This is a genomic window from Streptomyces aurantiaciflavus (assembly GCF_049808595.1).
In the GTDB taxonomy this organism is placed as follows: domain Bacteria; phylum Actinomycetota; class Actinomycetes; order Streptomycetales; family Streptomycetaceae; genus Streptomyces.
Window position 1 is genome coordinate 1 of the sequence record NZ_JBNCAQ010000044.1, and the last position, 57,320, is coordinate 57,320.

Here is a 57,320-nt window from a genome sequence, read left to right on the forward strand (position 1 = left end):
TCCACGCGCTGGAGAAGGACATCCGCAGCTGGATCGCCATGTGGAACACCGATCCCAAGCCCTACGTCTGGACGAAGACCGCGGACGAAATCCTCGAACGCCTCGCCAGTTATCTGAACAGAATTCCCGACTCAGAAGACTAGGGCGTGTTTCGAAAGTCCCGTCTGCCCGGCGGCGTCTGGCACGCATGCTCGCCGCGTTGTCGGGCTCGCCCCGATACAACCAGTACCGGGGCGACCCTCCGCCTTGCGATCGCACGCACCAGACGCCGCCGGGCCTGCCCTTCGGGCAGACGACGCTACTTTCGAAACACGCCCTGGGTCCTCTCCGCGGTCGGGATCAGCGCGGGTCCTGGATCAGTGAGAAACGGGCCCCCTCGGGGTCGGCCACGGTGGCCACACGTCCGTGGACGCTGTCCCGGGCCGGATTGACGACGTACCCGCCGAGGCGGACGACCTCGGCGACCGCCTCGTCCGCGTCGGCCACCTCGAAGTACGTCATCCAGTGGGGCCCACGATCCCGGGGCAGCGTGTTGCCCACGCCCTGGATGCCGGCGACCGGACGGCCTGCGACGCGCAGCGTGACGTAGTCGAAGTCGGCGGACACCACCGCCTCCTGCTCGTAGCCGAACACCGTCTCGTAGAACTTGGCGACGCCCACGCTCTCGAAGGTCAGCAGCTCGTTCCAGGCGGGGGTGCCGGGCAGGCCGGTGATGTCCGTGCCGAGGTGGGCGGCCGCCTGCCAGATGCCGAAGACGGCGCCGGAGGGGTCGGAGCAGATGGCCAGGCGCCCGGCGTCGGCGGCGTCCAGGGGGCCCACCCCGAGCGTGCCGCCGCACAGGCGCACCGTTTCAGCGGTCGTGTCCACGTTGTCCGAGGCGAGGTAGGGCGTCCAGGCGATGGGGAGGTGACGATCCGGGGGGAGTTGACCGATCCCGGCCACCTCACGGCCGTCGAGCAGCGCCCGCACGTACGGTCCGAGCTGCTGAGGACCGGGTTGGAATTCCCAACCGAACAGCTCACCGTAGAACTCCTGGGTGGCGCCCAGTCCGTGCACCATCAGACTCACCCAGCAGGGTGTGCCGGGCGCGTACCGGGCGTGTGCTTCGCCGTTCAGGCCGGCCGACCCACGTGCCTCGGTCATCGTCACTCTCTCCTCGGCCCCTCGCGGTGGCCGCGTCCATTCCGCCCTCGGCGCTCGAGCCGATGCCCGCACCGCCCGAGGTGCCCATGCTCCGGGCGCGCCGCGGCACCGTCGCCCCGTCCCGGCAGGATGCCCGCCGTGCGGTTCCTCGTCCGTGTCCAGGCGAGGTCCGGCGGGTGTCGATCGGCTGTACGGGATGTGTCCGATCCCGTACGCCTCGTGATCGGGCCTGTCCGGCGGAGCAGAGTAGCCGGACATGGACGACAGGGCCACCCCGTGCGCAAGGATGGTGTCCATGAACGCCATCATCACCGCATCCGAACTCGCGAGCGAGCTGACGGGGGAGAACCCGCCGGTCGTGCTCGACATCCGCTGGCAGCTCAGTGTGGCGAAGGCGGCCGGGGAGCCGCCGTTCGACGGCCGGGCCGCGTACGAGGCCGGGCATGTGCCCGGTGCCGTCTACATCGACCTGGACCGGGACCTGGCCGGCGCGCCCGGCACGCGCGGCCGCCATCCGCTGCCGGACGTGGCGGGGTTCGGCACGGCGATGCGCCGGGCGGGCGTGTCGGCGGCCCGGCCGGTGGTCGTGTACGACGGCGGGCAGGGCTGGGCGGCGGCCCGCGCGTGGTGGCTGCTGCGCTGGACGGGTCACCCGGACGTGCGGGTCCTCGACGGCGGGTTGCCGTCCTGGGAGGGGGACCTCTCGGTTGACGTACCGGCGCCCGCGGAGGGCGACTTCGAGCCGGCGCCCGCGGCCGACGGCCTTCTCGACGCGGACGGCGCCGCGGCCCTGGCCCGCTCCGGTGTGCTGTTCGACGCCCGCGCGGGGGAGCGGTACCGGGGCGAGGTCGAGCCGATCGACCGGGTCGGCGGGCACATTCCGGGAGCCGTCTCCGCGCCGACGAACGAGAACGTGGGCCCGGACGGCCGCTTTCTGCCCGCCGAGGACCTGAAGGACCGCTTCAAGGCGCTGGGGGCTTCCGAGGGCACCGAGGTGGGCGTGTACTGCGGCTCGGGCGTCTCCGGCGCCCACGAGGTGCTCGCGCTGGCGGTGGCGGGCATCCCGGCGGCGTTGTACGTCGGTTCGTGGTCGGAGTGGTCGTCGGACCCGTCCCGGCCGGTCGCCGTGGGCCCCGACCCGCAGTGATCCTCGGAGCGCGACACGTAGGGGAGGGGCACACCGAACAGGTGCACCCCTCCCCTACGTATGAACCTGTGTGCGAACCGATGTCCACGAACCGGCGGCCCCTCGCGGCGAGTCGCCCCTCGGTGTCTTACCCGGCGTCCTACTCCTGCTTCTTGCGCCGGGTGCCGAACACGATCTCGTCCCAGCTCGGCACCGCCGCGCGACGGCCCGGGCGAACCCCGTCGGCCTCGGCCTGACGATCGGTGGCGCCGATGAGGCGGTCGCGATGGCTGCCCACCGAGCGCGGCGGCATGAGGACGTCCGCGTAGGCGGAACCGGCGGACGCGGCGGACGCCGGGGGTTCCTCGGCGGCCGGTTCCTCCGCGGGTTCGTCCGGCTCCTCCGACGGGCGTTCGGGAACGACCAGGTCGCCCCGGAAGCTCGGTACCGCCTCCAGCAGGCTGGTCAGCGAGTCCCGTTCCCGCTCACCGGTGCTCTCCTCGGCCGGCTCGGACGCCTGCGCGGGCAGGCTCGGCCGCTCGAGGGCGCGATCCATCGAACGCTCGCGCGGCAGCCGGGCGATGCGGGGGACGAACGGAAAGCTGGGCTCGGGAGCGGCCAGGTCGTCGGACTCGCCGATCAGCGAGCGCGCCTCGTCGTCGACGGCCTGGACGAGCCGGCGCGGCGGGTCGTACGTCCAGCTCGCGGAGTGCGGTTCGCCCGCGACCCGGTAGACCAGCAGGACTTCCCAGGTGCCGTCGTCGCGGCGCCAGGAGTCCCACTGGACGCTGTCCTTCTCGGCGCCGCGCAGCAGCAGTCGCTCCTGGACGGCCTCGCCGAGCTGGGGCCCCGCGGCGTTCTCACCGGGCCGGCGGACGGGTGTCTTGCGGGCCCGCTCGGCCATGAAGGCACGCTCGGCCAGCACGGGGCCCTCGAAGCGACGGACGCGGTCGACGGGGATGCCCGCCATCTGCGCGACTTCCTCCGCCGTGGCCCCAGCTCTTATACGCGCCTGGATGTCGCGGGGGCGGAGATGGCTCTCCACCTCGATCTCGATCTGGCCGAGGCGGGGACGGTCGCCGCGGACGGCGGCGCGCAGACGCTCGTCGATCGGAAGCGTGTACTCCGTGCTGTCCGCAGCCTTCAGCACCAGCCGTGTGCCGTCATTCGAGACGGCCACGACACGCAGTTCGGGCATGGGGACCTCCCGGGTGGTGCCTGCCGACGTCACGTGCGTCGCTGCTTCCGCTAGTCGAGTGTGGCCTGCCCGGGTGCAGCCTGCCACAACCTTGCCGAGTTGCCCGGCGTGTCGGGCACAGGCCCTGGATCGCCGTTATGGCACGGTTACCTATTCGCCACGCTAAGTGACCAAGTCCGTCACCCTGTGCAACGATTCCCCCTCCTGGCGGTCCAGCAAGGCCCCGGACGCCCTGGCGGGAGACCGGACCCAGGGCTCGCAACAGTACTCCATTTGGGCCACGTGCGTGGATTGGCGCGCCGCCCAACTTCTGGCAAGGGGTGCGACTTGGCCGCCCGCTGCCCGGTTTCCGCGATCTTGAACGTGGCGAACCTCACGCAACCCCCCGAAACGGAAAAAGGTTTCGTCGCCGCTCCGGCCTGAGTGTCCCTCAGGCGGGGGCGACCGCGTCTCGCCGGGTCCGCTACGCCCCCAGAACCCTGCGCAAGTAGTCGTTCTGGAACCGGCGGTCGGGGTCCAGCCGGTCCCGCAGTGCCGTGAACTCCTCGAAGCGGGGGTAGACCCCGGCGAAGTACTCCGCGTCGCGCGTGTGCACCTTGCCCCAGTGGGGCCGGCCCTCGTGCGCGGTGAAGATGCGCTCGGCGGCGGTGAAGTACGCCTGGTACGGCGTGCCCTTCACCATGTGGACGGCGATGTACGCGCTGTCGCGTCCGGACGCGGTGGACAGCGTGATGTCGTCGGCCGGCGCGGTGCGCACCTCGACCGGGAAGCTGACCCGCAGGCCGGAGCGGTCGACCATCGCCTTCAGCTCGCGCAGTGTCTCCGTCACCGCCTCGCGCGGCACGGCGTACTCCATCTCCACGAACCGCACCCGGCGCGGGGACGTGAAGACCTTGTAGGGAATGTCCGTGTAGCTGCGAGCGGACAGGGCCTTGCTGGAGATCCGGGCGATCGCCGGGATCGTGGCGGGCGCCGCCCGGCCGACCCACTGGGCCGCCTGGAAGACGCCGTTGGAGAGGAACTCGTCCTCGAACCAGCCCGCGAACTGCCCCACCGGCTTGCGGGGACCGGCGCTGCGGTTGTTGCGCTTGGTGTTGGTGCTGCCGGTGTGCGGGAACCAGTAGAACTCGAAGTGCTCGTTCTCGGCCCACAGTTCGTCGAAGTCGGCCAGGACCTTGTCGAACGGCATCGGCTCCTCGCGCGCGGTGAGCAGGAAGACCGGCTCCACGGCGAAGGTGATCGCGGTGACGATGCCGAGGGCGCCGAGGCCGATCCGTGCCGCCGCGAAGACCTCGGGGTTCTCCTTCTCGGAGCAGGTGAGGACCGAGCCGTCGGCCGTGACCAGCTCGAGTCCCTTGATCTGGGCGGCGATCGAGCCCGACTCACGGCCCGTGCCGTGGGTGCCGGTGCTGGCGGCTCCCGAGACGGTCTGCTCCATGATGTCGCCCATGTTGGTGAGCGACAGACCCTCGCGCGCCAGGGCCATGTTGAGTCTCTTGAGCGGGGTGCCGGCCTCCACCGTGACGGTCATGTCGTCGCGGTCGACGTCGCGGATGCCGGTCAGCAGCTGAGGACGGATCAACACGCCGTCCGTCGCGGCGATCGACGTGAAGGAGTGGCCGGTGCCGACCGCCTTGACCTTCAGCCCGTCCTCGGCCGCCCGGCGCACGGCCGCGGCCAGCTCGTCGACGGAGGCGGGCGTGACCTCCCGCGCGGGGCGGGCGACGACAGTGCCGCCCCAGTTACGCCACGTGCCGTTCTTCCCGCTCGCTGTGCTGCCCAACGGTGCCTCCCCGACCCGGAGCCGGCCTGCTGAGCCGGCGGTACCCCAGGAAACCGACCGCGACCGCGACGGCCCCGGACACGGCCGGAACCCCGTACCCGGCCCGCGCGCCGGCCGCGTCGATGACCCAGCCGGCGATGGAGGAGCCGAGCGCGACCCCGACCGCGAGCCCGGTGCTCACCCAGGTCATGCCCTCGGTCAGTTGCGCGCGTGGTACGTGCTCTTCGATGAGGGACATGGTCGTGATCATCGTGGGAGCGATGGCCAGACCCGCAACGAACAGCGCCACGGCCAGAAACGGCAAGTTTCCGACCAGTAGGAGGGGGATCATACTCACGGCCATGATGAACACGCCCAGCAGCCAGCGCCGTTCCGGCGCTCCCTCGGGGCGCAGCAGGCCGAACACGAGCCCGGCCGCACAGGAACCGGCCGCGTACAGCGCCAGGACGACGCTCGCGGCGCCCTTGTGGCCCCGCTCCTCGGCGAAGGCGACGGTGACCACGTCGACCGCCCCGAAGATCGCCCCGGTCGCCGCGAACGTGGCCACCAGGACCTGCAGGCCCGGTGAGCGCAGTGCCGTGCCGCGGCCGTGTCGCTCACGCGGATGCGGCTCGGGCTCGGTGGCCCGCTGCGCGGTCAGCCAGAAGACCCCGACGGCGAGGAAGCAGGCCGCCAGCAGCGGTCCCGCCTCGGGGAACCAGGCCGTGGACAGCCCGATGGAGATGATCGGCCCGAAGATGAAGCACACCTCGTCCACCACGGACTCGAAGGAGTACGCGGTGTGCAGCTGTGGGGTGCCCCGGTACACAGCCGCCCAGCGGGCCCGGATCATCGCGCCGAGACTCGGCACGGAGCCGATCCCGGCGGCGCACACGAACAGCACCCAGTCCGGCCAGTCGAAGTGCGCGGCCAGCAGCAGCCCGGCGGCCGCGGCGAGCGCGACCAGCGTGGCGGGGCGCAGCACCCTGCGCTGCCCGTACTGGTCCACCAGGCGGGAGATCTGCGGTCCGATCGCCGCGGCCGCCAGCGCGATGGTCGCCGACAGGGCGCCCGCGAGCCCGTAGCGCCCGGTGAGCTGGGAGACCATCGTGACCACGCCGATGCCCATCATCGACAGCGGCATCCGGCCGAGGAACCCCGCGGCGGAGAAACCCTTGGAGCCGGGGGCGGCGAACAGGGCGCGGTAGGGGCTGGGCACGGAGGTCTCCGGTGGGTCCGGTCACGCGTGCGTGGCGGCTCGGCACGGCGCGAGGTAAGGCGGCTCTACGGGGTTCGGTAAGGCGTGCATGGAGCGCGACGGGGATGGTAAGGCGTGAATGCAGCTCATACAGCTTACGGAGTTAGGCAACCCTAACGCACCCTCTGCGACCCCCTTCGCGCGCGCCCCCGCGCGCCGTCCGGCCCTCCCTCCGGCCGCCCCCGTCCGCGCACCCCTCCCGGACACCCCGCCGTTTCCCGGCTGTCAGTGCCGGGTGGCAGGATCGAGACATGCCAGACGCGCTCGATGCCACCCCTTACGACGCCCTGCTCCTGCTCTCCTTCGGCGGCCCGGAAGGCCCGGACGACGTGGTCCCGTTCCTGGAGAACGTGACGCGCGGGCGCGGCATCCCCAAGGAACGCCTCAAGGAAGTGGGTCAGCACTACTTCCTGTTCGGCGGGGTCAGCCCCATCAACGACCAGAACCGCGCCCTGCTGGACGCCCTGCGCAAGGACTTCGCCGACCACGGCCTGGACCTGCCGATCCACTGGGGCAACCGCAACTGGGCCCCGTACCTGACGGACACCCTGCGCGAGATGGTCGCCGACGGCCGCCGCCGCATCCTCGTCCTCGCCACCAGCGCCTACGCCTCGTACTCCGGCTGCCGTCAGTACCGCGAGAACCTCGCCGACTCGCTGGCCGCCCTGGAGGCCGAGGGCCTGGAGCTGCCGAAGATCGACAAGCTGCGGCACTACTTCAATCACCCCGGCTTCCTGGAACCCATGATCGACGGCGTGGTCCGCTCCCTCGCCGACCTCCCCGAGGACGTCCGGGACGGCGCACACCTCGCGTTCACGACCCACTCGATCCCCATCGCCGCCGCCGACACCTCCGGCCCCGTGGAGGACCACGGCGACGGCGGGGCGTACGTCAGGCAGCACCTGGACGTGGCGCGGCTGATCGCCGACGCCGTCCGTGAGCGCACCGGCGTCGACCACCCCTGGCAGCTCGTCTACCAGTCCCGCTCCGGCGCCCCGCAGATCCCCTGGCTGGAGCCCGACATCTGCGACCACCTGGAGGAGCGGCACGCCGCCGGGGTCCCGGCCGTCGTGATGGCCCCCATCGGCTTCGTCTCCGACCACATGGAGGTCCTCTATGACCTCGACACGGAGGCCAGGGCTAAGGCCGAGGAGCTGGGCCTGCCGGTGCGCCGCTCGGCCACCGTTGGCGCCGACCCGCGCTTCGCCGCCGCCGTCCGCGAGCTCGTCCTGGAGCGCGCCGCGGCCGAGAGCGGCCGGGACGTCACCCCGTGCGCCCTCGGCGCGCTGGGCGCCAGCCACGACCTCTGCCCGGTCGGCTGCTGCCCGGCCCGCGCCCCGAGGCCCGCCGCCGCGGGCGCCGACAGCCCCTACGCGTGAGGATCCCCGTGACCGACCCCCTGCACACGGACCTGCTCAAGCTCGCCAAGGAAGCCGCCCGCCGGGCCGGCGAGCTGCTGCGGGACGGCCGCCCGGCCGACCTCACGGTCGCCGCCACCAAGTCGAGCCCCATCGACGTGGTCACCGAGATGGACATCGCGGCCGAGAAGCTGATCACGGGCCTGATCTCCGATCACCGCCCCGACGACGGCTTCCTCGGCGAGGAGGGCGCCTCCAGCGACGGCAGCAGCGGCATCCGCTGGGTGATCGACCCCCTCGACGGCACGGTCAACTACCTCTACGGGCTGCCCACCTGGGCCGTCTCCATCGCGGCCGAACAGGACGGCGAGAGGGTCGTCGGGGTGGTCGCCATCCCGATGCGCGGCGAGACGTACCACGCGGTGCGCGGCGCCGGGGCCTGGGCGACCGGCCCCTGGGAGGGCGAGCGCGCCCTCGCCTGCCGTCCCCCGGCGCCCCTCGACCAGGCCCTGATCTCCACCGGCTTCAACTACGTCACCGAGGTCCGCGCCCACCAGGCCGACGTGGCGCAGAAACTGATACCACTGCTGCGGGACATCCGGCGCGGCGGCTCCGCGGCCGTCGATCTCTGCGACGTGGCCGCCGGCCGCCTCGACGGGTACTACGAGCGCGGCCTGCACCCCTGGGACCTCGCCGCGGGCGACCTGATCGCCCGGGAGGCGGGCGCACTGACCGGTGGACGCCCCGGAGAGCGCCCCTCACGCGATCTCGCGGTCGCGGGGACCCCGGCCGTCTTCGAGCCCCTCCAGCGGCTCCTGGAGGACTTCGGCGCCTGGCACGACTGAGACAGGTGCTTCGGCACGCGAAGGGGCCCCGGCGCTGGATTCGCCGGGGCCCCTCCGTCGTGCGCTGGAACTGCTCAGACGCTTGACGCGTGGACTTCCACGCCGTGCTCGGCGGCGAGGCGGCGCAGGTCGTCGAGCTCGCCCTGCTCCACCTCGACGAGGAAGTCGTCGCCCTCGTCACGAGCCCGCGTCAGGTCGGACTCGGTCGCCTTTATGCGCTGCAGAAGTCCTGCGGTGAATGCGTCCATGCTGCGCCCCCTCGTCCTGGGTCGTGGGTCGGTGGCACGGGGGTGTGCCGGTTCGGGAAGGGGCGATCACGTCTCCGGTGGATGCCCAGCACGCTGCCCTGCTGGGCGGCGACGGTGCCGGACACCCACGCCCACTCTGCGGCAAGTGGATCGCGGAGTACCACATGGTGCTGCGGCACATGCAGAGCGTGATCGCGGGGTGTAAAGCCGTCCTCCCCCCGCTCCCTTCCGCGGAAACCTCAACCGAACGAGAAAATCTGGCATTCCCGGGCTTCACACCCGTCCTTCATGGCGCCCTCACCCGCCTTACCGCCGACTTATGGCCGAAAAGGGCAGGATGGAAGCACACACCCACCAAGACCCCTGCCCGCGTGCGCTCACGGAGCGCTACGCGGGTGGACACAGGAAGGACAAGCGACGTGCGCGTACTCGTCGTCGAGGACGAGCAGCTGCTCGCCGATGCGGTGGCCACCGGACTGCGCCGGGAGGCCATGGCCGTCGACGTCGTGTACGACGGTGCGGCCGCCCTGGAGCGCATCGGCGTCAACGACTACGACGTGGTCGTCCTCGATCGCGACCTCCCGCTCGTGCACGGCGACGACGTCTGCCGCAAGATCGTCGAACTGGGCATGCCCACGCGCGTGCTGATGCTCACGGCCTCCGGCGACGTCAGCGACCGCGTCGAGGGCCTGGAGATCGGCGCCGACGACTATCTCCCCAAGCCCTTCGCCTTCAGCGAGCTCATCGCACGCGTGCGTGCCCTCGGCCGGCGCACCAGCGTGCCCCTGCCGCCCGTCCTGGAGCGGGCCGGCATCAAGCTCGACCCCAACCGCCGCGAGGTCTTCCGCGACGGCAAGGAGGTCCAGCTCGCACCCAAGGAGTTCGCCGTCCTGGAGGTGCTGATGCGCAGCGAGGGCGCGGTCGTCTCCGCGGAGCAGCTCCTGGAGAAGGCCTGGGACGAGAACACCGATCCGTTCACCAACGTGGTGCGCGTGACCGTCATGACCCTGCGCCGAAAGCTCGGTGAACCACCGGTGATCGTCACCGTCCCCGGCTCCGGCTACCGGATCTGACCCCGTGGCCACGACACCCGCGCCTCCCCAGGCGCCCCCCAAGCCCACCTGGGACCCCAGGAAGCCGCAGGCTCCCTTCCCCTGGCTGCGCCCGACGATCCGCATACGACTCACCCTGCTGTACGGCGGGATGTTCCTGATCGCCGGCATCCTGCTGCTGTCGATCATCTACCTGTTCGCCGCGAGCGCGCTCAACGTGGGCAGCGAACTGCCTTTCAAGATCATCTCCGGTGAGGTGGCCAGCGACACCTGCAACTTCCCGCTGAAGCCGACCGCGACCGAGCTCAACCACGCGATGTACGAGTGCGTGAACGAGCAGCGCCGGCACGCCCTGGACAACCTGCTCAGCCGCTCCCTGCTGGCGCTGCTCGGCCTCGCGATCATCGCCTTCGCCTTCGGCTACGCCATGGCGGGCCGTGTGCTCGCGCCGCTCGGCAGGATCCTGCGCACCGCCCGCTCGGTCGCCGGCTCCGACCTCTCCCGCCGTATCGAGCTGGACGGACCGGACGACGAGCTCAAGGAGCTGGCCGACACCTTCGACGACATGCTGGAGCGGTTGCAGCGCGCCTTCACCGCCCAGCAGCGCTTCGTGGGCAACGCCTCGCACGAGCTGAGAACGCCGCTCGCGATCAACCGCACGCTCCTCGAGGTGCACCTCTCCGACCCGAACGCGCCGGTGGAGCTCCAGCAGCTCGGCAAGACGCTGCTCGCCACCAACGAGCGCAGCGAGCAGCTCGTGGAGGGCCTGCTGCTGCTCGCCCGCAGCGACAACCAGATCGTCGAGCGCAAGCCGGTGGACCTCGCCGAGGTCGCCGGGCAGGCCATCGACCAGGTGCACGGCGAGGCCGCGGCCAAGGGCGTCGAGATCCGCGGCAAGCGCGAGTCGGCCGTCGTTCAGGGCAACGGCGTGCTGCTGGAGCGGATCGCCCTGAACCTGGTGCAGAACGCCGTGCGCTACAACGTGCCCGAGGACGGCTGGGTCGAGGTGACCACCGAGGTCCAGCACGGCCAGGCGGTCCTCGTCGTGTCGAACACGGGACCGGTCGTCCCGGCGTACGAGATCGACAACCTCTTCGAGCCCTTCCGGCGGCTGCGTACGGAGCGCACGGGGAGCGACAAGGGCGTGGGGCTCGGCCTGTCCATCGTGCGGTCCGTGGCCCGGGCGCACGGCGGCCACATCACCGCTCAGCCGCGTGAAGGGGGAGGGCTCATGATGCGCGTCATGCTCCCTCTCTGAGATCATGTCGCCGACACACGCGGGGTTGTTCGCTTTGCGCGGAATTTTCGGGGCTGTGACGCAGCTCCCGCATGTGTGATCGATCACAGGGGCGGTTTTCCGGCCATCTACTCTCCGTGATCATGAGGGACGCTGGAAAGTCCGGAAACTCCGGGTTTTCAGGGGTCCTGATCACGGGAAGTACACGGTGAGGTGCCTTTGAAGTGCGACATTCGGACCGTGTACGGTCCCGATCGCCATCCAACCCGATCACTCGTGAGGAGTCCGGTTGGGTGTCGATTGAGTAACAGACCTTGATGTGAGGCAAAATCTCCGCCTCGAGGCGGGCACAAGTCCGGCCTCTCACGCGTTACGTGCGCTGGAGACACCGCAGACACCCAGAGGGGGAGAGGCGAAATGGCAACCGATTACGACACCCCACGCAAGACCGACGACGATGTCGACTCCGACAGCCTTGAAGAGCTGAAGGCCCGGCGGAACGACAAGTCCGCCTCCGCCGTCGATGTCGACGAGTTCGAGGCCGCGGAGGGCCTGGAGCTGCCCGGCGCAGACCTCTCCAATGAGGAGCTGGCTGTCCGGGTGCTGCCGAAGCAGCAGGACGAGTTCACCTGCATGAGCTGCTTCCTGGTTCACCACCGCAGCCAGCTGGCCCGGGAGAAGAACGGCCAGCCGATCTGCCGCGACTGCGACTGAGGGCGGGTCGGCCGTGACTGGCTCGACCCCTCCTCGGAAGCGCCGTCTCCCTTCGCGGGGAGCGGACAAGGGGCCGTCCGACGGCCCTCAAGGCGTGCGTGACGACGAGCGAGGCTCATCCGGTACGGGAGTGGTCCCGGCAGGATCGGCCTCGCTCGAACCGACGGACGACCGGGGTGACCTCCCGGCTCCGGCGCAGGGCGCCGCGCCCGTCGCCAGGCGACGGGCGGCGGTGATCCGGGACAAGGCCGTGGACCTGGCCAGGGATGGTGTCCGCAAGGGCGGCAGCCGCGCCAGGGAAGGCGTCCGCAAGGGCGGCAGCCGCGCCAGGGCGGGCGTGGCCTACCTCGCCGACCGGATCATCGAGAACGCCCCGAGGATCCCCGTACGGGACCTCCCCACCCTCCGCAGGCAGTTCCCCGGCCTCGGGCCGGAGCAGCTCGCCGACAAGCTCGTGACGGGCGCGGCGAACGCCACCTCCACCGTCGGAGCGGGCGTCGGCGCGGCGGCCATGCTGCCCGTGCCGCCCGCGATGCCGACCGAGATCGCCGCCGAGATCACCGGCGTCGCGGCGATCGAGCTCAAGCTGATCGCCGAACTCCACGAGGTCTACGGCGTGCGGCCGCCGGGGAACCTCAAGGACCGAAGCACCGCGTATCTGCGCGCGTGGTCGGGCGAACGCGGGGTCGACGTGATGAAACCCGCCTCGCTCAACGGCGCCCTGAGCGGCCAGATGAAGCGCGAGCTGCGCCAGCAGATCATGAAGCGCATGGTCCGCGACCTGCCGAACCTGATGCCGTTCCTGGTGGGAGCCGCGGTGGGCGCGGTCATGAACCGGCGGGACACCAAGAAGCTGGCCGCGAAGATCCGGACCGACCTGCGCAAGGTCCAGGTGCCGTGGGACGCCCTGCCCGACCTCCCGCCCCTGGAGAGGCCGGAGCGCCCCCTGCCCCTCGGCGAAGCCCCCGAGGAAACCGGGGACTGAGAAGGGGCTGAGAAGGGGCTGAGAAGTCTTTGCGCGGCGCGGGCGAAACCTTTGCCTAGGCCGCGGCCTCCCGCGCCGTCCGCAGCGCCTCGGCCAGACGCTCCGGCTCCCGCGTCGACAGGTACAGGTACGGCGTCGGGTCCTGGGGGTCGGCGACCTCCACGCGCAGCGCCGTGGGGATGTAGGCCCGCAGCAGCAGGAAGGCGCGGGTGTCGGCCTTGTACGTACGCCAGGCGCGCGCCTCCTCGGGGTCCAGGACCTCCGCCTCGCCCAGCGCCGTGACCGGGATCTTCGCCTCGCCCGCGATCAGCGAGTCGCCCACGACCCGGATGCGGACGGAGCCGTAGGAGCTGGCCACGACCGCCGCGGCGGCGGTGCCGCCGACCAGGCCGCCGAGCAGCGGCAGGGTGCCGAAGGGCAGCAGGATCAGGGCGAAGGCGACGCCCACGAGGAACGACACCAACCACCACGAGCGGGGGGCCGTGAGGCGTTCTTCGTACGGGGTGGTGGAGAGCTGCATGAGGCCAAGCTTGGCACGGTGCCCGGATTCCGCCGACGCGCGGGTAAGGTCTGCGGCTGTGAGAGGTACTTCCGCAGCCCTTCAACCTCCGGCCGACGCCGTGGAACCGGTTCGGCACCCCGATGCTCCCCTGCCCGGCGAGCTTCTCGGTGCCCACTACGAACAGTGTTTCGGGTGCGGCGGTGCGCAGTCGCACGGGCTGCGTCTGGAGGCACGGGCCGGCGAAGGGGTCAGCGTCACCGCCGAGTTCACCGTGCAGCCCGCTCACCAGGGGGCGCCCGGCCTGGCGCACGGCGGTGTCCTGGCCAGCGCCCTGGACGAGACGCTCGGCTCGCTGAACTGGCTGCTGCGGACGATCGCCGTGACCGGACGGCTCGAGACCGACTTCGTGCGGCCCGTGCCCGTCGGTACGACCCTGTACGTGGAGGCCGAGGTGACGGCGGTGGCCGGCCGGAAGATTTACTCGACCGCCACCGGGCGCATCGGCGGCCCCGAGGGACCCGTCGCCGTCCGCGCGGACGCGCTCTTCCTCGAGGTCAAGGTCGAGCACTTCGTCCACCACGGCCGTGAGGAAGAGATCCAGGCCGCCATGAGCGACCCGGACCAGGTCCGGCGTGCCCGCGCCTTCGAGGTGAACCCGTGAGCCGTCCTCCCGTGAACGTCCTGATCCGGCGCGTCGACCCCGACGTACCGCTTCCGACGTACGCGCACGACGATGACGCGGGGGCCGATCTGCGGACCACCGAGAGCCGGGAGCTGGCGCCGGGGGAGCGGGCGGTGCTGCCCACGGGAGTGTCCATCGCGCTGCCCGAGGGGTACGCGGCCTTCGTGCATCCGCGTTCGGGGCTCGCCGCCCGGTGCGGCGTCGCCCTCGTGAATGCCCCGGGGACGGTTGATGCCGGGTACCGTGGGGAGATCAAGGTGATCGTGGTGAATCTCGACCCGCGCGAGTCCGTGCGGTTCGAGCGCTTCGACCGGATTGCCCAACTGGTCGTCCAGCAGGTCGAGAGGGTCCGCTTCCAGGAGGTCGCGGAGCTTCCCGGCTCGGCGCGGGCCGAGGGGGGCTTCGGGTCCACCGGCGGCCACGCCGCGGTGGACGGCGGAGGCAACACAAGCGGTCAGGCCGCCATGGGCGGCGCGACGGGTGGGAATCGATACGCTTCGGTCGTATCCGACCGGGAAGGACAGTGACGTGTTCGGACGTCGCAAGAAGAAGGGTGCCGCCGAGGACGCGGCCGGCGAGGCCGAGCAGGTCGTCGACAGTGTCGACACTGAGGCGGACGAGGTAACGGGCGAGGGTGAGCGCGAGCGCGTACGGCTGGAGCCCGAGCCGCGGCCCGACGGGCCGTGGGACAGCTCGGAGGTGCGCGACCCCGGTGAGGGCCGCGTGGACCTGGGCGGGCTCTTCGTGCCCGGGGTCGACGGCATGGAGCTGCGGGTCGAGGTCGCGGGCGACGCGATCGTCGCGGCCACCGTCGTACTGCGCGACAGCGCCATCCAGTTGCAGGCCTTCGCCGCGCCCAAGCGCGAGGGCATCTGGGGCGAGGTGCGCGAGGAGATCGGCTCGGGCATCACCCAGCAGGGCGGCATCGTCGACGAGGTCGAGGGCCCGCTGGGCTGGGAGCTGCGGGCACAGGTGCCGGTGCAGCTGCCGGACGGCACGGGTGGGTTCCAGGTCGTGCGGTTCGTCGGTGTGGACGGTCCCCGCTGGTTCCTGCGCGGTGTGATCTCGGGCCAGGGCGCGGTGCAGCCGCAGGCGGCCGGTCTGCTGGAGCAGATCTTCCGGGACACGGTCGTGGTCCGCGGCGACGGCCCGATGGCGCCCCGCGACCCGATCGTCCTCAAGCTGCCGAACGACGCGCAGATGGTCCCCGAGGGCGTCCAGCAGGAGGAGGCCGGCTCCCGGTTCTCCGGCGGCATGGGGCAGCTGCAGCGCGGACCGGAGATCACCGAGGTCCGCTAGACAGACGCGAGAAGGGCCACACCCCCGTGGGTGCGGCCCTTTCTGCTGCGCGGATTCCTGACGGCCGGTGTGAACCGATCGGGGGGTCTCATCCGATGAACCGGTGAGAGGGAAGCGACGAAGAGTGAGGGGGAGGGCGTATGGCCCGGTCGACCTGGGATGTGCCCGCCGCGTCAGAGTCGCGTCAAAGGCGTCTCGTGCCCACCATCGCGTCCCCTTTGCCGGAATCGTTGGCCGTAAGGTCGACGCTGCCCACGCAGCAGGTACGGGAAGACAATGGGGCCATGGCACGCGGCAAGCTTCGGATCTACCTCGGTGCGGCACCGGGTGTGGGCAAGACCTACGCGATGCTGTCCGAGGCGCACCGGCGGGTGGAGCGGGGCACGGACTGCGTGGTGGCGGTCGTGGAGCACTACGACCGGCCGCGCACCGAGGTGATGCTGCACGGCCTGGAGCAGGTCCCGCGCCGCGCGCTGGAGTACCGGGGCGGCGTCTTCACCGAGATGGACGTGGACGCGGTGCTCGCCCGCCGCCCCCAGGTCGCCCTGGTGGACGAGCTCGCCCACACCAACGTCCCGGGTTCGCGCAACGCCAAGCGCTGGCAGGACATGGAGGAGCTGCTCGCGGCCGGCATCGACGTCGTCTCCACGGTGAACATCCAGCACCTGGAGTCCCTCGGCGATGTCGTGGAGTCGATCACGGGGGTCCGGCAGCAGGAGACCGTCCCGGACGAGTTCGTACGACGGGCCGACCAGATCGAGCTGGTCGACATGTCACCGCAGGCCCTGCGCCGCCGGATGGCGCACGGCAACATCTACCGGCCGGACAAGGTCGACGCGGCCCTGTCGAACTACTTCCGCCCCGGAAACCTCACCGCCCTGCGGGAACTGGCCCTGCTGTGGGTCGCCGACCGGGTCGACGAGTACCTGCAGCAGTACCGCCGCGAGCACCGCGTGTCGGCGATCTGGGGGTCGCGGGAGCGGATCGTGGTCGGGCTGACCGGCGGCCCGGAGGGACGGACGCTGATCCGGCGCGGGGCGCGGCTGGCCGAGAAGGGCGCCGGTGGCGAGGTGCTCGCCGTCTACATAGCGCGCAGCGACGGCCTGACCTCGGCCTCGCCGAAGGAACTGGCCGTGCAACGCACCCTCGTCGAGGACCTCGGCGGCACCTTCCACCATGTCGTGGGCGACGACATACCGGCCGCCCTGCTGGACTTCGCGCGCGGTGTGAACGCCACCCAGATCGTCCTCGGCTCCTCCCGCCGCAAGGCCTGGCAGTACGTCTTCGGACCCGGCGTCGGAGCGACGGTCGCCCGGGAGTCGGGGCCCGACCTCGACGTGCACATCGTCACCCACGAGGAGGTCGCCAAGGGGCGAGGGCTGCCGGTGGCCCGGGGTGCCCGACTCGGGCGGACCCGCATCATCTCGGGCTGGCTGGTCGGCCTGGCCGGTCCGGCCGTGCTGGCGGTGCTGCTCAGCACCGTCCACCTCGGCCTGGCCAACGACATGCTGCTGTTCCTGACGGTGACGGTGGCGGCGGCACTCCTCGGCGGGCTGCTGCCGGCCCTGGCCTCGGCGGCCCTGGGCTCCCTGCTGCTGAACTACTTCTACACACCACCCCTGCATCACTGGACGATCGCCGACCCCAAGAACATCGTCGCCATCGTGATCTTCGTCGGGGTGGGGGTGTCGGTGGCGTCGGTGGTGGACCTGGCGGCCCGGCGCACCCAGCAGGCCGCCCGGCTGCGGGCCGAGTCGGAGATCCTCTCCTACCTGGCCGGCAACGTGCTGCGCGGCGAGACCAGCCTGGAGGCCCTGCTGGAGCGGGTGCGGGAGACCTTCGGCATGGAGTCGGCTGCGCTGCTGGAGCGCGAGAGCGACACCGCGCCCTGGACCTGCGCGGGCCATGCCGGATTCGGGCGACCGGGGGAGCGGCCGGAGGACGCCGACGTGGACGTGCCGGTCGGGGACCATGTGGCGCTGGCGCTCACCGGGCGGGTGCTGCCCGCCGAGGACCGGCGGGTGCTGGCCGCGTTCGCCGCGCAGGCGGTCGTCGTCCTGGACCGCCGGCGCCTGCAGGAGGAGGCCGACCGGGCCCGCGCGCTGGCCGAGGGCAACCGGATCCGGACGGCGCTGCTGGCCGCGGTCAGCCATGACCTGCGGACCCCGCTGGCCGGGATCAAGGCGGCGGTGTCCTCGCTGCGGTCGGACGACGTCGAGTGGTCCGAGGAGGACGAGGCCGAACTGCTGGCGGCGATCGAGGAGGGCGCGGACCGGCTCGACCATCTCGTCGGCAACCTGCTCGACATGTCCCGCCTCCAGACCGGGACGGTCACCGCGCTCATCCGCGAGACCGACCTCGACGAGGTGGTGCCGATGGCGCTCGGCGGGGTCCCGGAGGACAGCGTGGAGCTGGACGTCCCGGAGACGCTGCCCATGGTCGCCGTGGACTCCGGGCTGCTGGAGCGGTCGGTGGCCAACCTGGTCGAGAACGCCGTCAAGTACAGCCCGGACGGCGAGCCCGTCCTCGTGTCGGCGAGCGCCATGGCCCATCGGGTGGAGGTACGGGTCGTGGACCGCGGGCCGGGCGTCCCGGACGAGGCCAAGGAGCGGATCTTCGAACCCTTCCAGCGGTACGGTGACGCTCCGCGCGGGGCCGGCGTCGGACTGGGCCTCGCGGTCGCGCGCGGCTTCGCCGAGGCGATGGGCGGCACCCTCAACGCGGAGGACACACCGGGGGGAGGGCTGACGATGGTGCTCACCGTGCGGGCGGCGGAGGACCGGACGGAGCGGGGTGGGGCGGCTGACGTACGGCCTGTCGACCTCGCCGGGGACGGGCGGCCGGCCCCGCCCCGGCCTCCCGACGACCCCGGCACATCGCGAGAACACCCCGCACCGACCGAAAGGCAGGCTTCATGGTGAGCCCGACCGGGGGGACCCCCCAGACCCCCACGAGGGTCCTCGTCATCGACGACGAGCCGCAGATCGTGCGCGCCCTCGTCATCAACCTCAAGGCGCGCAAGTACGAGGTGGACGCGGCCCACGACGGGGCCACCGCCCTCCGGCTCGCCGCCGCCCGTCACCCGGACGTGGTGGTCCTCGACCTGGGACTGCCCGACATGGACGGCGTCGAGGTGATCAAGGGACTTCGGGGCTGGACCCGGGTGCCGATCCTGGTGCTGTCCGCCCGGCACTCCTCCGACGAGAAGGTCGAGGCGCTCGACGCGGGCGCCGACGACTACGTCACCAAGCCCTTCGGCATGGACGAGTTGCTGGCCCGGCTGCGGGCCGCCGTCCGCCGGGCCGAACCCGCCGGCGGCGGTGAGGACGACGTCCTGGTCGAGACCGACGGCTTCACCGTCGACCTGGCCGCGAAGAAGGTCAACCGGGGTGGCAGGGACGTACGGCTGACGCCCACGGAGTGGCATCTGCTGGAGGTGCTGGTGCGCAGCCCCGGCCGTCTGGTCAGCCAGAAGCAGCTGTTGCAGGAGGTGTGGGGGCCGTCGTACGGGACGGAGACGAACTATCTGCGCGTGTACATGGCACAGTTGCGCAGAAAGCTGGAGGCGGACCCCTCGCACCCCAAGCACTTCATCACCGAGCCGGGGATGGGGTACCGGTTCGAGAAATGAGCCGGATCGGGACAGCGGGGCAGATCGTGGGAGTGGGGCGGAGTCCGGGAGTGGGCCGGGTCGTGGATGTGGGCCGGTTCGGGCGTCGGTACGTGAGTGCGGCCCTGTCGGTGTGCCCCGGTACGCTTCTGATATGAGTGCTGTCCCTCGTTCCGAAAAGCCGGTGGGCCGGTTCCGGCGCATGCTCGACCGGCTCTCCTCGTCGCAGGAGGACCTGGAGTCCGAGGAGCTGCGGGAGGACGCCGACACGGCCGGCTGCATCCGGATCGGAGACTGCCAGGACCGACAGATAGTGACGGTTACTGGTACCTTGCGCACGGTCACCCTGCGGCCGCGCGCCGGGGTCCCCGCCCTGGAGGCCGAGCTGTTCGACGGTTCCGCCGCGCTGGACGTGGTGTGGCTGGGCAGGCGCTCCATCGTGGGGATAGAACCGGGGCGCCGCCTCATCGCATCGGGCCGGATCTCGATGAGCCGGGGCCGCCGCGTGCTGTTCAACCCGAAGTACGAACTGAGACCCCTCGGTAGGGAGTAGCCGGTGACGTCACTCGACAAGCCGACCGAAGAGACATCTGCGGACGACGCCCGGACGGTGACGGAGGCCGCGCTGTTCGAGGCGTTCGGCGGAGTGCGGGGCATGGTCGAGACGGTGCTGCCCGGCCTGCTCTTCGTCACGATCTACACGATCAACAAGGACCTGCACATGTCGGCGATCGCCGCGCTCGCGGTGTCGCTGGTCCTGGTCGTGGTCCGCCTCGCCATGAAGGACACCGTGAAGCACGCCTTCAGCGGTGTCTTCGGTGTCGCCTTCGGTGTCGTGTTCGCGATGATGACGGGCAACGCGAAGGACTTCTATCTGCCCGGCATGCTCTACACGCTGGGGCTGTCGTTGGCGTACATCGTCACGACGCTGTGCGGGGTGCCGTTGCTCGGCCTGATTCTCGGGCCGGTCTTCAAGGAGAACCTGTCCTGGCGGACGCGGAATCCTGGGCGCAAGAAGGCTTACGCCAAGGCCAGTTGGGCGTGGGGACTGATCCTGCTCGCGAAGTGCGCGATTCTCTTTCCGCTGTACTGGTGGGCCGACACGACGCAGCTGGGCTGGGTGCTGATCGCGCTGAAGATCCCGCCGTTCCTGCTGGCCGTGTGGCTGACGTGGGTGTTCCTGGCGAAGGCGCCGGCTCCCATCGACGTCTTCGCCGAGATGGAGGCGGAGGAGAGGGCGGCGAAGGAGTCGGCCGCGGCGAAGGAGGGCGCGGAGGCCGGCGGGCGGCACCGCCGGGAGGCGTAGGGCCGCCCGGCACGCATTCTCGTAGGTGTGCGAACGCCGGACGGGCTGAATCGGTCAGCCCGTCCGGCGTTCGTCGTTCCGGGGCGGCTCAGCGGCCCGTTTCCTCCCGCCGTACCGACAGCAGGTCCTCCAGCTGTTCCTCGCGGGCCTGGGCGGCGACGAACAGCAGTTCGTCACCCGGTTCCAGGGAGTCGTCGCGGGACGGGGTCAGGACGCGGGTGCCGCGGATGATGGTGACCAGGCTCGTGTCCTCGGGCCACTCGACGTCGCCCACCTGGGTGCCGGCCAGGGCCGACTCCTCGGGGAGGGTGAGTTCGACGAGGTTGGCGTCGCCGTGGCTGAAGCGGAGCAGACGGACCAGGTCGCCGACGCTCACCGCCTCCTCGACCAGGGCGGACATCAGGCGCGGGGTGGACACGGCCACGTCGACGCCCCAGGCCTCGTTGAACAGCCACTCGTTCTTCGGGTTGTTCACACGGGCCACGACGCGCGGGACGCCGTACTCCGTCTTCGCCAGCAGGGACACGACCAGGTTGACCTTGTCGTCACCCGTGGCGGCGATCACGACGTTGCAGCGCTGGAGCGCCGCCTCGTCCAGGGAGGTGATCTCGCAGGCGTCGGCGAGCAGCCACTCCGCCTGCGGGACGCGCTCGACCGAGATGGCGGTCGGCGCCTTGTCGATCAGCAGGACCTCGTGGCCGTTCTCCAGCAGCTCGCCCGCGATCGAGCGGCCGACGGCGCCGGCTCCGGCAATGGCGACCCTCATCAGTGACCGTCCTCCTTCGGGCCCTCGGCGAACGTGGCTTCGACCTTCTCGACCTCGTCGCTGCGCATCATCACGTGCACCAGGTCGCCCTCCTGCAGGACGGTCTGCGAGGTGGGCAGGATCGCCTCGCCGAGGCGGGTCAGGAACGCCACGCGGACGCCCGTCTCCTCCTGCAGCTTGCTGATCTTGTGGCCGACCCAGGAGGCGGCGGCGTGCACCTCGGCGAGCTGGACGCCGCCGGTGGGGTCGCGCCACAACGGTTCGGCGCCCGAGGGGAGCAGCCGGCGCAGCATCTGGTCGGCCGTCCAGCGGACCGTGGCCACCGTCGGGATGCCCAGCCGCTGGTAGACCTCGGCGCGGCGGGGGTCGTAGATCCGGGCGGCGACGTTCTCGATGCCGAACATCTCGCGGGCCACGCGGGCGGCGATGATGTTGGAGTTGTCGCCGCTGGAGACGGCGGCGAAGGCGCCGGCCTCCTCGATGCCCGCCTCGCGCAGGGTGTCCTGGTCGAAGCCGACCCCGGTGACCCGGCGGCCGCCGAACGAGGAGCCAAGACGTCGGAAGGCGGTGGGGTCCTGGTCGATCACGGCGACCGTGTGCCCCTGCTGCTCCAGGGTCTGGGCGAGAGCGGAGCCCACTCTGCCGCAGCCCATGATGACGATGTGCACAACCGTCCTTCCGAGGTCAAAAATTGCTGACTTGGCTTTAACAGGGTCTCAGACCGCCGCCCAAGCTACACACGCGCGGTCCGTCGAGGGCACCCCCGCGCACGGTTCACGGGCTCAGCGACGGCTGATGCTCCAGAAGCTGAGAAGAGTGAGGATGCCGAGGCCGACGAGGGTGCCGGCGGCGCCGATCAGCTCCGCGGTCGAGTGCATGGAATCTCCGAAAGGGGCGGCAGCGGGCGGGGATTGTCATATAGGCATGGCGGTCGCCCCACCCGCCGAATCCGCAGCCGCGCCCTGGCTGATTTCACCCGGGAGGCAGACGCGGCCCGGCATCACCCGGCTGAGCCCGGGGGAGGGTGGGCGGTCCCCTGTTCGAAGGCCTACGATGCTCTGTTGTGTCCAAACTGACCGACGTGCCCAAACGGATTCTGATCGGGCGCGCACTGCGCAGTGATCGGCTCGGAGAAACGCTCCTGCCGAAGCGCATCGCCCTACCCGTCTTCGCCTCCGACCCGCTCTCCTCCGTGGCCTACGCGCCCGGGGAGGTGTTGCTGGTCCTGTCCATCGCGGGCGTGTCGGCCTACCACTTCAGCCCGTGGATCGCGGTCGCGGTCGTCGTGCTGATGTTCACGGTGGTCGCCTCCTACCGGCAGAACGTCCACGCCTACCCCAGCGGCGGCGGCGACTACGAGGTGGCCACCACCAACCTCGGCAACAAGGCCGGCCTCACCGTCGCGAGCGCCCTGCTCGTCGACTACGTCCTGACCGTCGCCGTCTCCATCGCCTCCGGCATCGAGAATCTCGGCTCCGCGATCCCCTTCGTCGTCGAGCACAAGGTGGCCTGCGCGGTCGCCGTCGTCGTACTGCTGACGCTGATGAACCTGCGGGGCGTCAAGGAGTCCGGCAAGCTCTTCGCGATCCCGACGTACGTGTTCGTCGCGGGCGTCTTCATCATGATCGCGTGGGGTGCGTTCCGGGGACTCGTCCTGGACGAGACCATGCGGGCGCCGACGGCCGAGTACACGATCAAGCCCGAGCACCAGGGGCTGGCCGGCTTCGCCCTGTTCTTCCTCATGCTGCGCGCCTTCTCCTCCGGCTGTGCCGCGCTCACCGGCGTCGAGGCGATCTCCAACGGCGTGCCGGCCTTCCGCAAGCCCAAGTCCAAGAACGCGGCGACCACGCTCGCGATGATGGGCCTGCTGGCCGTCACCATGTTCTGCGGCATCATCGTCCTGGCCCTGGTCACCGACGTCCGCATGGCCGAGAACCCGGCCGCCGACCTGCTGAAGAACGGCGTCGCCGTCGGCTCCGGCTACGTCCAGAACCCGGTGATCACCCAGGTCGCCGAGGCCGTCTTCGGCAAGGGCAGCTTCCTGTTCGTCGTGCTGGCGGCGGCGACGGCCCTGGTGCTGTTCCTGGCCGCGAACACCGCCTACAACGGCTTCCCCGTCCTCGGCTCGATCCTCGCCCAGGACCGCTACCTGCCCCGCCAGCTCCACACCCGCGGCGACCGCCTGGCCTTCTCCAACGGCATCGTGCTGCTGGCCGGCGCGGCGACCCTGCTGATCGTCATCTACGGCGCCGACTCCACGCGCCTGATCCAGCTGTACATCGTCGGCGTGTTCGTGTCCTTCACCCTCAGCCAGACCGGCATGGTCCGCCACTGGAACCGCCACCTGGCGACGGAGACCGACCCGGCCAAGCGCCGCCACATGGTCCGCTCCCGCGCGATCAACACCTTCGGCGCCTTCTTCACCGGCCTGGTCCTGGTCGTCGTCCTCGTCACGAAGTTCACCCACGGCGCCTGGGTCGCCCTGCTCGGCATGGTCATCTTCTACGGGACGATGACCGCGATCCGCCGCCACTACGACAGCGTGGCCGCGGAACTCGTCGCCCCCGAGGGCCCCAGCGACGACAGCGTCCGTCCCTCGCGCGTGCACTCGGTGCTGCTGATCTCCAAGATCCACCGCCCGACGCTGCGCGCCCTGGCCTACGCCAAGCTGATGCGCTCCGACACCCTGGAGGCGCTCACCGTCAACGTCGACCCCGCCGAGACGAAGGCGCTGCGCGGCGAGTGGGAACGGCGCGGCATCGACGTCCCGCTGAAGGTCCTCGACTCGCCCTACCGCGAGGTCACGCGGCCGGTCATCGAGTACGTCAAGAGCCTGCGCAGGGAGTCGCCGCGCGACGCCGTCTCCGTGATCATCCCCGAGTACGTGGTCGGCCACTGGTACGAGCATCTGCTGCACAACCAGAGCGCGCTCAGGCTGAAGGGCCGCCTGCTGTTCACACCGGGCGTGATGGTGACCTCGGTGCCGTACCAGCTGCAGTCCTCCGAGCTGGCGAAGAAGCGGGCGCGCAGGCGCCAGGAGTGGAACGCTCCGGGCTCGGTGCGACGCGGTCCCGCGGAGCAGGGGCGGCCCAAGGAGCCGTCGGGCACAGGCGCCTCGGGCTCCTCGGGGGCCTCGGGCACATCGAGCTCGAAGGACTGACGGCTTCGCCGCACCGGCTCGTGGTGAACGGCCGGACGACAGCCACGTAGACTGGTGGGCTGTTGTCCGGCCGTTCCTCGTTCGACGTTGTGGAGTCACCCCGCCATGCAGGCAGAACCGAAGAACTCGCAGGCGGGCTCGCTGGTGGGCGAGGAGTACGAGGTCGAGATCGGCCCCGTCGCCCACGGCGGCCACTGCATCGCCCGTACCGACGCGGGCCAGGTGCTGTTCGTCCGGCACGCGCTGCCCGGCGAGCGGGTCGTGGCCCGGGTGACCGAGGGCGAGGAGGGCGCGCGGTTCCTGCGCGCCGACGCGGTGGAGATCCTCTCGGCGTCCAAGGACCGGGTCGAGGCGCCCTGCCCCTTCTCCGGTCCCGGCCGCTGCGGCGGCTGCGACTGGCAGCACGCCAAGCCGGGCGCCCAGCGCCGGATGAAGGGCGAGGTCGTCGCCGAGCAGCTGCAGCGGCTCGCGGGCCTCACGCCCGAGGAGGCCGGCTGGGACGGCACGGTGATGCCGGCCGAGGGCGACAAGCTGCCGGCGGGCCAGGTACCGCAGTGGCGCACGCGCGTGCAGTACGCGGTGGACGCCGGGACGGGCCGGGCCGGTCTGCGCCGGCACCGCTCGCACGAGGTCGAGCCGATCGACCACTGCATGATCGCCGCGGAGGGCGTCAGCGAGCTGGGCGTCGAGAAGCGGGACTGGAGCGGCATGGCCTCCGTCGAGGCGATCGCGGCGACGGGCTCCCAGGACCGCCAGGTCATCCTCACCCCCCGGCCGGGCGCACGCCTGCCCATCGTCGAGCTGGACCGCCCGGTGTCGGTGATGCGCGTGGGGGAGAAGGACGGCGGCGTCCACCGCGTCCACGGCCGCCCCTTCGTCCGCGAGCGCGCGGACGGCCGTACGTACCGCGTCGGCAGCGGCGGCTTCTGGCAGGTCCACCCGAAGGCCGCGGACACCCTGGTCACCGCCGTCATGCAGGGCCTGCTGCCCCGCAAGGGCGAGACGGCGCTCGACCTGTACTGCGGAGTCGGCCTCTTCGCGGGCGCACTCGCCGACCGGCTCGGTGAGAAGGGCGCGGTGCTCGGCATCGAGTCCGGCAAGCGCGCCGTCGAGGACGCCCGGCACAACCTCGCGGGCTTCGACCGCGTGCGGATCGAGCAGGGCAAGGTCGAGAGCGTGCTGCCGCGGACGGGCATCAGCGAGGTCGACCTCATCGTCCTGGACCCGCCGCGGGCGGGGGCCGGACGCAGGACGGTGGAGCACCTGACGGCGCTGGGGGCACGGAGGATCGCGTATGTGGCATGCGACCCGGCCGCGCTGGCGCGCGACCTGGGGTACTTCCGGGACGGGGGGTACCGGGTGCGGACGTTGCGGGCGTTCGATCTGTTTCCGATGACGTCGCACGTGGAATGTGTGGCGATTCTTGAGCCCGCGACAAAGGGCGTCTGACCTGCTGCTCTTCTGATTTCCCAGGTTGCGGGCGGGTCGTGCCGACATGTTTCTGAAGCTCCACCCCGTGGAGCATGATGCAGGTTACTGCCACATGCCCCACCTGCGGTTTCGCAGCGGGGCGCGGGTCGAGAACGCTCTGCCTCAACTTCGTGAGGGTCGGGTTCGGTGAATGTCTTGGCGCTCGTTCGACGCTGATTCTGACGGAGCGTGACGGTGTTGTTTCGGACCGGATAGCGCGGGTCGATCGCCAGTCGGCACGTCCTGTCGGTGGGAAGGCGACGCGCACGCGCACTCCGGGATGGCGGCAGCCGAGTGCGAGCCGGTGTCGCAAGCGAGCTGAGGGCGGATCCCCAGGTGAGCTGGTTGCCGCACTCTGCTCAGCCCTGAGGAGGACAGACTCTTGGCCACGGTGTTCACCCTCGCCGCCTCGGCGGGCGCCGGATGCACCGCGGCGAGCATCCCGATCGCGGGGCCGCCACCACGGCGGCGACCCGGGACCAGCGACGATGTCTTTGCGGAAGGGCGGGAGAAGCCGCACCGTGGGCTGTCACGGCTTCCCCCTTCGTTTGTGGCAGGCTCGCTCAGGTACGGGTCCAGCGTTGGTTGTTGCGAGGCGGATGTGTTCGCGCAGCCGCTCACTGATCGCCCTCGGGCGTCCTCCGCTCCCTTTTGGGTCCAGTGCATCGAACCCCCGCTCGATGAAGGCGTGCGATGTCGCGGACGGGTCCGCTTGACCCTGTCGAAGGCGCCTGAAGCCGACCGTGGAGACCGCGGTCCACGCGTCATGTGCGGACCGCTTCGTCCTTCCGGCTCACCTGGCCCGTAGGACGTCGAGCGCTGTGAGTGCCACGTGCAGTTCGGTGCGGTGTTCGCCGGACTCGAGATCGCAGTCGAGTATCCGCTCGATGCTGCGCAGACGTTGGTAGACGGTCTCGCGGGACAGACAGCCTGAGCGGGCTGCCAGGGTCTTGTTGCCTGCCGCGTCAAGGTAGTGGCGCAACGTCGTCAGCAAGTCCGTTCCGTGGCGGGCATCATGGTCGAGGAGCCGGCTGAGCCGGCGCTCGGTGAAGTCCTGGATCCGGGTGTCCTCCCGGAGCGCGAAGAGCAGGCGGCGCAGGCCGATGTCGGACGGCTTGTGGTAGGAGCGTCCCGGCGGGAGCGGCTGGCCGGGCTCGGTGGCTTCGGTGACGCGGGTCGCCTCGCGGAAGGATCGGGCGACATCGAAGAGGTCCGTCGCCTCGCTGCCTGCGCTGACGGTGGCCCCCGGCGCCAACTCGAGTACGGTGCGGCTCAGGTGTTCGACCACGGGTGGGCAGGACTGGCCGGGGCGCAGGGACAGGAGGATGCCGAGGCGCGTGGGGCCGAGAACGCCGACGAGGGCCTGTGTCCCTTGCTTCCTCAGCTCTTCGCAGAGGAGTGCCTCGCTTTTCGTCGCGTCGGCCTCTTGAGGGAAGTCCGCGAGCACGGCCATGAAGCTGCAGTCCTTGGTGGACAGACCCAGTGCGGCGACCCGGGCATCGGCGTCCGTAGGAGAGTGGTGACGTTGTCCGACGAGGTCGCGCAGGAGATTGCGGTGTGCGGTGCGTTCCCAGGGCACGGGGTGGATGACGCGGGCGATGGTGAGGGCCATCGCAGCTCTCTCCAGGACCGTCACAGCCGTGGGGCCGAATGTCGAGGGGGTGGCCTGGCCTGGCGGGGCGGGCAGCATGACCACCCGGCCCCAGCTTTCGCCCTGGTACTCCACGGATGTCACGAGCCAGCCGCCGGGTCCGGACACGGATGTGTGGCCGGCGGGAGGTGTCGCTCGTGAACGCCGTTCCCAGTCGCTGAGCGCTGCCTCGACCGTGCCTGCGGAGGGCGCGCAGATCAGTGCCTGGTGGGCCAGGTTCTCCAGTACGACGGTGTGGCCGCTCATCTCAGCGGCGGCACGTACGACCTCCTCGGGCACAGCGCCGCGCAGGGTGAGGGCGGTGAACGCCTCGTGAATGCGCTGGGTCCGGCGCATCTCCTCGGCCTGGTTGCCGAGGATGAGAGCGTGGACGACCTGTGTGACCTCAAGGAAGTTGACGTCCTTTGCCAGGGTCACGAGGGGGAGCCCGCGGGCCTCGCAGGCATGGACCAGGGCGTCGGGCGGGCGGTGGTAACGGCGGACCAGTTCGATGACCAAGGCCGCCGCGCCGATGTCGGCGAGTTCGTTCACGTAGCGGCGTACGCCGGCCGGCTCCTCGGGCAGGGGCATACCGGTGGTCAGTACGAGCTCGCCGCCCTTGAGGAAGGAGGCAGGGTCGGTCAGCTCGGTCATGTGAACCCAGCGGACCGGGCGGTCGAGCAGGTCTGCTCCGGTGACGACCTGCGGCTGCCCGGCGGACAGGACGGGAAGGGCCAGAACGTCGGCCACGGTGAGCGGATGGCCGGCGGTGGCCATGTCCGGGCCTGCCAAGGAGGCGCCAAGACCGTCGGTGACGGGCCTTGCAGCCGTGTGGTGCTTCTCGCGCATGGGACCTCCCTGGGTGCTCCGTCACCCTGACAAGCCTCACTGACCTGCGCAAGAGCCATGAAAGGGCCGCTGTGAGCAGGACGAGCGGGGCGTGATGCCCGATGCGGCTGACACAACGTCCAGATGCCGCGGCGCGGGCGGACAGATCGAGCGTTGGCGTCATCGAGGTACGTGGAGATGCTCGACCGGACCGGAGCCAGACCGACGACCCGCCGGGAGACGAACATGACTGCACTGTCGCCGCACCTTCGCCAGGCCACGCCCGTGGTGGCGGTCCGGGGAGAGGGCGTCCACCTCTACGGTGATGACGGCCGCCGCTACCTCGACTTCACCGCCGGCATCGGTGTGACCAGTACCGGGCACTGCCACCCCAAGGTCGTAGCGGCTGCCCGGGAACAGGTGGGCACCCTCGTCCACGGCCAGTACACGACAGTCATGCACAAGCCGCTGCAGCGGCTTGTCGACAAGCTGGGCGAGGTCTTGCCCGAGGGGCTCGACAGCCTGTTCTTCACCAACTCCGGCAGCGAGGCGGTGGAGGCGGCGCTGCGGCTGGCCCGGCAGGCCACCGGTCGGCCGAACATCCTGGTCTGCCACGGTGGCTTCCACGGTCGTACGGTGGCCGCCGCCTCGATGACGACCTCCGGCACCCGCTTCCGGTCCGGCTTCTCCCCGTTGATGAGCGGTGTCGTCGTCACCCCCTTCCCTTCGACCTTCCGCTACGGCTGGGACGAGGAGACCGCGACACGATTCGCCCTGCAGGAGCTGGACTACACACTCCAGACGATCTCCTCACCTGCTGACACGGCCGCCGTCATCGTCGAGCCGGTGCTTGGCGAGGGCGGGTACGTGCCCGCGACCCGCGCCTTCCTGGAGGGCCTGCGGGATCGGGCCGACCGGCACGGCTTCCTGCTGATCCTCGACGAGGTGCAGACCGGAGTGGGCCGCACTGGCCGATTCTGGGGACACGAGCACTTCGGCGTCACACCCGACATCCTCATCACCGCGAAGGGACTGGCCAGCGGCTTCCCGCTGGCAGGTATCGCCGCCTCCGACGAGCTGATGGCCAAGGCGTGGCCGGGATCGCAGGGCGGTACGTACGGCGCCAACGCCGTCGCCTGCGCCGCGGCCTGCGCCACCCTCGACATCGTCCGCGACGAGAAGCTCGTCGAGAACGCCGAGGCGATGGGCAAGCGCCTTCGCCAGGGCCTGGAGGCGGTGGCCGACCGGACCGTAGGCATCGGTGACGTACGCGGCCTCGGGCTCATGCTCGCCACCGAGTTCGTCACCGAGGACGGCAGTCCGGACCCCGAGACTGCCGCCCGCGTGCAGCGTGCCGCTGTCGACCAGGGCCTGCTCCTGCTTCTGTGCGGCGCCTGGAACCAGGTCGTGCGGATGATCCCGGCCCTGGTGATCGACGAGACGGCGGTGGACCAGGGACTCCAGGCATGGGCGGCCGCGGTGGAGGCCGGCACATCGGGAGCGGCGCGGCGATGACGCGGTCGGGCCGGGGTGCCGTCCTTGCCGACCGCACCGGCCTGCGCGCACCGAGGGCTCCTGTGCGGTCGTCACCGCGGCGACGGTCCGCCTGGTGGCGACCGCACAGGCTTCAACACCGCTCCCTCGCGTCTTGAGTCAGGCGCTTGCGGAAGTCGCGCAGGTAAGCGGCCAGGCTCTCCGGCGCTGCTGTACGTCCAGCAGCTAGTGCCGCGACAGGCAACGTTCGCCCCGTCGCGACGCCCGGCACGCCCTCTCGCCGCACCGGCCGAAAGCCCAAGTACATCCAGTACGAGGGCTTCCGGCCGGCACACCGAGAGCACGCACCGGACCCCGCTCCTCAACGGGCAAACGTTGCCTGCCGCGGCACTAGGTGGCGCGGGCCTTCACCGCGTCCGCGTCGTCGCAGTCGAACTCGACATACCACCAGGCACGTCCCTCGGGGAGGCCGGTGACGGAGTCCGGGCCGCGGCGGGCCCGCATGGTGGCGACGACCGCCTCGTCCATGCCCATCACCGCGGTGAGAGGGGCGCAGCGCCTGCAGCATGGCGCTCATGGAACGCTGATCTACTGCCGGTTTTCGGACCTCCGCCGGGACACGGCTGTGACTCAGCGCCTCAGCCGGCCATTGAGCGCCTCGATCAGCTGTGACCGCGCTTCGGTGACACCACGGTCAGTGCATCGGGGGTCCGTGCTTCGTCGAGGCCGTCCTTCACGCAACCATGGTCGGGACCAATCGAGTCGTCGGCTGCTTTGTTGAGGGGCAGAGGGTGCGTGATGGACATTCGGCAGCTGGAGTACTTCCTTGCGATCGTTGATCGTGGGGGGTTCAACCGTGCGGCCTCGGCTCTGTACGTGTCGCAGCCGTCGCTGTCGCAGGCCGTGCGGGCACTGGAGCGTGATCTCGGTTCCCAGTTGTTCCATCGCATCGGGCGTAGGGCAGTGCTGACGGAGGCCGGAAGGGCTCTGATCGAGCCTGCCCGGGAGGCTGTGCGGAGTTTGGAGACGGCGCGGGCGAGTGTCGCGGCGGTGCATGAGCTGCGTGAGGGGCGCCTGGACGTGGCATCCGTGCCGTCGCAGGCGGTGGAGCCGCTGACGAGTTTGGTGAGTGCCTTCAGCCACCGGTATCCCGGCGTCTCCGTGGCCATCAAAGCGGCGTTCACCTCGCGTGATGTGATCGACATGGTGCGCACGGGTGCCGTGGAACTGGGGCTCTTGGCGTCCGCCGGGCCGCTCTCCGACAAGGAGGTCGTCTCCCATGCGCTGGGGCGGCAGCGCTTTGTGCTGATGGTGCCGGCCGACGGCCCGTTCGCTGATCGGACGGCGGTGGAGTGCCAGGAGCTTGCAGGACAGCGGCTGATCGTCGGGCAGCCGGGTACCGGGATGCGCGCCTACGTCGACGCGCTGCGGGAACAGGGCGTCGAGTTCACCGTCGCCGCCGAGACCGAGCACCGGGTGTCGCTCATGCCCCTGGTACTGGCCGGTGTCGGGCTCGCGGTGGTCATGGATTCCTGGCGGGACCTCGCCCGGCAGCTGGGCGCCCGCGTCCTGGACATCGAGCCGGAGACCACCTTGGACATCGCTCTCGTCAGCCGCCGCGGCAGCCTGTCACCGGCAGCCGCCGCGTTCGTCACGGCCGCCATCTCGGCCGCCGGCAGCTGATAGGCGCCGCTTATAAGGGATATCCGCTTTGCGTCTTGGACGCCCCGCGGACCGCCTTGCTGCAATCGACGGCATGACGACGAACCACCGCATTGCCCTGATCCCCGGCGACGGCATCGGCGCCGAGGTACTGCCCCCTGCACAGCAGGTGCTCGATGTTCTCGGCCGCCGCCACGGCTTCAGCCTGTCCTACACGTCGTACGACTGGTCGTGCGAGCGGTACCTGCGGGAGGGCGCGATGATGCCCGCCGACGGGATCGACCAGCTGCGCGACAAGGACGCGATCCTGCTGGGCGCCGTCGGCTACCCGGGGGTGCCGGACCATGTCTCACTGTGGGGGTTGCTGATCCCGATACGGCGCAGCTTCCGCCAGTACGTCAACCTCCGGCCCGTCCGTGTCTTCGCAGGCATCGACAGTCCGGTGCGCGGCGCACAGCCGGGCGAGGTCGATCTCGTCGTCGTGCGGGAGAACGCCGAGGGCGAGTACAGCGAGATCGGGGGACGGCTGAACCAGGGCACGTCCGAGGAGCTGGCCGTCCAGGAAGCGGTGTTCACCCGGGCCGGGGTCACCCGTATCGCCGACTACGCGTTCTCGCTCGCCGCCCGCCGCCGAGGGAAGCTCACCTCCGCCACCAAGTCCAACGGCATCATTCACACCATGCCGTTCTGGGACGAGCTGATCGCCGAGCGGGCCGCCGAACACCCCGGCGTCACCTGGGACCAGGAGCACATCGATGCGCTGGCGGCCAAGTTCGTCCTCGACCCCGCCCGCTTCGACGTCGTCGTCGCCTCCAACCTCTTCGGCGACATTCTCAGCGACCTCGCGGCCGCGGTCGCCGGATCCATCGGCATCGCCCCGGCGGCCAACCTCAACCCCGAGGGTGACTTCCCCTCGATGTTCGAGCCGGTACACGGCTCAGCGCCCGACATCGCGGGCCAGGGCATCGCCAACCCGCTGGGCGCGATCTGGTCCGCGGCCATGATGCTCGACCACCTCGGCCATCCAGTCGCGGCCAAGGACATCACGGACGCGATCGCGTCGGTCCTGGCCAAGACCGATACCCGCACACGTGACCTGGGCGGAACCGCGACCACCGCCGAGTTCACCGACAGGCTGATCGAGCTCCTCTGAGCCATGTTCTTCCGCGGTGGGCGGCAGGGACGACGCCGCCCACCGGTCACTCCCGCGCGCCCTCTGCCCTTTTGCGAGCCGCCCCGGTGCCGCGCAGTCCCGCTCGAGCGCCCTGGCCATGAGGTGAACTTGGGATCGGACACGACGCACGTACACAAGGCGTCTCCTGGGGCACCGGTCGCCGCGAGGCGACGCGGGGTTACGGCCGACGTTCTCGTCACACGCCGGGAACAGCTGCTTCTCCCGCGTCCAGAACCAGCACCGCGACGTGCAGGGACGTGCGCTGCAGACCTGATTCCAGGTCGCAGCCGAGGAGCCGTTCGATGGTGTGGAGGCGCTGGTAGTACGCCTGCCGGGACATGCCGGCACGTTTGGCCGCCACCGACTTGTTCCCGGCCGCCGCCAGATAGACGCGCAGTGCCGGGAGCAGATCGCCGCCATTACGGCCGTCGTGCTCGATGAGGCGGGTCAGCTGCCGTTCCGCGTACCGCTGAAGACGGGTGTCCTCGCGCAGGACGCCCAGCAACTCCGGCAGCCGGACGTCGGCGGGGACGTAGAACCACCGCTCCGGGGAGGCCGGTGTGATGGCCTCCGCCGTCTGCTCCGCCTCCTGCCACGACCGGGCGATCCCGCCGAGGTCGGTCACCCCGGGGCCGACGGCGACGACGGCCCGCGGTCCGAGCTCCTCCCGGGTCAGACGGCCGATCTGCTCGGCGACCGGCTGCCAGGCGCTCGCCTGTGCCAGAGCCATGAGTACGCCGATGCGGCCAGGGGCGGTCTCGCCGACCAGGGCGCGGATGCCTGTGTGCGCCAGAGCCTTCCCGATCCGTTCGTCGAGGTGCTCACCATCGGTGCCGGTGTACGGGTGGCGGATGACCACGGCGAAGAGGCGGTGTCCGAGGGTGGGCAGTCCTAGTGCCTCGGCGCGGGCGCGGGCGTCCGCAGGGGAGCGGAAACGCCGTTCGTACAGGTCTCGCAGTACGGAGCGGTGGGCCCGGCGCTCCCACCAGGCCTGCCCCGCCAGACGCGCCATGGTCAGCGCGATCGCCGCACGCTCCAGCACCAGGACGTGTTCCGGGTCGGGCTCGGCGCTCAGCCGGTCCTCCAGCAGGACCAGCCGCCCCCACGGGCCGTGGTGGTCCTGCACCGGCGCGATCAGCCACCCCTCCGGGCCGCTCGGCGTGATCCTCTCCGGCGTCGCGGCGGCCCGCGAACGCCGCGACCAGGCCGACACCACCGGCTCGTACGGCCGGCCGAGCAGCTCGCACATCAGGACCCGGTGGGTGAGATCCTCCAGCACCACGGGGGCTCCGGTGAGCTCCGCGGTGGTGTGCACCAGTTCCTCGGGGTCCGCGCCCCGCAGTGTCAGGGCGGTGAAAATGTCCTGGATGTCCCGCCCGCGGCGCAGCAGGGCCCCCTGGGCGTCGAGGATGAGCGCGTGCACCGTCTGCGTGACGTCGATGAACCGGACGCCACGGGCCAACTCGACCAGCGGCACGTCACGGGCGCGGCACGCCGCCACCAGCTCGTGGGGCACCTTCTGGTATCGGTAACCGAGCTCCACGATCAGGCCGGCCGCGCCGACGTCCGCGAGCTGGTCGACGTAGCCGCGCAGCTCGGAGGCGTCCTCGGGATGCGGCATGCCGGTCGTCAGCACCAGCTCGCCGCCCTCCAGGAAATCGGCGGGGTTGAGCAGCTCGGTGACATGCACCCAGCGCACCGGGCTGTCCAGTTGCGACTCGCCGGCCAGCACGCGCGGCATCCCCTCGGCGAGCACGGGCAGGCCCAGTACCTCCCTAAGGGTAGGGAAGTGCCCGGTTGCATGGTGTCTGGGCGGCATAGGGGGTCTTTCATCCGAGGGAATCGGGCTCACCTTCGCACCGGCCACTCATCGTGACAAGAGGAGAGCCCTCATTTGTGCAGTGCGGCCGTCCGCAGTGACAGACCGTCTCGAGAAGGCCTCGAGTCGGAACACTGTGTGGGTTGACCTGCAGGTTCTGCCGGGCGGAAAGTGAACGCCATCCCCAGCAGGATGCGGACTGGAAAGGTCCGCACGGTGTTCCGCACCTGCTGGGGCCCGACTGCCACCCGGACCACACCATCGAGAGGAGCGACCTCATGCGCATCCCGAAGCGCGTCGCCGTGATCGGTGCCGGCAGCATGGGCAGCCAGGCCATGTGGCGACTGGCCGCCCGCGGAGCCGAGGTCATCGGCTACGACCGGTACGCACCAGGTCACGACCGAGGCGCGGCCGGGGGCGAGAGCCGCATCTACCGAGCCGCCCACCTCGGCGAGCCTGCGTACATTCCTCTGCTGCGGCTCGCAGACCGGATGTGGGAGCAGCTCCAGGCAGAGACGGGCCGGTCGCTGCGACGCCGCAGCGGCAGCCTCGTGATGGGAGAGACCGCCTCACCGTCCATGCGCCTCCTCCTGTCCACCAGCGCCGCGCATGGGCTGGATCACGAGGTCTTGGACCGGGAGGAACTCGGCCGCCGCTACCCGCAGCACCGGCTCCCGGACGGACACACCGCCGTTCTCGACCGGTTGGGCGCCGTCATCAGGCCGGAGGCGTCCATCCAGGCCGCCGCCGCCCGTGCCGAGCACCTGGGCGCCCTGCTGCACCGCTACACCACGGTGCGGGAGGTCGTCCCGGCAGCGGGCGGCGGGGTTCGGGTCGTCACCGACCAGGGCACGGACCACGTGGACACCGCCGTGGTGACCGTGGGCCCCTGGATCAACACCCTGCTCCCCGACCTTCCCCGGACCATCGATGTCCGCCGCGTGGTCTGCTCCTGGCACCTGCCCACCCGCCACGACTGGTTCGCGGGCGGTGCTCCTCCCTTCGTGCGCGCCGCACCCCACGACTGCTTCGGGATCCCGTCGCCCGACGGCATCTCCGTCAAGCTCGGTCTCTCCGTCAAATACCATGCGCCGGTGCCCGAGCCCGAACGGCTCGACCGTACGGTCCGCCCCGAGGAACTCGGCACCTTCCGCGAGCTCATTGGTGAACTCATGCCCGACCTGAGCCCCGACCCCATCAGGATGTCGGCCTACATGGAGGGCTACACGGAGTCCGGAAACCCGCTCGTCGGTCATCTCCCCGGCGAGGACGACATCATCGTCATGGCCGGGTTCTCCGGCAGCGGTTTCAAGTTCTCGCCCGCGATGGGAGAGATCGCCGCCGACCTGGCGCTCGACGGCACCACGCAGCACCCTGTCGACTTCCTTGCTCCGGCAGGAGTCGGCGCCGCCTGATCCCCGGCGATGGTCGACGTCATCGCCACCCACTCCCCACTCTCGACACCTCTGTCATGAGCATGTCTAAAGAGGGTCCGCGCTGGCCCTGACCGGTCCCCCGACGCAAGAAAGTGGAGCACCTCCATGCCCATTCCCTCGTTCCAGTTCCGCCCGAAGTACGTCTCGTTCGACTGCTACGGCACGTTGATCGAGTGGCCGATGACCCCCATCACGCGTGAGCTCGTCGGTGACCAGATCCAGGCCGAGCACTGGGACCAGTTCGTCAAGGAGTTCCGCGGCTACCGCTACGACTCGGTCCTCGACAAGTACTACCCCTACGAGCAGACGCTGCAGGCCGCCTTCGAGGGGGTCTGCCGCAAGTGGGGCATCAAGGCGGCCCCGGACGCGGGCAAGCGGCTCGCCGACGGCGTGCGCAGCTGGGGCCCGCACGCCGACGTGCCGGAACCCCTGAAGAAGATGGGCGAGAACTACAAGCTGGTGATCCTCTCCAACGCCGACGACTCCTTCCTCGCCGAGAGCGTGCCCCGGCTCGGTGCGGACTTCCACGCGGTCTTCACCGCGGAGCAGGCCGGCTACTACAAGCCCCGCTACGCCGCGTTCGAGTACATGCTCGACCAACTCGACGCGTCCCCCGAGGACTTCGTGCACGTCTCCTCGCACACCCGCTACGACCTGATGCCGATGCACGACATGGGCTTCCGCAACCTCGTCCTCCTGGACCGCGGCTGTGACCCGGTCACCCACGGCTACGACTACGTGACCGTCAAGTCCCTGGACGAGCTCAACCAGATGCTGGGCATCTGACGCGCGACGCGCACCCGCTCACCCAGCACCTTCTTCCCGACACGCCCCCGGTCTCGCGTGGCCGCCCATGAGCCCTGCGTGTGTCCGGCCGCCGACTGACGACGTCCCGCCCCCCGTCCGATCCGCACGTCGTCCCCCGCATCACGGATTCCCCGTATCCCCAGCATTCTCCAGGAGGCACCGCCATGGAAACCAACCGGACAGGCCGCAGAACCGTACTCCGCACCGCAGGCGCTGTGGCCGCCGCCATGCAGGTCAACAGGCACTTGGGCGTCCCGATCGTCACCACCGCCCTGGCCCTCGCGCTCGCCGCGTGCGGGGCGAGCGGCACCCCGCAGAACGTGGGGGCGAAGGGCACGACGCAGGGCGGGGGAGCCGGCGCGTCCGCCGAGCACACCGACGACATCTCGGTGGGCGTGAAGCCGGACCCGAAGGCGGTGAAGCTGCTGCCCGCGGCGGTGAAGGCCAAGGGCACGCTCTCGGTGGCCATGGACCTGGCCTATCCGCCCACCACGTTCATGGCGTCGGACAACAAGACCCCGATCGGGTTCAACCCGGACATGTCCCGGCTGATCGCTGCCAAGCTCGGCCTGAAACTCCAGATCAACAACGTCAAGTTCGACACCATCATCACCGGACTGCAAGCCAACCGGTACGACTTCACCGCCTCCACCATGGGTGCCACCAGCGACCGGCTGAAGGTGCTCGACATGGTCGACTACATCAACTCCGGGACCGGAGTGTCCGTCCCTTACGGCAACCCGCAGAAGCTGAGCACCCACACGCTGTGCGGGCACCGCGTCGCCGTCCCCTCCGGCAGCACCGCGGAGCTCCAGTGGCTGCCCCAGCTGTCCAAGCAGGACTGTACGGGCAAGGGCGAGCCGGCCATCAAGTCGGTGACCCTGCCCAGCGTGAACGACGCTCTGACCCAGCTGGTCTCCAAGCGGATCGACGCGGTGATGTACGACTTCACCTCGCTCGAGTGGGCGGCCGCGCAGCAGCCCAAGACGTTCGAGGTCCTCAAGCCCCTGGTGGCCACCAAGCCCGCGACCGTCGCGCTGAAGAAGGACTCGCCGCTGACCCCCGCCGTGAAGGCTGCCATCCAGTCGATCATCGACGACCCCAAGTACATCCAGGCGCTGGGCCGTTGGGGCCTCAAGGACCTCGGGATCAAGACCGCGGCCATGGCCGTCCCGCAGGACTGACATGTCCACGGATCTGATCGGTACGAAGACCAGGAGCCGACCGGTGTCACAACTGCTGGCCGAAGAGAAGAAGCGGATCACGCCGAAACGTCCGCGCGACTATGTCGCCTGGGCCGTCGCGATCGCGATCGTCGCCGGTCTGGTGTGGACCGCGGTGACGAACGAGAACTATCGCTGGCCGGTGGTGTTCAGCTACTTCACCACTGAAACCATCCTCAACGGCCTGCTGATCACGCTGCTTCTGACCGTGGCGAGCATGGCTCTGGGCACGCTGCTGGGGCTGGTGCTGGCGGTGATGCGGATGTCGCACCAGCGGCCCATTTCCGGGCTGGCCCAGCTCTACATCACCTTCTTCCGTGGCACCCCGGTGCTCGTGCAGCTGGTCTTCTGGTTCAACATCGCGGCGCTGTACCCGCACCTCTCCATCGGCGTCCCGTTCACCGACATCTCCACGCCGGTCAACGTGAACGCGATCATGACCCCGATGACCGCGGCCATCGTGGGGCTGACGCTCAACCAGGCCGCCTACATGTCCGAGATCATCCGGGGCGGGTTCGCATCGGTCAGCCGCGGACAGCACGAGGCCGCGGAGTCCCTGGGCATGTCGGGGTTCACCAAGCTTCGACACGTGATCATCCCGCAGACCATGCCGGCGGTCATCCCGGCCACCGGCAACCAGGTGATCGGCATGCTCAAGGAGACCTCGCTGGTGAGCGTGCTCGGCGTCGCCGACCTGCTGAACAGCGCACAGTCGATCTACGCCCGCAACTACCAGACGATTCCGCTGCTGATCGTGGCCAGCCTCTGGTATCTGATCATGACGCTGGTGCTGAGCGTGCCGCAGTCCATGATCGAGCGCCGTTTCTCCCGCTCGACCAGGACGCGGCTGACCCCGGCCACCACCTCGGCCGAGCCGGGGGCGGGCCGGCCAGTTCCCACCACGAGGGAGTCCCTGCTGTGAACGCCGACGGAACGATCGTCGCACGCAAGCTGTGCAAGAGCTTCGGACGTCACCAGGTCCTGCGTGACATCGACCTGACCGTCGCGGCCGGGGAGATCTCCTGCATCATTGGGCCCAGCGGATCGGGCAAATCGACACTGCTGCGGTGCGTCAACGGTCTGGAGACCGTCGACCGCGGAGTCCTGCGAGTCAATGGAGAGGACTTCGGCTACGTCGAGAAGGACGACGCCTACCACGCCGTCCGCCCGCAGCGGCTGGCCGAGCAGCGTGCCCGCATCGGCATGGTGTTCCAGCAGTTCAACCTGTTCCCGAACATGACCGCCGAAAGCAATGTCATGTCCGGACCGGTGCTGGTGCAGAAGAAGGACCGCGCCACCTGCCGGGAGCAGGCACAAGAGCTGCTGGCCAAGGTCGGCCTCAAGGGCTGTGGCCACAAGTACCCCGCTCAACTCTCCGGCGGCCAGCAGCAGCGCGTGGCCATCGCCCGCGCGCTGGCGATGGAACCCACCATCATGCTGTTCGACGAACCCACCAGCGCGCTGGACCCCGAGCGCGTGGGTGAAGTACTCGCCGTCATGCGCGACCTCGCCGGCAACGGAATGACCATGCTGCTCGTCACCCACGAGATGGGCTTCGCCCGCGAGGTCGCCGACGAAGTGCTGTTCATGGACGAAGGCATCGCAGTCGAACGCGGCGACGCCCGCGAAGTGCTGGCCAACCCCCGTGAGAAACGAACCCAGGCCTTCCTCGAAAGGGTGCTGTAGGCAGTGGCACCGACGGGTGGCAGCGGCTCCGGCAGCGAGGCTGGAGGAGACGCTGACCGACCGCGGTGAACGTGACACCCGCTCCCTGCAGGTCCTGGTCTCCAACGCCCGCCGTTTCGACGTCGCCCCGACCGTCACAGCCGTCAGCACGGTCCTCATCGCCCTGGCGTCCTCGCCCTCGCATTGGTCGCTCTCGTTCGCAAACTCGGCGGCCACCGGGACGGCCAGAACGTCCTCCTCGTAGAACCCGTCACCTGAGCCTCGCGCCGACACGGGCCGCGCCACCGCTGACATCGCCGTCGGCCGGGCCCCTGGTGCTGCCCGGCCGCGCCCCCTTCGAAACCCCCCGCCAAGGACCCGACATGAAGACGATTCCCTACTGGATAGAAACCGCCGGGGCGTTTCCCGACCGATCCGGTAAGCCGCTGACCGAGGACACCGATCTGGTGGTCGTCGGCGCCGGCCTGACGGGGCTGTCCACCGCCCTCCACTCCGCCCGCAAGGGCGCCCGCGTCACCCTCGTCGAAAAGGGCCAGATCGGCTCCGGTGCCTCCGCCCGCAACGGCGGCATGGCCAACCTGGGCTTCACCATCGGCGTGGGCCAGGCCATCCGCCGCTACGGACTCGAACGGGCCCGCGAGATCTACAACTCCTACGGCGAGGCCGTGGACACCGTCGAGCGGCTCGTGAACGAGGAATCCCTCGACTGCCAGTTCCGCCGCGTCGGACGCCTGGGTGTCGCGTCCCGCCCCGCCCACTTCGAGAGCAAGAAGGCCCAACAACGCGACCTGGCCAAGTACTTCGGACACGAGACCACTCTGATCGGCAAGGCCGAGCTGCGTTCCGAGATTGGCTCCGACGCCTACCACGGCGGCCTGCTCGACCCGTTCAGCGCGGCCCTGCACGTCGGCCGCTTCGTGCGCGGTATGGCCGAGGCGTGCGAGCGCACCGGTGTCGAGATCCACGAGCGCAACGCGGCCATCGGCGTGCGGCGTACCGCCGCCGGCCGGTTCGAGGTCAGTACCGAGCGCGGTGTCATCCGTGCCGGGCAGGTCATGATGGCCACCGACGCCTACACCGACAAGAACTTCCCGTGGCTGCGCCGCCAGCAGGTCTGCGTGGGCAGCTTCATCATCGTCACCGAGCCGCTCGGCGAGGAGCTCGCCCGGGACATCATCCCCAAGGGCCGCCTCCTCGTCGATTCCAACAAGGTCTGCCACTACTTCCGGCTCACCCCGGACAACCGGCTGCTGTTCGGCGGCCGCGCCCGCTTCGCGCCGTCCGACCCCACGTCGGACAAGAAGAGCGGAGCCGTCCTGTTCCGTGAGATGTGCGAGATCTTCCCCCAGCTCTCCCGGACCAAGATCGAGTACGTGTGGGGCGGATCCGTCGGTTTCGCCATGGACCGCATCGTGCACGCCGGGCAGACCGAGGACGGCGTCCACTACTCCATGGGCTACGCGGGCCACGGCGTGCAGATGGCCACGCACATGGGGCAGGTCATGGCCGAGGTGATGGACGGCCACCCCGAGGTCAGCCCCGTCCGCGACATCGCCCCGCCCCGCATCCCCCTCTACAACGGCACTGCCTGGTTCCTGCCCTTCGCGGGCGCCTACTACAAGACGCTGGACCGCATCCGCTGACCGGTCGGCAGCCCCTCTACACCTACAAGGAGATACCCACGATGACTGTCGTCCGTAATGTTCCCAAGCAGCTGTTCATCGGCGGCGATTGGCAGGACGCGGAGTCCGGCCGGACCCTGTCCGTCGACAACCCGGCCACCGGCGAGGAACTGTGCCAGGTCGCCGACGCCTCACCCGCCGACGGTCGGCGTGCGGTCGAGGCGGCGGTCGCCGCGCAGGCCGCCTGGGCCGCCACCCCGCCGCGCGTGCGCAGTGAGATCCTGCGCCGCGCCTACGACATCATCATCGCGCGCACCGAGGACCTCGCGTTGCTGATGACCCTGGAGATGGGCAAGTCCCTGGCCGAGGCGCGTGCCGAGGTCGCCTACGGCGCGGAGTTCTTCCGCTGGTTCTCCGAGGAAGCCGTGCGTATCGACGGCGGCATGATGACCGCCCCCGACGGCAGGAACCGTCTGCTGGTCACCCGTCAGCCCGTCGGCCCCTGCCTGCTCATCACCCCCTGGAACTTCCCCCTGGCGATGGGCACCCGCAAGATCGGACCCGCCATCGCCGCCGGCTGCACCATCGTCCTCAAACCCGCCCCCCAGACCCCCCTGACCAGCCTCGCACTGGCGGAGATCCTCACCGAAGCGGGCCTGCCGGCCGGTGTGCTGAACGTCGTCACCACCTCCGACGCCGCCGGCGTGGTCGAACCCCTCCTTCGCGGCGGGAAGATCCGCAAGCTCTCCTTCACCGGCTCCACCCAGGTCGGGCGGATCCTGCTGGCCCAGTGCGCCGACACCGTCATCCGCACCTCCATGGAACTGGGCGGCAACGCTCCTCTCATCGTCTTCGACGACGCCGACCTCGACACCGCCGTCGAGGGCACCATGGTCGCCAAGATGCGCAACATGGGCGAGTCCTGCTGCGCGGCCAACCGCATCTTCGTCCACACCTCGGTCGCCGAGGAGTTCGCCTCCCGCCTCGCCGCACGCATGGCCGCCCTCACCGTCGGGCCCGGCACCGAACCCGGCACCGACGTCGGCCCCCTCATCGACGCCGCCGGCCGCAGCAAGGCCCACGACCTGGTGCAGGACGCCGTCAAGCGCGGTGCCACCGTCCTGACCGGCGGTGAACTCCCCGAAGGGCCGGGCTGCTTCTACCCGCCCACCGTCCTCACCGGCATCACCCCCGACGCCGCGATCATCGACAGCGAGATCTTCGGCCCCGTCGCCGCGATCCGCACCTTCGAGACCGAGGACGAGGCCGTCGCCGCCGCCAACGACACCGAATTCGGCCTGGCCGCCTACCTGTTCACCCAGAACCTCGACCGTGCCCTGCGTGTCGCCGAACGTCTCGAAAGCGGCATGATCGGCATCAACACCGGACTGGTCTCCAACCCCGCCGCGCCCTTCGGCGGCGTCAAGCAGTCCGGCCTGGGCCGCGAAGGCGGACGCGTCGGCATCGACGAGTTCCTGGAGTACAAGTACATGGCCGTCCCCGTCGGAGCCTGACATGCGCGACCGACTCGTCGTCCTCTACCGCGGCAACCGGCCCCCCGCCACCGCACTCATCGAACGCCTCGCGGACACCGTCTACGCCACGGAGGAGGAACTGCCCTACCTCCTCCCCGGCACCGACGTCCTCCTGGCCTGGGTGACCATCACCCCGGCCATCCGGGAGGCGTGGCCCGACGATCCGCAGAAGGCGCCCCGCTGGGTCCACGCGTCCTCCGCGGGCGTGGACTCCTTCCTGTTCCCCGCCCTGGTGGACGATCCGCACGTTGTCCTGACCAACGCCCGCGGGGTCTACGAGCAGCCGACCGCCGAGTACGTCCTGGGCCTGATCCTCGCCCTCGCCAAGGACTTCCCCGGCACGTGGGAGCACCAGCGGCGCCGCGAGTGGCGTCCGCGCCCCAGCGACGGCATCACCGGACGCACTGTGCTGGTCTGGGGGACGGGGCCGATCGGCCGGGCCATCGCCCGGCTGTTGCGCGCCGTCGGGATGCGAGTGAGCGGTGCGGGCCGCAAGTCCCGCACGGACGATCCCGACTTCGGCACTGTTCACGGTGCGACGACCCTGCGCTCCGCCCTGACAGAAGCGGACTACGTCGTCCTGGCCGCCCCCCTCACCCAGGGCACCCGGGGCATGGTCGACGCCCCCGTGCTCGCCGCCATGAAGCCGGGGGCGCGGCTGATCAACGTAGGCCGGGGCGGACTCGTCGACGAGGAGGCGCTGGTCGACCACCTCGCCGCCGGACGGCTCGCCGGCGCGGCCCTGGACGTGTTCGCTCAGGAACCGCTGCCTGCCGAATCACCACTGTGGGACATGCCCGGCGTGATCATCTCCCCGCACACGGCGGGCGAGACCACCAGCGAGCGGGAGGCGCTCATCGAGGTGTTCCTCGACAACTTCGCCCGCCACCTCGAGGGCCGACCGCTGCGCAACGTGGTGGACAAGCGGCGCGGATACGTGGTCGACGACACGCGCTCAGCCTGAGTAGGTGTTTTCTCCGGGTGGGCGTAGGCCCTGCCGTAACTGACCTCGATCGGGCGATTGGCGACGAGCAGGGTCGTCGCCAGCAGGAAGTTGCCTGACTCGACCAGCTTCTGCACGTAGGTGATGGCCTGGCCCAGCTCCTCGTGCGTGATGCCGTGCCTGAGCGCCACGTCCCCGAACGCCTTCTGAAGATCGTCGAACACGACGCGCAGGCGCTGGTTGAACGCGATGTCGGTGCGGGGGGTGTCAGTTGTTGTCACGTCACTCGAGTCCGGCGTCGCCGTCGAAGGACGGCGCGCCTAAGGTCGAAAAGCTGTTGCGCATGAGGTGGGTGTGGATCACGGGGCGTCATCCTCGTGTGTTCCAGACGAGGGGGGCTTTGCGGATCCAGGTGTCGTCCTCGATCGTCTGGACGAGGAACTGGGCGAGGTCGGCGCGGTTGATCCGGGCGCCGGGCTTTTCGGTGCCGGCCTCGGCTGCCCGTACGGGACCACTCAGGGGCTTGTCGGTGAGGGCGACGGCGCGGGCCAGGGTCCAGTCGATGCCGGACGAGGCGCGGACGACCTGGTCGAGGCCGGTGTGGTCCTCGAAGCCCGCCTTGATGTTCGACAGCTTGATGAACGCCTTGACCAGCGGGTTGAGCCGGGCGCTTGCGCGGCCTCCACGAGATCGTGACATCTCTGATCGGCTGGGCCACCGACCACCACGACGAGATCCGCGCGCACCGGGCCCGCGCTGCTGCACCAGCAGCCCGGTCCTGACCGCAGGATCAGCGATCGGCTGTCGGCGCCGGGTGCAGCGCGGATGCCCGACGCATCGTCGAGGAGACATCAGGCAAGGCGGCAGAGCTTGCGCGGCGTGTCGGTGTGACGCCTTGCCTGGCAACGGTGCTGGTGGGTGAAGATCCGGCTTCGGTGACGTACGTACGGATGAAGCGGGCGCGTTGCGCTAAGGCGGGCATCGAGTCTCGGCTTGTCAGCCTGCCGGCCACCACTACAACGGCTGAGCTGGTGGAGACCCTCCAGTCCCTCTCACGGAACGCCGAAGTGCACGGCATCTTGCTTCAGCACCCCGTGGGCCCTCACATCGATGAGCGGGCAGCGTTCGAGGCCATCGCGCCGGAAAAGGACGTCGACGACTGGGTGATCTGCGGCTGGGTGAGACGCAGCCGCCAGAATATGTCGCGTGCGGCGTCGCGGTCCTGGATGTCGGCGGGCGTCACCGTGATCATCACGGGCAGGCCGAGCGTGTCCACGGTGATATGTCGCTTGCGCCCGTTGATTTTCTTCGCGGCGTCGTAGCCCCGGCTGTTGCGGCCGACGGTGGAGGCGCCCTTGACCGACTGGGAGTCGACGATCAGGGTCACCGGGTGCGGGCAGCGGCCCTTGCCGGTACGGATCCTGCGGCGGAACTGGTCGCGGATGTAGGTGACGACCCCGGCGCGGTTACACCTCCAGAAAAACCCGTAAACCGTCTCCCAGGGTGGGAAATCCGCAGGCAGGGCCCGCCACTTCGCGCCGTTGTCGACTACTGAAGGCGAGTAGCACGCGCCCCGGCCGGTGACTCCTACCGGCCGGGGCGCCGTGCTACTCGCTTTTCTCTCTCCGACCTGCGGCACCTGGCTGGACCCGGACGCCGAGCAGTATGGATGGGACCGGGCGGTAGCCGCCCGGTCCCATCGCCCCGCACCGCTCCGCTGAGCCGGGTTTATGAAACGGTCAGGTAGATCTTGCGCACGGTTTCGATGGTCTTCCAGACACCGACGTAGCCCGGCTTCATGACAAAGCTGTCGCCTGCCTTGTAGATCACCGGCTGGCCGCCTTCCGGCGTGAGTTCGATGACGCCGGAAAGGATGTGGCAGAACTCGAAGAGCTCGCCCTTGATCGAGTGTGTCTCGCCGGGCGTGGCTTCCCAGACGCCCGTTTTGATCGTTTCCCCGCGGGCGGCGTCCTGGGCCCAGGTCTTGTAAGTCGGGTTGCCGGAAATCAGGCGTTCCGGCAGCGGGCCGGACTCCTGGGGTGCGAAGGACGGGTCGGGATCGATGGTCTTCAGGAGCGACATGCTTTTCCTCTACTGGATGTGACGACGACGAAAATCGGGAGCGGACATACCAGGCGTCACCGGGCCGAGTTCGACCAGACTCATCGCGCGTCTCGGAGCAGGGCCTGACGGCTGCCCGCCACGGTCTCGGCGTGCGGTGGACCCGATGTGTCCGGGGTGGGCGGTCACGCGGCCGGTACAGCTCTCGAAACCGGCGCACATGCGGGGTGTGACCTCCGACACGAAGGGCCGGACGATCGGCTCGAAGGCGTTGAGGTGGTGCTGTCCGTCCTCCGCGGCCATGGTGGTGGTGACGGCGTGCCGATCACCGAAGGCGACCTGATGGGCGGCCTCGGCAAGCACCGGATCGACCGTGCCGGGCATGATGCTGGAACCGGCCTGCACCGGCGTGTGGAGCGTGCGACTGCCCCGGCCCATCGAGTATTTCTGACGCCCCGCACGGAGCCCACGCGTGATCTGTCCGTTGCGGGCACGATGTTCGGACGTTGTGTCAGGCGGGAGGCCAGAGGAGCATTCATGGCCCCGATCGGTCCAAGGGGAGCTGAAAGCTCAGCTGTTGCTCCCGCAGCCTGCCCTTGCGACCCGTTCGGCTGCCAAGGCTCGGACGTCCGACATCCACGAGCGGATCGGTCGCCACGGGCGCATCCAGCGGCACGGACGGGTCTGCGAGCATCAGCCCGTCGCTCGGTGCACCACGCAAACGAACCGCGTCTTCAGCAGTGCAGCGGCGACCTGTCCGCCCAGGAAGCCCAAGCCACCTGTGATGAGGTGCTCATGCGTTTTCCCCTCGCCGGCTCCGGTAGTCGTAGAGCCAGCGGAGACCTTCGCTCGTGCCGGCGCAGGGGCGGTACTCGCAGCCGATCCACCCGTCGAAGCCCAGCTCGTCGACCACGTCGAGCAGGTGGTGGACGTTGAGCTCACCCTGGTCGGGCTCACCCCGGTCGGGCACGCCCGCGATCTGCAGATGACCGACCCGGCCGGTCGGCAGGTCGCGTGAGGGGTCGCGGTGAGGTCACCCTCGACGATCTGGCAGTGGTAGAGGTCGAACTGCACTTTAGAGATGCGGGGCTCCCACCTCCTGCACCACGGCGTGTGCCTCGGCCTGGGTGCTCAGGAAGTACCCGGGCATGTCGCGGCCGTTGATCGGCTCGATCAGGATGTCGACGCCGGCCGCGGCGGCCCGCTCCGCGGCCCAGGCCAGGTTGGTCAGGTAGGTGTCACGGTGCTTGGCCCGCTCGACCGGTGGCGCGTCCGGCCGGACCAGCCCGGCCATCAGGTGCACCCGCGGCCAGCCCAGCGCCGCCGCGTACTCCAGCGCCCGGTCGACCCCGGAACGCACCTCCGCCTCGCGTCCGGGCAGTGCCGCCATTCCGCGCTCTCCGGACTCCCACGCTCCGGGAGGGGCGTTGAAGAGCACCTGCTCCAGGCCGTGGTCGTCGAGCCGGCGGCGCAGCTCGGCGGCGTCGTACGCATAAGGGAAGAGGTACTCCACGGCCTCGAAGCCGTCAGCCGAGGCCGCGGCGAAGCGGTCGAGGAAATCGTGCTCGGTGTACATCATGGACAGGTTCGCTGCGAACCTCGGCATGCTGGCTCCTGTGTTCCGGCTGGGGACGGCCAAGGGCAGTGGTTGACGGCCCACCTGAACATCCACGGAACTACTGCCTGAGCCACTGACCCGGCGGAGCCTCCCTGTCCGGACGTCGGCGAGCGCTTGCCGGACACGCCGAGCGACCTGGCGTCCTTTGGGGCCCGGATGCGCTCCCAGCTGTCGATGAGGTAGAGCCGGTCTGGACACGAGTGGCCGTTGGCGACCAGCGTCCTCGCCGGCCACCAGCCGCTGCGACGACCCGTCAGGTGCGGGCTGACCAGCTTGGGCGGCCCGTCTGTGTCGACGATGACGATCTCGGGGGCGTCAAGGGGTCCCGGTGCCGCGGTCTGTTTACCGCCCTGCGGTATTCCTCCGGAGGCGAGCGAGTCGGCCAGCCGCATCCCCGGACAGAAGCGGCGCTGCTCGGTCAGGGTGACGCAGGCTAACCTGATGCTGTTCCCACGCCATGACCGCTTCCGCCTACCAGTTGCCCTCAGACGTTAGGAACCCTCGGCTGTGCCACCCACTCTGTATCGCGACACTGGCTACACGCTCCGGCACCTGATTGAGAACATCGAAGGCGGTCGTATCGGATTACCAGACATTCAACGCCCCTTCGTCTGGTCTGCGGCGAAGACCCGCGATCTTTTCGACTCGATGTATCGGGGCTACCCGATCGGCACCCTGATGTTCTGGGAGACCGGCGCTGAGGTGGGAACGCGGCAGATCGGGACGGAAGTCGGTGATCGGGCACCGCAGTTGTTGGTCGTTGACGGGCAGCAGCGGCTCACAGCCCTGTTCGCTGTCCTCACCGGACACAAGATCGTCACTAAGTCTTTCGACGAGATCAACGTTCGTATCGCGTTCCACCCGGAGGACCAGACGTTCGAGGTCACGGACGCGGCGATCGAGCGTGACGCCCACTTCATTCCGGACATCACCGCGCTCTGGGCCCAAGGTGGTTACAAGCCCACCGTCCGGCAGTTCTTCCAACGGCTCGAACAGGCCAGCGGCCAACCCCTGTCGGACGCTGCCAAAGATGAGCTCGAAGAACGCGTAGACAGGGTCCGGGACCTGCACGAGTTCCGCTTCCAGGTTGTGGAGCTGGGTGCCTCGGCCAGCGAGGAGCAGGTCGCCGACATCTTTGTGCGCATCAACTCCGAAGGCGTGAAGCTCAACCAGTCCGACTTCATCCTCACCCTGATGTCAGTGCATTGGGAGAAGGGCCGCCGCCAGCTCGAAGACTTCAGTCGTGGTGCGGTGGTCGCAGGACCCCCCGGTCCAAGCCCTCGAAACGCCTTCCTGGACCCCAGCCCGGACCAACTGCTGCGCGTAGCCGTCGCTGTTGCCTTCCGGCGCGCCCGGCTGCAGCACGTCTATAGCGTCCTGCGAGGAAAGGACCTCGAAACCGGCAAGGTCACCGCCGCTCGACGGCAGGAGCAGTTCGACCGGCTCGCCCAAGCACACACAAAGGTCCTGGACCTGGCCAGCTGGCATGAGTTCTTCCAGTGCGTCACGGCGGCCGGCTTCCGCAGTCGCAAGATGATCACCTCCGACAACGCCCTGCTGTACAGCTACGCGATCTGGCTGATCGGGCGCCACGACTTCGGACTGACGGTCGATGAACTCCGTCCCGTGATCGGACGGTGGTTCTTCATGGCGCACACCACCGGTCGGTACTCCAACTCACCAGAGTCACAGATGGAGTTCGACCTGGGACGGATCGGTAATCTGCCGCCAGGTGACGGCCGAGCCTTCACCGCGGAACTCGACCGGATCATCGCAGCGAACTTCACCGGCGACTACTGGGACATCTCCCTGCCGAACCGGCTGGACACATCCTCGTCGCGTTCACCGGTGCTGTTCGCCTACCAGGCGGCGCTCAACATCCTTGACGCCGAAATGCTCTTTGGCAACCAGCGAATCCGTGATCTGCTGGACCCTTCAGTCCAACCCGCCAAGGCTGTCGACCGAGACAACCTGTTCCACCGCAAGGCGCTCGCCGGACTGGGTATCACCGACCGACGCCAAGTCAATGCCATCGCCAACATGGCCTATGTGACGTGGCCGGCAGACGAGCTGTCCAACACCGACGCACCACATGATTACTGGCCGAGAATCACGGACGCGATGGACCCGGTGGTGCTCGAGCGGCAGGTGCGGTGGCACGCACTCCCGGTCGGCTGGCAGCAGCTCGACTATTTCACCTTCTTGGAACGGCGACGCCAGCTAATCGCCAAGGTCGTGCGGGAAGCGTTCGAAACACTCACAGGAGAACGCCCCGCGTACGTCCCAACCACCCCGGCCGACATGATCGCCGCCGGCGAGTCCCAGGGCACCGAGTTCAAGGCCAGCGCTCGCTGGAACGTGCACACCCAGCAGGCCGACAAGTCCCTACGGCACAACATCGTCAAGGCCGTCTGCGGCTTCCTCAACGGCGAGGGCGGAAACCTGTTCATCGGTGTCGCCGACGACGGAACCGTCCTCGGCATCGAGAACGACCTCACCACTCTGGAGTCCCAGGCCAGCGTCGACGGGTATGAGCTCTTCGTACGCCAACTCCTCGACAGCAGCCTGTCGACCCCGACAGCGACCACCGTCCGCGTACGCTTCCCCGAGATTTCCGGCAATGTCGTCTGCCAGATCAGCGTTGCTGCGGCAGGTAAGCCTGTGTTCGCCAAGCCCGCCAAGGGCGGCAACGGCGCCACCGACTTCTGGGTCCGGGTCGGCAACGCCACCAAGCAACTCCACGGCGATGACCTCCTGCGTTACCAGGAGGAGCACTGGGGATGAGCGCCCCTATGGCCGACCCTGCGACCATAGGGGAACAACCTCGGGCCTATCCCTGGTTTAGACCAGGTCCGGTCGCTGCCGAGAGCCTTGGGAGTCGCCGCATCCCGCCCTGCCCGATCCGGCCCAGCAGTTCGTATCCGCCCAGCTCGGAAGGGTCGTCGGGGCTGAGGGGCGCGATGTGCACGAAGGGCCTCACAATCGGGCGGAACCGGTGTCCGCGGTCACGCTAGACCACCGCCCGCGCCGACGGGAGGCCGGTCACCGCCCATTCCCCGGCAGACCAGGGCGCACACCCCTCTTCCGGGACACGGCCCGTGATGTCGGTGCCGCCCTCTACGGTGGAGATCGCCGATGCCGCCGGGGCGGTGGGGAGGGACGACAGGCGTGCGCAGGGCGCATGACGGCAGCGGACTATCGTGCCGCGGTCGCCCGAAACCCACGCGGTCCTCAGCCGGGGCGCATCACCGAAGCGCCCTGGGACCTCGAGTGGGGGGCGTGCCCGCGCACAGCAGTGGTGCGCCGCTGGTTGTCAGTCGCGGCCGGCTCACGAAGGCCGCGGCGACGCCGATGGGGATGAACGGTCAGCCGGGTCCTCAGCGCTCGTTGAGATCGTCGGCGACTGCGCTCGAGCGGCCCCTCCGGATCACTGCCGGCGCCCTTCCGCGTGGTCCTGTCCTCGCCGTGGCAGTGGTACGTGATGGCAGTGGCGATGCCGGAGGGAACGGTGCTCCTCGGCTACCTGACCTACCTGGCCCCCGACCCTGGAGACGCGTGGAGTTTCCACCACCCACGCCGGCGCGGTCGCGGCCCTGTACGGAGTCGGTTCCATGGCGCGTCGCCATCGTGTCGGCGGTGCGCGGTGTCGGCCTGCCGGACGGGCCGCCCACCGTGCCGGCGGTGCCCGAACGGTGGGCGGGGTGGCTCAGAGGTGGCTGAGGCCGTGTGGTTCTTCTGCCCTCTCGGCTTCCGGGCGGGGCGGGTCGACCTGGGGACGTGGCCCGGCCGAGCTGCGCTGCACTCCGGCACGTTCGCCGGCGCCCCGGCCTCCGGCAAGCGCGTGGAGTGGGACGAGATCGGTGTGCTGCACTTCGACGACGAGGGCAGGATCACCGACCTGTGGTTCATGTGCCAGGAGCTGAGCCTCGCCGAGCAGATCGGCTACACGATGCAGCTGAGCTGAGCTGAGCTGAGCTGAGCTGAGCCAGGAGGTCCGCCTCTCCACCGTCGAGCCCCGCACCGCCTCCGTCGAGGCCCCGCGTCTGCTCGCCGGCTGACTGCCCCGCGAACCCGGAAAGGAATCTCCCGCTGATGACCGGCAGCACCACTGACACCACCGCGCACGGAGCCCACCTCCGGCTGCTCTGGCCCGAGTGGCAGGGGGCCGGTGCCGACATGGTCGGCCACCTCGCCCCCGAGTTCCCGCTCGATGCGGCCCGCCGGGCCTACACCGTCGGCACCACCGTCCTGCAGGCCGTGCTGCCGCAGCACGACGGGCCGGTCGCCACCGTCCCCGTCCCCCTGGACGACCCCGATGGCGAACCGCGCGACGGCATCGAGTCCAAGACCGTGCTCACCCAGCAGCTCGGCGACGCCCTGAAGATCATCGAGGAGCGGGACCCCGCCCGCGTCACCACGTTCGGCGGCACCTGCACCGTCAGCGTCGCCCCGTTCACCTCGCTCGCCGCCCGCTACGAAGGCGACCTCGCCGTCGTCTGGATCGACTCGCACCCCGACGTCGACACCGGCGCCACCGACTACAACGGCTACCACGCCATGGCCGTCTCCATGATCACCGGCCACGGCGACCCCGAGATGTCCAGGCTGCTCCCGGCCACCGTTCCCGCCGACCGGGTCGCGCTCGTCGGCCTGCACGAGTGGACCGAGGACGCCCACCGGCACGTCGGGGAATGGGGCCTGACCTCCTTCAGCCCCGACGACCTGCGCACCTCCACCCAGCCGCTGCTCGACTGGCTCGCCTCCACCGGCTGCTCCCGCCTCGCGATCCATCTCGACGTCGACACCGTCGACGCCAAGGAGGGCTCCCTCGGCCTCGGCAAGGTCCCCGACGGCCTCACCGGCGCCGAGGTCAACCGGATCGCCCGCGACCTGACGGGCGCGGCCGATGTCGTGGCCACCACGGTCGCGGAGTTCTTCCCCCGCGACGTCGTTCACGTCCAGCAGGTCCTGCACGGCTTCCCCCTCATCGGAGGCTGACCGGTCAGGTCCGGGCCGGACCTTCCGTGCCGGGACCCCGCACAGCGGCCGTCCGTGCCGGGACCCCGCACAGCGGGCACCGGCCGATGTACGCCGACCCCGTCGCGACGTGGGCACGGATCGCCGCGTTCCACGACCGCACGACGTCCTGAACGAGGCTTTATGAACCACCTGACGCATCCGCCGGGGGTGCAGCCGTGGTGCGGCGTGCCACCAGCGTGGGGGAGAGCCTGATCCGGACCGACGGCTTGCCGCGGTCCGCGATGCGCTCCAGGAGGAGACGGACGGCGTTCCTGCCGATCTCACGGCCCGCCTGGTCGACGCTGGTCAGGGAGATCGGCCCGAACGCGGCGAAGGTCGTGTTGTCGTATCCCGCCACCGAGAGGTCACCGGGCACCGACAGCCCGGCTTCGGCGACCGCCTCCAGGACGCCCATGGCGACGATGTCCGCACCCGCGAAGACAGCCGTGGGCCGGCGGGGACGTGCGAGCAGCTCCTTCGCGCCCTCGTAACCGCCTTGTTGGGTGTAGCTGGTGGAGACGACGTCGATCTCCTCGTCCAGGCCGAGGTTTCGCATGGCCTGCCGGTAGCCGTCGGCGCGCCGGGCGTTCGGCATCTCGGCGATGCGCGTGGGGTCGGTCTCGTGATGTTCGATGTGGGCGATCCGGCGGTGCCCGAGTGCGGCGAGGTGGCCGACGACCAGAGCCGCGCCCGCCACGTCGTCGTCCGTGACGGTGTCGTACACCGGGGAGTGCCCGTGGCGGCCGACCACGACGGTCGGTACGAGGGAGGCGACGTGCTCGAGATGGGCACGGGGCGACACGGGGGCGACCAGGACGAGGCCGTCCATACCGCGGTCGATCATGGCCTCGGTGACGCGGGCCTCCTCCTTCTCCCCGTTGCCGCCCGGGCCCAGGAGGACCTGGTAGTCGGTGTCCTCCAGGCAGCCGGTGACGCCGTCGAGGATCTCCGGGAAGAAGGGGTTGCGGATGTCGGGCAGCATCACGCCGACGGTGTACGTCCGACCGCGCAGCCCCCGCGCGGCCGCCAGGGGCCGGTAGCCCAGTTCGTCGATGGCGCGGCGCACCTTGGCCCGCATCTCCGGGCTCGCCCCGTAGGCGTTGCGCAGCACCTTGGACACGGCGGTGGTGGACACCTGGGCATGGCGGGCGACGTCGACGATGGTGATGCGACGGGGCGATGCGGGTGACTCCATCGGGCTTCCTCCGACGCGTGGGCAACGTTGGCGAAAGTGTACGGAGGAAACCCGCGCCGGGTAAGAGCGATCACCCCACGGTCCGGTCCGGTGGCCGGGCGCATCGCCGTAACAATCGTGCAGCGTGCCCCGCATCTTGACGACATGGGGAGGGCTCTCTAGGGTCTGGCACCACCCGATGGGAAACGTTACCCATCGGGCCGAACCGGGGAGCGTCTCCCGGTCTCGTCCCCGCCCCCACAACCCGAGAAGTCGGCAGGTGCCTCACTCCATCGAGTCGGCGCAGCCCCCACCGGGCGCGCTTTGAAACGTTTCAAGGAAGCAGGTCCGCCCGTGACCCTCGCCCCGAACGCCCAACTCCCGGATCGCGCCCACCCTCCGGACCCCGCCCCGCTCCCCCCTGCCCGCCGGGCGCGCACCGCGCCTCCCTGGTGGTTCATGGCGCCGGCTCTGCTCCTGTTCGCCTTCGTCGTCCTCGTGCCGAGCGCCCGCGGTGTGTACTACGCGTTCACCGACTGGGACGGCCTCGATCCCCACTACTCCCATGTGGGCCTCGGCAACTTCGCCGACATGTTCCGCGACGCCGACGCGGTGCAGGCCATCTGGCACACGCTGCTGATCGCCGTGTCGATCACGGTCGTCCAGAACGCGGTGGGGCTGCTGCTGGCCCTCGGCGTCAACTCGGCCATCAAGTCCCGCAACGTCCTCAGGGTGTTCCTGTTCGCCCCCGCCGTGATCACCCCGATCGTGACCGCCTACCTGTGGCGCAACCTGCTCGGTCCGGACGGGGCGGTCAACAGCCTGCTCGGCGCCGTGGGACTCGACGCCTGGCGGCAGGACTGGCTGGGCAGTCCGCGCCTGGCGCTCTGGGCGGTCGTCGGAGTGATCGTGTGGCAGTTCGCGGGCTACTCGATGGTCATCTTCCTGGCGGGACTGCAGTCGGTGCCCCAGGAGATCCACGAGGCGGCGGCGCTCGACGGAGCCGGTCCGGTACGGCGCTTCTGGTCGGTGACCCGGCCGCTGCTGGCCCCGGCCTTCACCGTCAACCTGATGCTGTCGATCATCGGCGGGCTCAAACTCTTCGACCAGGTGTACGCGTTGACCGGCGGCGGACCCGGGCACGCGACCGACACCCTGTCGACCCTCATCTACAAGGACGCCTTCACCCTCGGCGAGTTCGGCTACAGCATCGCCCTCGCGGTGGTCCTCACGGTCATCGTCGCGGTCGCCTCCACCGGACAGTACTTCGTGCTGTCCCGCAGCGAGAGGGCCGCGTCGTGACCCGCTACCGCCCCCGCACCCTCGCGCTCGAACTGGCGATGATCGCCGTCGCCCTGGTCGTCGGCTTCCCGGTGTACGTCCTGGTCAACCTCGCCGTACGGCCGGCGTCGGACACCTCGTCCCCCATCCACCCGACCGGCTCGCCCACCCTGGACAACTTCACCCACGCCTGGCAGCAAGGCGCGCTCGGCGGGGCCCTGGCCAACAGCGTGCTGGTGACGGCGTGCAGCGTCGTGCTCGTGCTGGCCGTGTCCTCCCTCGCGGCGTATCCGCTGGCCCGCGTCACGGCCCGCTGGTCGCGGGGCACCTATCTGCTCGTCCTCCTCGGACTGGTGCTGCCCTTCCAGCTCGCGTCACTGCCCCTCTACCAGACCATGCGCGACCTGGGCCTGCTCGGCACCCCCTGGGCACTGGTCCTCTTCTACTCCGGCCTGCAGGTGCCGTTCACCGTCTTCCTCTACGTCGGCTTCCTGCGCGCCCTGCCCCGGGACTTCGAGGACGCGGCGCTGATCGACGGATGCACCCCGCTGCAGGGCTTCCGGTACGTGGTCCTGCCGATGCTCAAACCCGTCACCGTGACGGCGCTCGTGCTCAACACGGTCGCCGTGTGGAACGACTTCTTCACCCCGCTCCTGTACCTCAGCGGCAGCGCCCGGCAGACCATGCCGGTCGCGATCGCCGGCTTCGTCGGCCAGTACGTCACCGACTGGAACCTCATCTTCGCGGCGCTGGTGATCAGCATCCTGCCCGTCCTGCTCGTCTACTTCCTCCTGCAACGCAGCATCATCAACGGCTTCGCCGGAGGGCTGCGGGGATGACCCCCGCCTTCTTCTCCTCGAGGGAGACACCATGAAGACACGCACACTCACCGCTCTGGCCGCCGCGACAACGGCCGCCGCCCTCCTGGCCGCGTGCAGCGGCGGCACCAAGGCCGGGGGTTCCGGAGGCGGTTCCAAGACCCTGACACTGGCCTCGATCGACCAGGGCTCCGTCGAGGACGTCGTCAAGGCGTTCGAGAAGGCCAACCCGGGCGTCAAGGTCCGCTACACCACCAGCGGCGCCGACCAGTACCAGCAGCAGATCCGCACCCAGCTCTCCTCGGGCACCGCACCCGACGTGATGTCGGTGTGGCCCGGCAACGGAAACCCCGGCGCCACCTATGTCCTGGCCAAGCCGGGCTACCTGCGTGACCTCTCCGACCAGCCCTGGGCCGCCGAGCTGCCCGAAGCGATCAAGAGCGTCGCCCAGTACGAGGGGAAGACGTACACCGCGATCTTCGGGCAGAACGGCATCGGCGCGGTCTACAACCAGCAGGCCATGGCCAAGGCCGGACTCACCCCGCCGGACACCTGGACGAAACTGCTGGCCTTCTGCCGGGCCGCCAAGGCGAAGGGCACCCCCGCGTTCGCGCTGGGCAACCAGGACAACTGGGTGACCCAACTCGTGCTGTACGCCCTGGTCGCCACCACCGTCTACGGCCCGGACCGCGACTTCGACCGGAAGATGCAGGCCGGACAGGCCACGTTCGCGCAGTCGCCGTGGAGGACCGCCCTGGACAAGTACCTGACGATGGAGAAGACCGGCTGCTTCCAGAAGAACCCCCTGGGCACCAACTACGAGGCCAGCCAGCAACTCGCCGCCGACGGCAGGACGCTCGGCATCGTCCAGGGCAACTGGGTCATCGCCCTCCTCAAGCAGAAGAACCCGCAGGGGACCTTCACGCTCAAGGCCCTGCCGGCGACCGATGACCCGTCCCAGACCGTCGTCCCGGCCGCGGCGGGCGCCGGCTACGGCGTCAACGCCAAGGCGAAGAACCCGCAACTGGCCCTGAAGTTCGTGAACTTCGTGATGTCGCCCCAGGGCATGAACCTGTTCGTCAAGAAGCAGGGCGGCCTGCCCTCCCTCCCCGACACGGGTTTCGCGGTCGACCCGTCGCTCACCGAACTGTCGACGTTCATCCGGGCGAACCGCACCGTGCCGTTCATGGACCAGCTCTGGCCCAACGCCAAGGTCCAGCAGACGATGCTCAGCGGCCTCCAGGAGATCTTCAGCGGGCAGTCCACGCCGCAGAACGTCCTCAAGGAAATGGACACCGACTACAAGGCCGGTTCGTGAGCGCGGCGCCGGTCACCGAAAGGACGACGCAGTGAGCAGTGAAGTGCGCGACGCGGACGGCGTGCAGCCCGAGAACCGGGGGAGCGACGAGGCCGGCGGACGGCGGACGGGACCTCACCGCCGAACCGTGCTCGCGGCGACCGCGGGCGCGGTGCCGGCGGTGGCCGGCGTCATGGGCGCCGGCGCGACCGCGCAGGCCGCATCGACTCGCCCCGTGGAGGACGGCGCAGTGTACGGACTGACCGTGGAACACCGCACCGACCCGCTCGGTGTGGACGCCGCACAGCCCCGCTTCGGCTGGCGGATGCGGCCCGCCGGACGCGGGCGGAGCCAGGGCGCGTACGAGATCCTCGTGGCCCGCTCACCGGGCAGACTGACCGGTGACCGCGCGGACGTCTGGAGCAGTGGGCGCGTCCACTCCTCCGAGTCGGTGGCCGTCCGCTACCGCGGC

51 protein-coding genes and 3 pseudogenes (1 of these 54 running past the window's edge) are annotated in these 57,320 nt (G+C 69.9%); 37 read left to right on the forward strand and 17 right to left on the reverse strand.

Translation table 11 applies throughout. The features are described from left to right. Window positions 1–143 (forward strand): annotated as a pseudogene (locus ACPT94_RS36550) (IS630 family transposase); the annotation flags it as partial. 196 nt (window positions 144–339) lie between these two features. Here the strand turns inward: ACPT94_RS36550 and ACPT94_RS36555 are convergent. Further along, window positions 340–1,143 carry a VOC family protein gene (locus ACPT94_RS36555; RefSeq protein ID WP_425247820.1) on the reverse strand — a complete coding sequence of 268 codons (804 nt, stop codon included), beginning with the start codon at window positions 1,141–1,143 and terminating at the stop codon, window positions 340–342. Between the two features lie 295 nt (window positions 1,144–1,438). Between ACPT94_RS36555 and ACPT94_RS36560 the strand changes: the two genes are divergently transcribed. Beyond that, entirely contained in the window at window positions 1,439–2,290 is an 852-nt protein-coding gene (locus ACPT94_RS36560; RefSeq protein ID WP_360347272.1) for a sulfurtransferase, read from the forward strand. A gap of 139 nt (window positions 2,291–2,429) precedes the next feature. On the opposite strand, the gene sepH is transcribed toward ACPT94_RS36560, so the two are convergent. The 3 genes from sepH to ACPT94_RS36575 all read right to left on the reverse strand — a co-directional run bounded on the left by sepH (window position 2,430) and on the right by ACPT94_RS36575 (window position 6,448). Next, window positions 2,430–3,467, reverse strand: a complete 1,038-nt coding sequence (sepH, locus tag ACPT94_RS36565) for a septation protein SepH (protein WP_360347270.1) — start codon at window positions 3,465–3,467, stop codon at window positions 2,430–2,432. 463 nt (window positions 3,468–3,930) lie between these two features. Continuing rightward, window positions 3,931–5,250, reverse strand: coding sequence for a D-arabinono-1,4-lactone oxidase (locus ACPT94_RS36570; protein WP_360347268.1), 1,320 nt, complete (start codon window positions 5,248–5,250; stop codon window positions 3,931–3,933). Further along, entirely contained in the window at window positions 5,210–6,448 is a 1,239-nt protein-coding gene (locus ACPT94_RS36575) for an MFS transporter (protein ID WP_360347266.1), read from the reverse strand. The genes ACPT94_RS36570 and ACPT94_RS36575 overlap by 41 nt, the downstream gene beginning before the upstream one ends. 290 nt (window positions 6,449–6,738) lie before the next feature. On the opposite strand from ACPT94_RS36575, the gene ACPT94_RS36580 reads away from it, so the two are divergent. Together ACPT94_RS36580 and ACPT94_RS36585 are read left to right on the forward strand one after the other, a co-directional pair. Beyond that, entirely contained in the window at window positions 6,739–7,866 is a 1,128-nt protein-coding gene (locus ACPT94_RS36580; RefSeq protein WP_360347264.1) for a ferrochelatase, read from the forward strand. Between the two features lie 8 nt (window positions 7,867–7,874). Further along, complete coding sequence (locus ACPT94_RS36585) at window positions 7,875–8,690, forward strand: inositol monophosphatase family protein (protein WP_360347262.1); 816 nt, start codon at window positions 7,875–7,877, stop codon at window positions 8,688–8,690. A 74-nt stretch (window positions 8,691–8,764) separates the two neighbouring features. Here ACPT94_RS36585 and ACPT94_RS36590 read toward each other — a convergent pair whose 3' ends face one another. Beyond that, window positions 8,765–8,938 (reverse strand): hypothetical protein, encoded by a 174-nt coding sequence (locus tag ACPT94_RS36590; protein ID WP_360347260.1) that lies wholly within the window; start codon window positions 8,936–8,938, stop codon window positions 8,765–8,767. A gap of 419 nt (window positions 8,939–9,357) precedes the next feature. Here ACPT94_RS36590 and ACPT94_RS36595 point away from each other — a divergent pair, with 419 nt between their 5' ends. The 4 genes from ACPT94_RS36595 to ACPT94_RS36610 all read left to right on the forward strand — a co-directional run bounded on the left by ACPT94_RS36595 (window position 9,358) and on the right by ACPT94_RS36610 (window position 12,926). After that, on the forward strand, window positions 9,358–10,011 hold the full coding sequence (locus ACPT94_RS36595; protein ID WP_003993508.1) for a response regulator transcription factor: 654 nt from the start codon (window positions 9,358–9,360) through the stop codon (window positions 10,009–10,011). Between the two features lie 4 nt (window positions 10,012–10,015). After that, entirely contained in the window at window positions 10,016–11,248 is a 1,233-nt protein-coding gene (locus ACPT94_RS36600; RefSeq protein WP_360347258.1) for a sensor histidine kinase, read from the forward strand. Between the two features lie 396 nt (window positions 11,249–11,644). Next, window positions 11,645–11,941 carry a DUF4193 domain-containing protein gene (locus tag ACPT94_RS36605; protein WP_003993510.1) on the forward strand — a complete coding sequence of 99 codons (297 nt, stop codon included), beginning with the start codon at window positions 11,645–11,647 and terminating at the stop codon, window positions 11,939–11,941. A 13-nt stretch (window positions 11,942–11,954) separates the two neighbouring features. Continuing rightward, complete coding sequence (locus ACPT94_RS36610) at window positions 11,955–12,926, forward strand: hypothetical protein (RefSeq protein ID WP_360347256.1); 972 nt, start codon at window positions 11,955–11,957, stop codon at window positions 12,924–12,926. A gap of 55 nt (window positions 12,927–12,981) precedes the next feature. On the opposite strand, the gene ACPT94_RS36615 is transcribed toward ACPT94_RS36610, so the two are convergent. Further along, the gene (locus ACPT94_RS36615) at window positions 12,982–13,446 is read right to left on the reverse strand and encodes a DUF3093 domain-containing protein (RefSeq protein ID WP_360347254.1); all 465 of its coding nucleotides are present in this window, start codon (window positions 13,444–13,446) and stop codon (window positions 12,982–12,984) included. A 58-nt stretch (window positions 13,447–13,504) separates the two neighbouring features. Between ACPT94_RS36615 and ACPT94_RS36620 the strand changes: the two genes are divergently transcribed. From ACPT94_RS36620 to ACPT94_RS36650, 7 genes are all read left to right on the forward strand, one after another. Then, entirely contained in the window at window positions 13,505–14,089 is a 585-nt protein-coding gene (locus tag ACPT94_RS36620) for a PaaI family thioesterase (RefSeq protein WP_360347252.1), read from the forward strand. Beyond that, window positions 14,086–14,637, forward strand: a complete 552-nt coding sequence (gene dut / locus ACPT94_RS36625; protein ID WP_360347250.1) for a dUTP diphosphatase — start codon at window positions 14,086–14,088, stop codon at window positions 14,635–14,637. Before ACPT94_RS36620 ends, dut begins: the two co-directional genes overlap by 4 nt. Window position 14,638: 1 nt before the next feature. Beyond that, window positions 14,639–15,409 carry a DUF3710 domain-containing protein gene (locus ACPT94_RS36630; protein ID WP_360347248.1) on the forward strand — a complete coding sequence of 257 codons (771 nt, stop codon included), beginning with the start codon at window positions 14,639–14,641 and terminating at the stop codon, window positions 15,407–15,409. A gap of 284 nt (window positions 15,410–15,693) precedes the next feature. Further along, window positions 15,694–18,330 (forward strand): sensor histidine kinase, encoded by a 2,637-nt coding sequence (locus ACPT94_RS36635; RefSeq protein ID WP_360347246.1) that lies wholly within the window; start codon window positions 15,694–15,696, stop codon window positions 18,328–18,330. Next, on the forward strand, window positions 18,324–19,040 hold the full coding sequence (locus tag ACPT94_RS36640) for a response regulator (RefSeq protein ID WP_360347244.1): 717 nt from the start codon (window positions 18,324–18,326) through the stop codon (window positions 19,038–19,040). Before ACPT94_RS36635 ends, ACPT94_RS36640 begins: the two co-directional genes overlap by 7 nt. 133 nt (window positions 19,041–19,173) lie before the next feature. Next, the gene (locus ACPT94_RS36645) at window positions 19,174–19,572 is read left to right on the forward strand and encodes an OB-fold nucleic acid binding domain-containing protein (RefSeq protein ID WP_360347242.1); all 399 of its coding nucleotides are present in this window, start codon (window positions 19,174–19,176) and stop codon (window positions 19,570–19,572) included. 3 nt (window positions 19,573–19,575) lie between these two features. After that, a complete protein-coding gene (locus ACPT94_RS36650; RefSeq protein WP_360347240.1) occupies window positions 19,576–20,325 on the forward strand; it encodes a DUF3159 domain-containing protein in 750 nt (249 codons plus the stop codon). Between the two features lie 88 nt (window positions 20,326–20,413). Here the strand turns inward: ACPT94_RS36650 and ACPT94_RS36655 are convergent, their stop codons facing one another. Then, window positions 20,414–21,091 carry a potassium channel family protein gene (locus tag ACPT94_RS36655; protein ID WP_360347238.1) on the reverse strand — a complete coding sequence of 226 codons (678 nt, stop codon included), beginning with the start codon at window positions 21,089–21,091 and terminating at the stop codon, window positions 20,414–20,416. Beyond that, window positions 21,091–21,759: a potassium channel family protein gene (locus ACPT94_RS36660; RefSeq protein WP_360347236.1), complete on the reverse strand. Its 669-nt coding sequence runs from the start codon at window positions 21,757–21,759 to the stop codon at window positions 21,091–21,093. The genes ACPT94_RS36655 and ACPT94_RS36660 overlap by 1 nt, the downstream gene beginning before the upstream one ends. A gap of 395 nt (window positions 21,760–22,154) precedes the next feature. Here ACPT94_RS36660 and ACPT94_RS36665 point away from each other — a divergent pair, with 395 nt between their 5' ends. Both ACPT94_RS36665 and ACPT94_RS36670 read left to right on the forward strand, forming a co-directional pair. Beyond that, entirely contained in the window at window positions 22,155–24,251 is a 2,097-nt protein-coding gene (locus ACPT94_RS36665; protein ID WP_360347234.1) for an APC family permease, read from the forward strand. Between the two features lie 105 nt (window positions 24,252–24,356). Beyond that, window positions 24,357–25,700, forward strand: a complete 1,344-nt coding sequence (locus ACPT94_RS36670; protein ID WP_425247821.1) for a class I SAM-dependent RNA methyltransferase — start codon at window positions 24,357–24,359, stop codon at window positions 25,698–25,700. Between the two features lie 814 nt (window positions 25,701–26,514). Here the strand turns inward: ACPT94_RS36670 and ACPT94_RS36675 are convergent. Further along, the gene (locus tag ACPT94_RS36675; protein WP_360347230.1) at window positions 26,515–28,200 is read right to left on the reverse strand and encodes a PucR family transcriptional regulator; all 1,686 of its coding nucleotides are present in this window, start codon (window positions 28,198–28,200) and stop codon (window positions 26,515–26,517) included. 225 nt (window positions 28,201–28,425) lie between these two features. On the opposite strand from ACPT94_RS36675, the gene ACPT94_RS36680 reads away from it, so the two are divergent. Then, entirely contained in the window at window positions 28,426–29,694 is a 1,269-nt protein-coding gene (locus ACPT94_RS36680) for an aspartate aminotransferase family protein (RefSeq protein ID WP_360347228.1), read from the forward strand. A gap of 369 nt (window positions 29,695–30,063) precedes the next feature. Here ACPT94_RS36680 and ACPT94_RS36685 read toward each other — a convergent pair whose 3' ends face one another. Next, entirely contained in the window at window positions 30,064–30,201 is a 138-nt protein-coding gene (locus ACPT94_RS36685) for a hypothetical protein (protein ID WP_360347226.1), read from the reverse strand. Between the two features lie 270 nt (window positions 30,202–30,471). Between ACPT94_RS36685 and ACPT94_RS36690 the strand changes: the two genes are divergently transcribed. After that, entirely contained in the window at window positions 30,472–31,356 is an 885-nt protein-coding gene (locus ACPT94_RS36690) for a LysR family transcriptional regulator (protein ID WP_360347224.1), read from the forward strand. Window positions 31,357–31,429: 73 nt separating this feature from the next. Next, window positions 31,430–32,488: a tartrate dehydrogenase gene (locus ACPT94_RS36695; protein WP_360347222.1), complete on the forward strand. Its 1,059-nt coding sequence runs from the start codon at window positions 31,430–31,432 to the stop codon at window positions 32,486–32,488. Between the two features lie 217 nt (window positions 32,489–32,705). Here ACPT94_RS36695 and ACPT94_RS36700 read toward each other — a convergent pair whose 3' ends face one another. Beyond that, a complete protein-coding gene (locus tag ACPT94_RS36700) occupies window positions 32,706–34,328 on the reverse strand; it encodes a PucR family transcriptional regulator (protein WP_360347220.1) in 1,623 nt (540 codons plus the stop codon). A 278-nt stretch (window positions 34,329–34,606) separates the two neighbouring features. On the opposite strand from ACPT94_RS36700, the gene solA reads away from it, so the two are divergent. From solA to ACPT94_RS36745, 9 genes are all read left to right on the forward strand, one after another. Then, window positions 34,607–35,743 (forward strand): N-methyl-L-tryptophan oxidase, encoded by a 1,137-nt coding sequence (gene solA / locus ACPT94_RS36705; RefSeq protein WP_360347218.1) that lies wholly within the window; start codon window positions 34,607–34,609, stop codon window positions 35,741–35,743. Window positions 35,744–35,869: 126 nt separating this feature from the next. Further along, window positions 35,870–36,550: a haloacid dehalogenase type II gene (locus ACPT94_RS36710; RefSeq protein ID WP_360347216.1), complete on the forward strand. Its 681-nt coding sequence runs from the start codon at window positions 35,870–35,872 to the stop codon at window positions 36,548–36,550. A gap of 185 nt (window positions 36,551–36,735) precedes the next feature. Continuing rightward, the gene (locus ACPT94_RS36715) at window positions 36,736–37,755 is read left to right on the forward strand and encodes an ABC transporter substrate-binding protein (RefSeq protein ID WP_360347214.1); all 1,020 of its coding nucleotides are present in this window, start codon (window positions 36,736–36,738) and stop codon (window positions 37,753–37,755) included. Between the two features lies 1 nt (window position 37,756). Next, the gene (locus tag ACPT94_RS36720) at window positions 37,757–38,716 is read left to right on the forward strand and encodes an amino acid ABC transporter permease (RefSeq protein ID WP_360347212.1); all 960 of its coding nucleotides are present in this window, start codon (window positions 37,757–37,759) and stop codon (window positions 38,714–38,716) included. After that, a complete protein-coding gene (locus ACPT94_RS36725; protein WP_130438146.1) occupies window positions 38,713–39,480 on the forward strand; it encodes an amino acid ABC transporter ATP-binding protein in 768 nt (255 codons plus the stop codon). The genes ACPT94_RS36720 and ACPT94_RS36725 overlap by 4 nt, the downstream gene beginning before the upstream one ends. A 16-nt stretch (window positions 39,481–39,496) precedes the next feature. Beyond that, the gene (locus ACPT94_RS36730; RefSeq protein ID WP_360347210.1) at window positions 39,497–39,724 is read left to right on the forward strand and encodes a hypothetical protein; all 228 of its coding nucleotides are present in this window, start codon (window positions 39,497–39,499) and stop codon (window positions 39,722–39,724) included. 118 nt (window positions 39,725–39,842) lie between these two features. Further along, window positions 39,843–41,123 carry an NAD(P)/FAD-dependent oxidoreductase gene (locus ACPT94_RS36735; RefSeq protein WP_360347208.1) on the forward strand — a complete coding sequence of 427 codons (1,281 nt, stop codon included), beginning with the start codon at window positions 39,843–39,845 and terminating at the stop codon, window positions 41,121–41,123. A gap of 41 nt (window positions 41,124–41,164) precedes the next feature. Then, window positions 41,165–42,616: an NAD-dependent succinate-semialdehyde dehydrogenase gene (locus tag ACPT94_RS36740; protein WP_360347207.1), complete on the forward strand. Its 1,452-nt coding sequence runs from the start codon at window positions 41,165–41,167 to the stop codon at window positions 42,614–42,616. Window position 42,617: 1 nt separating this feature from the next. After that, entirely contained in the window at window positions 42,618–43,601 is a 984-nt protein-coding gene (locus ACPT94_RS36745) for a D-2-hydroxyacid dehydrogenase (RefSeq protein WP_360347205.1), read from the forward strand. A gap of 348 nt (window positions 43,602–43,949) precedes the next feature. On the opposite strand, the gene ACPT94_RS36750 is transcribed toward ACPT94_RS36745, so the two are convergent. Then, window positions 43,950–44,279, reverse strand: coding sequence for an NAD(P)H-binding protein (locus ACPT94_RS36750; protein ID WP_360347203.1), 330 nt, complete (start codon window positions 44,277–44,279; stop codon window positions 43,950–43,952). Between the two features lie 137 nt (window positions 44,280–44,416). Between ACPT94_RS36750 and ACPT94_RS36755 the strand changes: the two are divergent. Further along, window positions 44,417–44,737: pseudogene (locus ACPT94_RS36755) on the forward strand (tetrahydrofolate dehydrogenase/cyclohydrolase catalytic domain-containing protein); the annotation flags it as partial. On the opposite strand, the gene ACPT94_RS36760 reads toward ACPT94_RS36755, so the two are convergent. From ACPT94_RS36760 to otnI, 4 genes and pseudogenes are all read right to left on the reverse strand, one after another. Continuing rightward, window positions 44,683–45,219, reverse strand: a complete 537-nt coding sequence (locus ACPT94_RS36760) for a transposase (protein WP_360347201.1) — start codon at window positions 45,217–45,219, stop codon at window positions 44,683–44,685. The pseudogene ACPT94_RS36755 and the gene ACPT94_RS36760 sit on opposite strands and share 55 nt — an antisense overlap. Before the next feature lie 89 nt (window positions 45,220–45,308). Beyond that, complete coding sequence (locus ACPT94_RS36765; protein ID WP_360347199.1) at window positions 45,309–45,662, reverse strand: cupin domain-containing protein; 354 nt, start codon at window positions 45,660–45,662, stop codon at window positions 45,309–45,311. A 9-nt stretch (window positions 45,663–45,671) separates the two neighbouring features. Further along, on the reverse strand, window positions 45,672–46,079 hold the full coding sequence (locus tag ACPT94_RS36770) for a hypothetical protein (RefSeq protein ID WP_360347197.1): 408 nt from the start codon (window positions 46,077–46,079) through the stop codon (window positions 45,672–45,674). A gap of 355 nt (window positions 46,080–46,434) precedes the next feature. After that, a pseudogene (otnI, locus tag ACPT94_RS36775) lies at window positions 46,435–47,247 on the reverse strand (2-oxo-tetronate isomerase). 519 nt (window positions 47,248–47,766) lie between these two features. Here otnI and ACPT94_RS36780 point away from each other — a divergent pair. The 3 genes from ACPT94_RS36780 to ACPT94_RS36790 all read left to right on the forward strand — a co-directional run bounded on the left by ACPT94_RS36780 (window position 47,767) and on the right by ACPT94_RS36790 (window position 52,257). Continuing rightward, a complete protein-coding gene (locus ACPT94_RS36780; protein WP_360347195.1) occupies window positions 47,767–50,043 on the forward strand; it encodes a GmrSD restriction endonuclease domain-containing protein in 2,277 nt (758 codons plus the stop codon). 928 nt (window positions 50,044–50,971) lie between these two features. Further along, window positions 50,972–51,223 (forward strand): ester cyclase, encoded by a 252-nt coding sequence (locus ACPT94_RS36785; RefSeq protein ID WP_425247822.1) that lies wholly within the window; start codon window positions 50,972–50,974, stop codon window positions 51,221–51,223. A gap of 128 nt (window positions 51,224–51,351) precedes the next feature. Then, window positions 51,352–52,257, forward strand: a complete 906-nt coding sequence (locus ACPT94_RS36790) for an arginase family protein (RefSeq protein WP_360347189.1) — start codon at window positions 51,352–51,354, stop codon at window positions 52,255–52,257. Between the two features lie 160 nt (window positions 52,258–52,417). On the opposite strand, the gene ACPT94_RS36795 is transcribed toward ACPT94_RS36790, so the two are convergent. After that, window positions 52,418–53,473, reverse strand: a complete 1,056-nt coding sequence (locus ACPT94_RS36795) for a LacI family DNA-binding transcriptional regulator (RefSeq protein WP_425247823.1) — start codon at window positions 53,471–53,473, stop codon at window positions 52,418–52,420. A 333-nt stretch (window positions 53,474–53,806) separates the two neighbouring features. Between ACPT94_RS36795 and ACPT94_RS36800 the strand changes: the two genes are divergently transcribed. The 4 genes from ACPT94_RS36800 to ACPT94_RS36815 form a co-directional block, all read left to right on the forward strand. After that, window positions 53,807–54,754: a carbohydrate ABC transporter permease gene (locus tag ACPT94_RS36800; protein ID WP_425247824.1), complete on the forward strand. Its 948-nt coding sequence runs from the start codon at window positions 53,807–53,809 to the stop codon at window positions 54,752–54,754. Continuing rightward, entirely contained in the window at window positions 54,751–55,572 is an 822-nt protein-coding gene (locus tag ACPT94_RS36805; RefSeq protein WP_360347183.1) for a carbohydrate ABC transporter permease, read from the forward strand. The genes ACPT94_RS36800 and ACPT94_RS36805 overlap by 4 nt, the downstream gene beginning before the upstream one ends. A gap of 31 nt (window positions 55,573–55,603) precedes the next feature. Continuing rightward, a complete protein-coding gene (locus tag ACPT94_RS36810; RefSeq protein WP_425247825.1) occupies window positions 55,604–56,869 on the forward strand; it encodes an ABC transporter substrate-binding protein in 1,266 nt (421 codons plus the stop codon). Window positions 56,870–57,041: 172 nt separating this feature from the next. Next, window positions 57,042–57,320: the 5' end (the start) of an alpha-L-rhamnosidase gene (locus ACPT94_RS36815; RefSeq protein ID WP_425247839.1), read on the forward strand. Its footprint extends 2,757 nt past the window's final position; the window shows 279 of its 3,036 coding nt (coding positions 1–279); it begins with the start codon at window positions 57,042–57,044; its stop codon lies off the right edge, out of view.

Excerpts from the sequence above, each read along its gene's own strand:
- ACPT94_RS36555 (WP_425247820.1), bottom strand. The coding sequence starts at position 1,143 with ATGACCGAGGCACGTGGGTCGGCCGGCCTGAACGGCGAAGCACACGCC.
- ACPT94_RS36560 (WP_360347272.1), top strand. The coding sequence starts at position 1,439 with ATGAACGCCATCATCACCGCATCCGAACTCGCGAGCGAGCTGACGGGG.
- sepH (WP_360347270.1), bottom strand. The coding sequence starts at position 3,467 with ATGCCCGAACTGCGTGTCGTGGCCGTCTCGAATGACGGCACACGGCTG.
- ACPT94_RS36580 (WP_360347264.1), top strand. The coding sequence starts at position 6,739 with ATGCCAGACGCGCTCGATGCCACCCCTTACGACGCCCTGCTCCTGCTC.
- ACPT94_RS36590 (WP_360347260.1), bottom strand. The coding sequence starts at position 8,938 with ATGGACGCATTCACCGCAGGACTTCTGCAGCGCATAAAGGCGACCGAG.
- ACPT94_RS36605 (WP_003993510.1), top strand. The coding sequence starts at position 11,645 with ATGGCAACCGATTACGACACCCCACGCAAGACCGACGACGATGTCGAC.
- ACPT94_RS36615 (WP_360347254.1), bottom strand. The coding sequence starts at position 13,446 with ATGCAGCTCTCCACCACCCCGTACGAAGAACGCCTCACGGCCCCCCGC.
- ACPT94_RS36635 (WP_360347246.1), top strand. The coding sequence starts at position 15,694 with ATGGCACGCGGCAAGCTTCGGATCTACCTCGGTGCGGCACCGGGTGTG.
- ACPT94_RS36640 (WP_360347244.1), top strand. The coding sequence starts at position 18,324 with ATGGTGAGCCCGACCGGGGGGACCCCCCAGACCCCCACGAGGGTCCTC.
- ACPT94_RS36645 (WP_360347242.1), top strand. The coding sequence starts at position 19,174 with ATGAGTGCTGTCCCTCGTTCCGAAAAGCCGGTGGGCCGGTTCCGGCGC.
- ACPT94_RS36655 (WP_360347238.1), bottom strand. The coding sequence starts at position 21,091 with ATGAGGGTCGCCATTGCCGGAGCCGGCGCCGTCGGCCGCTCGATCGCG.
- ACPT94_RS36670 (WP_425247821.1), top strand. The coding sequence starts at position 24,357 with ATGCAGGCAGAACCGAAGAACTCGCAGGCGGGCTCGCTGGTGGGCGAG.
- ACPT94_RS36675 (WP_360347230.1), bottom strand. The coding sequence starts at position 28,200 with ATGCGCGAGAAGCACCACACGGCTGCAAGGCCCGTCACCGACGGTCTT.
- ACPT94_RS36680 (WP_360347228.1), top strand. The coding sequence starts at position 28,426 with ATGACTGCACTGTCGCCGCACCTTCGCCAGGCCACGCCCGTGGTGGCG.
- ACPT94_RS36685 (WP_360347226.1), bottom strand. The coding sequence starts at position 30,201 with ATGGACGAGGCGGTCGTCGCCACCATGCGGGCCCGCCGCGGCCCGGAC.
- ACPT94_RS36690 (WP_360347224.1), top strand. The coding sequence starts at position 30,472 with ATGGACATTCGGCAGCTGGAGTACTTCCTTGCGATCGTTGATCGTGGG.
- ACPT94_RS36695 (WP_360347222.1), top strand. The coding sequence starts at position 31,430 with ATGACGACGAACCACCGCATTGCCCTGATCCCCGGCGACGGCATCGGC.
- ACPT94_RS36700 (WP_360347220.1), bottom strand. The coding sequence starts at position 34,328 with ATGCCGCCCAGACACCATGCAACCGGGCACTTCCCTACCCTTAGGGAG.
- solA (WP_360347218.1), top strand. The coding sequence starts at position 34,607 with ATGCGCATCCCGAAGCGCGTCGCCGTGATCGGTGCCGGCAGCATGGGC.
- ACPT94_RS36710 (WP_360347216.1), top strand. The coding sequence starts at position 35,870 with ATGCCCATTCCCTCGTTCCAGTTCCGCCCGAAGTACGTCTCGTTCGAC.
- ACPT94_RS36715 (WP_360347214.1), top strand. The coding sequence starts at position 36,736 with ATGGAAACCAACCGGACAGGCCGCAGAACCGTACTCCGCACCGCAGGC.
- ACPT94_RS36720 (WP_360347212.1), top strand. The coding sequence starts at position 37,757 with ATGTCCACGGATCTGATCGGTACGAAGACCAGGAGCCGACCGGTGTCA.
- ACPT94_RS36735 (WP_360347208.1), top strand. The coding sequence starts at position 39,843 with ATGAAGACGATTCCCTACTGGATAGAAACCGCCGGGGCGTTTCCCGAC.
- ACPT94_RS36740 (WP_360347207.1), top strand. The coding sequence starts at position 41,165 with ATGACTGTCGTCCGTAATGTTCCCAAGCAGCTGTTCATCGGCGGCGAT.
- ACPT94_RS36745 (WP_360347205.1), top strand. The coding sequence starts at position 42,618 with ATGCGCGACCGACTCGTCGTCCTCTACCGCGGCAACCGGCCCCCCGCC.
- ACPT94_RS36750 (WP_360347203.1), bottom strand. The coding sequence starts at position 44,279 with ATGTCACGATCTCGTGGAGGCCGCGCAAGCGCCCGGCTCAACCCGCTG.
- ACPT94_RS36765 (WP_360347199.1), bottom strand. The coding sequence starts at position 45,662 with ATGTCGCTCCTGAAGACCATCGATCCCGACCCGTCCTTCGCACCCCAG.
- ACPT94_RS36770 (WP_360347197.1), bottom strand. The coding sequence starts at position 46,079 with ATGGGCCGGGGCAGTCGCACGCTCCACACGCCGGTGCAGGCCGGTTCC.
- ACPT94_RS36790 (WP_360347189.1), top strand. The coding sequence starts at position 51,352 with ATGACCGGCAGCACCACTGACACCACCGCGCACGGAGCCCACCTCCGG.
- ACPT94_RS36795 (WP_425247823.1), bottom strand. The coding sequence starts at position 53,473 with ATGGAGTCACCCGCATCGCCCCGTCGCATCACCATCGTCGACGTCGCC.
- ACPT94_RS36810 (WP_425247825.1), top strand. The coding sequence starts at position 55,604 with ATGAAGACACGCACACTCACCGCTCTGGCCGCCGCGACAACGGCCGCC.